We start from the raw sequence: 56,155 nt of genomic DNA on the forward strand, positions 1-56,155 counted from the left end.
ATACGTATTGAAGAGAATTTAATTAACAGTATCTAGGTGAAACTGGATTGATACACCAGAACATTCGGATATGTAGTGAAAAAAGGTTAGTGTAACGCTGAGTGGTCAGAAGGCTCTCCGCGTTCTTTCCAACTCGAATACTCAAAACGGCGGTGAATTATGAGCTTAGATAAGAGTGATAATCGAAAAAAGGCCCTCAAAATGTGGCTTGATAGCGGCAAATCCATGAAGCTGAAGGATATTGCCGAAAAAATAGGCGTGAGCTATGGTCTCGTCCGCAAATGGAAGTCCGTGGACAAGTGGGAAGACTTACCCGACAAGCGCGGACGCGGTGGACAGAAGGGCAATAAGAACGCAAAGGGCAACAAGGGCGGTCCCGGAGGCCCACCTGGAAACGACAAGGCGGTCACTCACGGTATGTTCCGTAAGTTTGAACCGCAAGATCCTGAATACCTTGCAATCCTGGACATGGCCCAGCAGATGGACCCTATCGACATGATCTGGTACAACATCACTAAGGGATTTCAAAAAATTATATATGCTCAGCGAATTTTCTTTATTCAAGATAAGGACGATATGACCAAGGAGCTTAAAAAATCAAAACTGGCAACTACAAAGGATATGGATATAGAAGAGACTGAATGGGAAATTCAATTCGCCTGGGACAAGTATGCAGCCGCAATCAAAGCGGAAGCTGTTATCATGCGTGAGCTGCGCGGTGCAATCAAACAGTTCCTTGCTATAGCCCCTGAAGACGATGAGCGCCGCCTGAAGCTTGAACAGATGAAAGCAGATGTAGAGAAGACCAAAATGCAGATCGAAGAACTTAAGAACGGAGAGAACGATAAGCCTACCGAGATTAATGTGAAGAGGTGGTCTCATGTCAACCGTTCTGGATCTTGATCCGTTTGAAGGTTGGTCGCCGCATGACAAACAAATTGAAGTCATGGAAAGTGAAGCTCGGAATAACGTACTGAATTGCGGACGGCGTGGCGGGAAGACGAATGTTGGAGCGCGGAAGTTCTTCGATAACATCCTGGCCGATATTGAACGTGGCAAGGGGTTGCCCTACAAGCCCCCCAAGAACCTAAGGAAGATGAAGAAGCCTAAGCCCAAGCTTGAATACTGGTGTGTGTCACCAACCTATGCCATGTCTGAAATCCAACAAGAGGAACTATCAGACGTATTGCCTGAAGATATGATTGAATCGTGGGACCTATCCAAGAACCGAGTCTGGTTAAAGGGATGGGTCCTTATTCAATTTAAGTCAGCGGACAACCCTAAATCGCTCGTTGGTAAAGGACTGGACGGCGTATGGCTGGATGAAGCAAGCAAGATGAAGGCCGAGACATGGACAGGTTACCTATCCTATGCACTGGCTGACAAAGGCGGCTGGAGCGTGTGGACGACAACCCCTGAAGGCATTAACTGGTTCGCAGAGGATATTGTCCTACGAGGCCAATTCATTGATGCAGGGCTTGAGGAAGAACAGTACCTCAACGACCCAGAGTGGCGAAACTTTTACTGGACTTCACTCGACAACCCGATCCCGGAACTGCAACGAAACATTCAGCGAATGATTGAGACATACCCAGAACGGTACGTAGACCGCGAGATCAGAGCGAAGTTTAACGTATTCCACGGGCAGGTATATGACGAATTTAAGCGGACCACGCACGTTGTAGATATGCGCTGCCTGGACGAAAGCATTCACCTTTATGAGGTCGCCTATCCAGACGGCAGCACAAAGGACATTACCTTCAGCCGTTTCATAGGCGGCATGGATCATGGATGGAATGATCCGGCCGTATTGCTGGCTATAGGTTGCATAGGCGAGGACTATTACATCGTGGAGGAATCGTATGCCCAGCATGTCAATGTACTTGTGGTCGGGAATGACGGGGCATTAGAAGACTGCCTTGTTAAGCGCTACAAGGAAATGAACGAAAGGTATCGCTTCGATGAGATATGGGCTGACCCATCCGAGCCGGAATACATCAGCACGTACAAGAATTACGATTTACCTGTGAGAGAGGCTAACAACACCATAGGCCCGGGTATACGAGAGGTAGCCACTCTATACAAGGTGAAGGAAGGCACAGGCCGACCAAACATCTATGTGAATCGGGAGTGTAAGAATGAGATCAAAGAAACTGAAAATTATAAGTGGAAGGAGAAAGCCGGACAGCATACCGAGGAACCAGAGGATAAGAATAACCATACCCAGGATTCTAAACGGTACGCGATATATAATGATCGTGAGGGTGATTCTGGATTTTCATTTGGTTAATAAGTGTCGTTATGTCTTTAAAGGGAAACATTACCTGTTTGTCGAATTCTGACAATGGGAGAGTGATTACTATGAGCAAAGTTCATATTTTTTGGGATAACAGCAACATACATTATGTTGGACTGAATCAGATTGTTAAAGTGATGGAACCAGAAGTAAACACCAAGTTGTTTAGGACGTATTTTAAAGGTCTATTACAATTGGCTTTAAACGGTCGAACATCAGGGAAATTGTATTTGGCTGGCAGTGTTCCGCCAAAAGGAGACGAATTATGGGAACATATTAAAGCTCAAGGTATAGAAGTTGAATTGTTAAAACGAACTTCGGACAACAAAGAAAATGCAAATGACGTTTCTATCCAGGCTTCGATGCTTAGGACTATGATGGATAACCTTGGTTCTGGTGATACATTTGTTATCCTGACTGGTGATGGGGCAAGAGGAGTCCTCGGAGAAGGATTTTTAGCTGATTTAGAAAGAGCATTCAAAGCTGGATTCAAGGTTGAGCTTATGGCTTGGGAAGCTAGTTGTAATAGATATTTAAAGGATTTTGCTTTGAAGAGTGGAACATTCTCCCCTCTAGAAGATCATTATTTTGAGATTACTTTTATTGAGGGAGGAAGAAGGCCGTTGCCGTTAACTTTAAAACCATAAATCCGTAGTGGAGCAGAAACGAACTAACGATATCATTAATCAATAGCAGTATGAACAAATACAGAAGGTCAGGAAACTTTTCCTGCCTTCTATTTTTATGTCTGGAGGAATGATAACTATGAATCGCATAAACGAGAAAGATCAGCTTCGGTTGGATTGTATCGCAGACCCGATTCAAAATTTAATCAATTGGCGAGACAGCTTTAATGCTATGCCCAAAAAGAAACTTCGTCCTCAACTCTTGAAGAAAATTAAAATGCATCCGGAATTCTTCGAGCAACTCAAAGAACATTTGTCACCTGAAGATTCACTGTCAGTGTCTGATCGACAGGTTGCGAAATATTTCGGTGTTCCGTTTGAAATTGTTCCTGAATTGAAGAAGAGTTTTGAGTGTATCTACATTAATTAATGAGGTGAAAGCAATGAATGAAACTGTTGAGTTTGTTCAATTCGCTATCAATCAATGGCGGGAGAAGAGGGAAGCGGCGTTCCGTAAATACAATCTTGTCTTAGAAGAAGTTTACGCGAAAGGCGATTTTGATAGTCTCCCGCCTGAATGTCTCATGGCCGTGTGTTACGTAGATGCTTATGCATGCGTCCTAGCCAAAATCCGTAGCGGCGCTGAACTAAACGGGTGATATCCTTAATTCATAGAAGTCTGCAAGGAAAGGAGGTAACACCTTGGGTGTAAGACAGATCATCATTGATTGGCTTGCGGCAGGCAGAACTAAGAATGAGCCAGAACGACAGACAGACCCCTATCCGCAATCGTGGGGATGGTGGGGCCGGAGCGGGAATAAACAACCTATTCCAAAGCGAACGCCGACAAATCTTAGAACTTTGAGCGAATCACCTATACCTCGTAGAGCGATCAATGTCGTGAAGGATGGCATAACAAAACTTAATTGGTCAGTGGCTGCCATCGATGAGAACGATGCTGAAAAGTATCAAGAACTTTGCAAGATCATTGAGAGATCTCTACTAAAGCCGAACCCATCAGATTCGTTCAGGTCTTGGCTTGAGCAGATTGTCGAGGATATGCTTGTATGTAGCGCTGGAAGTTCAGAAATGCTCAAGGCTGGTGATCCGTTGAGACCGTTCAGGATGTATCCAGTAGACTCCTTTTCGATAGACCTTCATCCAGATTGGGATGGAAAGTCTGATTCTTATCGCTTCGCCCAACGAGTTAACGGGAAATATGTACACCTCACGGCTTCGGAATTGATGTATATCCGAATGAATCCAAGAACTAACACTCCATTCGGACTTTCTCCACTTGAAACGGTATGGGAATCGGCGAATAACTTCATTGACGCTCATAAGTCAGCGGGGAATCAAACCAAAGGCACATTTCTTCGAAAGTTATTAAATCTTGGGAAGACGGCTGACTCGAAGGCCGTGACCGCCTTTCGATCATTCTGGGACTCTGAAGTTCAGGGACAAGGGAAATTCCCGATCATCGGTGGAGAGAACCCGAGCGTGTTGGATTTAGGAGCTACTGATGATAAGGCACTCTTCCTTGAGTGGCAGCGATTTCTCATCGAGATCATTGCAATATCCTTCGGTGTATCTCCGAAAAAGCTGGGACAGACAAAGGATGTAAACCGGACTACGGCAGAAAGTGAAGACGAGGACACGGAGGCCACAGTACAATCTATTGCCGAGAACATCGTTGAACACATTAACAATCACATCATTGATGGCATCTTTAAAATGGGCGGCGTGATCGAATTCAAGTTCCTTTATGCCACATCCCTGAAGGACTTGAAGACCCAGGCTGACATTGACGCAATATACTTGGACAGGAGAACATGGACGCCGGATGAAGTAAGAGACAAGCAAGGGAAGAAAGCCCTGCCTAACCAACACGGAGAGGTGCTACTACAACCAAGTAAAAACACGGTTGTTGATATAAATAAGACCCAGGAAGAATTAGCAGCTGCTAAAGCGCCGCCAGATCCAACTGAAGCCGAACCGAATAAGGAAGACCCAAACACCGAGGAAACGTAACGGTGTTTTTATTTTGCCCTGAAGGGAGGTGAGAACCAAAAATGCTTAAGACGTTGAAAATGAGCAATTCAAAAATGCGCGTTCAGGACTTTAAACTCTCTGACGCTGGGAGTCACCCCAATAAGGTGCCGTTCAAATGCGTGTTATTCATGGTCGATCAGCCGAGTGACGGTTCGCCTTCAGGGGCAGGTGGTAAACTGATCCGCATTTCTTCAAGTGTCTGCGATCAGTATCTTCAAACATTCGTGGGAATGGCGCTTAACATCGATTACGCCGCAGGGATGGCAGACCATGAACCGCGTTTCAAGGTGGCTGTGATCGATAAGGCTTACCGTTCCATGGATGGCTGCGTCTGGGTGGACGGCTACATTTACGGCAAGGATTTCCCAGATGTCGTTGCGACTATCCGTTACTACAACGGCCTAGCTGCTGAATACAACTGGGGCGAGTATCAATTCGGAGCTTCGCTGGAAATGGAAGCCACAGTACAAGACGCAACGGATATGGAAAATGTACTAGATGTGATTGAATTCTGCGGTACCGGCGCTGCAATCCTTTTCGCCGATGCTGCTGCCTATAAAACAACTAGCTTTGCGGCTAAGAACAACAAACCAAAGGAGGATGTCAAAATGACTCCAGAAGAAATCAAGGCAATGCAGGATGCGATGAAAGCTATTCAAGATGGTATGACCACCATCACGGCTAGTGTACAAAGCGTGGTTACAGAGGTTGGCTCAATCAAGTCAGATCTCACAAATATGAAAGCAGCCAAGGAAGAGGCTGAACAAAAGACTGCCGAAGAACAAGCGGCAGCAGATCTCAAAGCCGCACAGGACAAAACAACAGCGCTCGAAAAAGAACTTGCTGATTTGAAGGCTGGCAAGACAACTGCAACACCTCCAGAACCAGAACGTAAGACTGTTTCTGCTGCTAATCTGCTTTCCAAATACGGAAAGACAGAAGAAAGTGGCGCGACAGACTACAAGACGTTCTGCGCTTCCGTTGATGCCCTAAACCTTCCGTCTTCCGAGTCTATGAGACTTAAATTCCAAGCCAAAGCGCAGTTTGAAAAGGAGAGTGTGTAATTAATGAACAGCAGAGTAGGCCAAGCGCATTCCATTGACGTAGCAGCAGCAACACAGTTCCAAGGACCAGGCGCGATTATCGTTGATGATTTCCAACGCGAGATTACAGACGCTCTTCGTCGTACGTCAGTATTGGATGGTCGCATGCAGTATGTACCGGCAACCGGAGACATTTCCACGTATTACGAACAAAATACAATCAACGGCGGGGCATCGGTAGATCCTCGAAACCCTTCCGCGACTGCAACCAGTAATCCGCGCACACCTCACGGATTGAAGATCAAGGCCAGCACAAACCAAGTGAACTTTGGTCACTACGATGTCATCCTGGGGCAACAACAAGCCAATTTCCCAGAGTTGAAAGCCAAGGATTTAAACGACATGATTAACGGTGTAGCCTTGCATCATGGCCGTATGTTGTGGAGAGGGACTGATACCTCTCTCGCGGTACCGACGACACTTCAATACATGGGCATTCCTAAGCAGATCACAAACACATTTACTGTTGGTGCTGCTGGATCAATTGTTTCGGCTATCCGCGCTAAGGTTGCGGCGATGATCGCCAGTGAGCTCTATGAATTGTTGCCATCGGCAATCTATATTCATCCAATTGCTCACCACTATCTGGAAGAAGAAGAGCGCCTTTTGGGTAATAACAGCACACAAATCAGTAATCTTAAAAAGACAACTGTTGCCGGCCTGGAAGTATTGGCTGTAATGACTGCAGCGGGGCTATTGCCAATCATTCCTGAGCCATTCATGCCGTCCGCAGTAAATGCAACAACTTCAGCTAACACCGACTACGGAATTGCAATTGTCACTGAGTCGATGATTGAGTACCACTATGTAGGCGAAAAGGGCATCTACTTGTTCCAGATGGGAACTGTTACTGATCTTCAGGAAAAATACGTTGCTATCAAATACGGTGCGCCAGTTGCAAAGGGCCCGGGCTATGCTCATGCATATGGCACAATTGAACGCCCTACAATCACAGCAGTAGCTTAGTAAACAAACGCAGGGCGGCAGCAGTCGCCCTGCGAACATAAGGAGGCGAAGACATGAAAAAGAAAGAAGAAACCGCAGGTGAAGGCCAATCCGAAGGAGTCAAACCCGGCGAAGGTTCAATGCCAGAAATTAAGGATGATGATGAAGGTTCTGGAGCACCTGAGAAAAATGATTCTCAGAAAGAGGTGATAAACTTCAGGGGCGTTGTTCTCAAGGGGACTGATAGCCAGAAGATCGGTCCGCATACTCTTTTCATTGGATCTAAGATTGTTAACTTTGTGGACGGAAAAGCTGATGTACAGGATGATATCGCTGCGGAACTTGAAGATATGGGTTATATCGAATGAGTCAATACCTGACCATGGCCGACACTGACTACGTGCCCGCAGGAGTAGCGCTAAGCATCTCATCGATCATTAGAGCGTCTGCCATCATTGACGGGCGCTGTAAGCGTGAGATCGGCGTTACAACCTACACAGAACGTATACCGTTGACAGATCAACGGGGACACCTGTCCTACTACCCTGTCAAGGACGTCACAGAGGTCAAAGGTAGAGCAGCATACGGAATAACTGGAGATAACTTCTTCGGTGCTCCTGGCTTTGCGGATGCAGACCTAAGCGTCTTGGACGTGGATAAAGAAATCGGTGCGGTGTTTTGTGGAGGTTCGCCATTTGGAGCGCCATATGCTGAGCTAGAGGTTACCTACACCAGCGGCTGGGACCCCATCCCCGATAAAGTGAAGGTGGCTTGTGGGTTGCTAATTGCTCAGCTTTCCGGTAGCGCAAACTCAAATGTCAAAATGAGAAAAGACGTAGACTCCACAATCGAATACTTCGGGAACGATATGATCACTCCTGAGATAGCGGATCTGCTGTCTGAGTATCAGCATCGTTCCTTCAGGTAGGTGAGAAGGATGTTTCATGAATTCGCGCACCGGCACACGCCCTGTACAGTGGATGGAGTTCCGGAGGCGGTTATATTGTCTCGCGGAGCAAGCGGATCATCCCAGTTTGGGAGGGAATCTGACTATATCGGACGTTTTTCACCAGAATCGTCAGTGTTTCCAGGCGCTTTGATTGAGACAGAAGAAACGTTTCTTGTCTGTTCGTTGCGTACAACACCGGACCGTGATAAATACTGCGGGTTGGTAAAGACAAACATGATCGTCAAAGTGCAGCGGTACTCGCAGCAATATGATGAAAATGACAACCCTATCGGCGATGAGGAATATCAGACTATTGCTGAAGGCGTTGTCACTTTTGCTCAATACGTCACAGCGCGGCTACGCCAGGACGATCCAGGCTTACTGCCCTCCACAACATACACGTTGCAGTTACAAACAACGGTTGACATAAAAGACCCACAAGACGCCATTCATCCTGATCAAGTTATACTCCACGGTAAAGCTTATCAGGTGGATGCCGTCGATGTTGTTAAGTACCCCAATCTCCTGCATGTGCAGTTATCGGACAGTGTACGATGATTACTGGATATGACATTCCGAGAATCCAACGCGACCTGGAGAACAAACTGGCGGTTGAAATCACCGGACTCACAAAGCTGGTACTTATGACAGCCAAGGGCGGTATACGGTACTATCCAGCAGTGAGAGATAAACTACAAATGGAAATGTTTGTACTGGCTAACCACATGATCTCAGGAGACATCACCGCAGATTACTGGCAGGCCTGGCTTGAGCAGTTTGGTAAAGGATCGCTGATGGCTGATAGCAGTCAGAACCCGGGTTTGGTTACCTACATGAACTCCGATGCGTGGAATCGGCTAAGATCACGGAGCAGCAAGGTTGTTGTCGGGCGCGGCCAAGGGAACTACAAGAGCATTGATGGCACAATGCGTTTCTCAGGTGGTGGATATGCTGGAGTGGACCTGGAGGAATTGGCAGAGCGGGGAGATATTGATCCAAAGTTCAAGCCGACACCGCCGACTTATTTCCTGCGTATCGCTATCCACTCCAACCGCAACCGAATCCTTCAAGGCATCGCTGAAGTGATTGAGAACTTCCCGTATCATCGGTACTTTCTGGAGGACAAGCAATGAGCTTACAACTGATTGACGCTATACAGAACACACATAAGGCTGACGCTGCGTTTATGGCGTTATTGGGCCTTACACCTGCCGCAGTATCTACCGACATGGTCAAGCGCTTCACGAAGGGCGTAGAGCCTGAGATTGTGGTATCAAAAGATACAGTACCTCATATCTGCCAATACATCATGCCAGGGCAATATAGCCGAAATCACCTTGTTTTTAAGGGGAAGTTTTGTCTGGATTTCTATGGCAAGACAGGTTACGAGGCAAAGCTTCTGTTTGAGAGTTCCTTCAAACTTTTTCATGACAAGCGGGTAGTTCAGCCTAAATTTCATTCGTTTCTTTGCGATCTTGTGTATGACGGAGACTTCGCAACAGGAATCAGCGGAGTAAAGGGCTATAAAGGCATCTATGATATCGACTATATCCGTATGAATTAAGCAGTACAGCAGGACAAACGGCAATTTAAAGTATAAGTAAAGAGGTATGAGGAATGAGGTGAACTGATGACGGATAAACCCGAACTCAAGAAAGAGCCCAGTGAAGTCGAGAAGCTGGTGAAAGAAAAAGTTTCACTGGCTAAGAAGTTGGGATTGATGGAACGAGGCTCAAAGCCGGTTGAAGGTTACGAAAAAACAGATGAATACAAACGCATTGCTGAAATTGATTTGCGTTTATGGGAACTGATCAAATAACCTGATCAGTTCCTTTTTTATTACCCAGGGAGGGATAATCGAATGCAAGAACCATTAGTATTTGATGGAGTCGGCAAGATCTGGATGAGAGAGCTGGACGGAACACTCAGATATATCGATGAAAAAATTAACAGCGTCATGTTTGCACCTCAGTTCTCTTGGACTAAAGTCTTCGGAGGACAATCCGGCTATGCTTTTCACTTGACCGCACAAGACCTTCAGGACGTTCTCACAATCGAATTGCCGCGTTACTCTGCTGTCATTGCTGAGATTTCGCAAGGAGCTGAGACGAAGACTGGCCCTGTTGAGATCGATGAGAACGAAGAAGGTATTCTTAGTGCAACGGGTTATGCCATTACAGGAATCGAAGCGTTCGGAGGCACATTTGTCGCGGCAAGCGATGAAGTTTATCTTAAAGCGATTGATGGTGGACTGACCAAGCTTGAGAGAGTAGCGTCAGCACCAACCATTGAGCAGTATTCAATCTCGGCAAGTGGCGTTATCACATCGGCGGCTGGGAATTTAAACAAGAATGTGATTGTGACCTATAAATGGTCCAAGCAAGGAACATCAAGCAACTTCAAAGGCACGCGGCGACCGAAACCATTCAAATTCGTTCACAGGTTTGAACTGATCAATGATCGCACAGGGCAGCCAGTGCAAGTACAATTAACAGTTCACAAAGCTGTGGGCGGAGGTACGCTGAATGTCGGCGCTGCGCGGAAGACGCCAAGTACAAGCACGCTTAACTTAGAGGTCTTGGAAGCGGACGTTACTCCAGACAATCCCGAAGGCATTGCAGCAACGATTATTTTCGTGGACTAACCTATATACCAACATCAAGAGATCCCTCGCTGCTATAGTGGGGGATTTATCTATTTGAGGAGGAATGCACGTTGGAGACACAAATTAACGAGACATTAAATATCGGATCTGAAGTAACACTTGCGGCAGCAACGAAAGAACATCCTGCACTGATCAAGAACATTAAAATTGGAACCATTGGAATGATCAAACGTGTTCGAGTAATCATGAAGGATGCTCCGTATAAATTCTCCGAATCCATTGGCCGTGAGAAATGGACTTCAAGTGAATCTGATTCTGTGCTGGATTGGCCGGCAGTGGAGGCGGCGTACCGGCAGGCGTTCGATATCGTCCTCGATGGCGGATTGTCTGAAGAAGATTACGAACGGGTAGATGAGCAAGGAATTGAGGAGTTGGAAAAACTCATAACCCGATTTCTTTGAGGAGTCATTCCCACCAGATCCGGAGGACGCCGAAGAAGATAACGCAAACGAAGGGACGGATGAAGTCCGAGAGCAAACACTTCTTGATGCTTGGGCTTTGTGCGTAACCTTAGGCATACCGGACAGCGAATGGGAGAACATGACTTTTCCTAAAATATATGCACTTAAGCGAATTAGAAAGAGAAATCAAGAGTTTCAGATTGCCCTTCATGGTGGAGAGATCGAAAAGAAACCAAAGAAGGCTACTCATCTCTCTGATCTTGGAATCTATCTTTAATGAATTGCACAGAGGTCTCCGCATCATGCCGGGGGCCTCTTTTTCTGTATACAGACCTATTTCCAGCGGTAAGGAAAATTTTCCTGAACCAACACAAGGGGTGAATTACATTGGCAGATACAAATAGGGATGTTGTTGGGGCGCGTATTAGTCTCGACACCTCAAAAATGATCCCTGCATTTAAGGCGATTGACCAGGGGGCTAAAGCAAACGCTGAGACATTCAAAATATTAAACTCTGAAATCTCCGTCACCACAAAGAATTATAGTGCGTTGGCTGCGGCATCCAATAAACTCGCTTTAACATCGGATGAACGCAGAAAGAAGATCATGGATGAATCTGCTGCTCTAATCAAGCAACGGACGGCACAAGCAGAGTTAATTCAAGCCAAAAAGAGTCAGTTAGATCAAGGGAACAAGATGATCGAAGCTAAACTTGCAGCGCAAGAAGCAATCGTACGCAAGAGGTATGACGCTATAGAGCAGCAAGAACGAGAACACCAGAAGCGCATGGAGATCTTGCAAAATAAAGCAACTTCGAGCGCGTTAAAGACTACTTCAGGTATCCCTTCCTCAACCTCAACGGACACGACTCGTGAACGGGTTCTGATGCAGGAACAAGCTATTCGGCAGAAGTTAGCACAGATGGCTGAGAAGGAAAGTCAACAAGCGAAAAAGCATGCGGCTGATTATGAAGCTTTTTGGCTTAAGGCTCTGCGGAGTAAAGAGCAGAAAGCAGCCCAACTTGCAGCCAAGGAAAATGCCGAGGCAAGAAGGAACGCAGCAAATTATGAGAAATTCTGGCTTAACGCTTTGCAGTCAAGGGATCGGAAGGAAGCGCAGGTCCGAGAGAGGGCTCTACAAGAAGAACAGCGCATTCGCAGATCATTGACGCAAACCCAGTCTCAGATCAACGGAATTACGGGTACAGCGGCGCAATTCGCTATGACTGGTACTTTGTACTACGCCTTTACACGAGGGGCGACAGAAGCAATTAGCCTTCTTAAAGACTTTGAATATGAGTTGGTTAACGTACAACGTGTTATGGGGACATCGGCAGACGTTGACTATGTGAAGGATTCCATGATAAGCAGCGCAAAGGAGTATGGATATGCTCTTCGCGAAGTAGCAAGCGTGTATACTCTTATTGCTCAGAATGGTTTTGATGAAAAGCAGACGGAACAATTAGCCAGAACAGCACTTATGGCTAAAAATGTTGAGCAATCCTTTCAAAGCGCATCCCAGGCACAGGAGCTAATGACAGGGGCGATTCTCAACTATGGTATGGCCGCAGAAGATGCAGAACGTCTCCTTGATCGGCTCAATGAAGTCTCCAATAATTTCCCGACTACCTCTAAAAAGTTGCTAGAAGGTATTAACCGAGTAGGCGCGACAGCCAAGAATGCCGGTGTTGATATTGATGAGCTCATTGGTTACCTAACTGTTCTTAACCAAGCTGGATTTAGCGGCGCGGTTGCCGGTAATGCTATCAAATCTTTTATCAGTTATGCAAGCAGACCAATTGCAATCGACAAATTGGAGAAGTATGTAGGCGTAATGAAACAAGCTGATGGAGAAATGATGGACTTCCCGGAACTGCTCAGCAAAATAGCGGCACAATGGGACAATCTCTCGGATGTGGAACGCAATGAAGTTACGCAGGCAATCGCCCGCGGAGATCAAGCATCCCGTTTTATTGCATTGATGAACAATTACAGCAAAGTAGTAGATGTAGCCAAAGTATCTGAGGAGTCTTTCGGATCAGCGCAGCGAGAAAACACGCTGACAATGGGTACATTAACTAAACAATCCGAGCAACTCCGTGCTTCATGGGATGAACTGATTGTTTCTATTGGCGAGAGTGGTTTGTTGGGTGGACTAAAACTAATCGTACACCAAGCAACCATCCTTTTAGATGGCTTTAACAACCTCCCGGCACCGATCAAGAATACCGTGACTAGCGTTCTCTTGCTCGGTGGAGCGATTACAGTCCTAAATACTGGGGCGAGAATTTTGACTGGTCAGACCCTCGTATCGCTGGCGACAGGTGTAGCAGGAGCAGCCAAGGCTATGCTTGGCATGAAAGTTGCTACCGATGCTGCTAACGTATCACAGAAGGCATTCATAGCGACTCCCTTAGGAGCTGCTTTAACAGGGATCGCGCTTGCGATTGGGGTTGCTACAACTGCTTGGGCGTATTACAAAGGCAAACAGAGTGAAGTGAGTGCCGAAACCATGCAACAGAATCGGCAGACGGCAGAATTGGTTAGCAGATACGATGAGTTAAAAGCAATCGTTGATGACAATGCAAGATCGGACAAAGAGGTTTACGCTGCAAAGTCTGAACTAGTTAATGTGATGGATCGTCTCGGCGCAACCATGCCGGGTTTAGTCTCGCAATGGGATGAGCTTGGAAAAGCCAAGGAAGTGGATATTGATTTAATTGAAGAATGGAAGTCAAGATACTCCGACAGTATAAAGATCGTTGAGCAAGCAAACCTGGACGCTGCTACAAAACGAAAAGCGGAATTAGAGGAAGAGATAAAATATACCGATTTAGCAATAAGAAATGCATCTGAGAGTGACTTGAGTATCGTTGACAAAGCGCTAGGAAAAACAGTACAGACGCTGCGCGAAACTTGGGGAAGAGAAATGATCAATCTCGGAACTGAACTTTCCCGGGAAGAACAGAAAATACATGCCAGCCAAAAGGCTTTGGATGCACTCAATGGAGTTACGGCAGATGGAGCGGCAACCAACAGTAGGTTAGCCTCGGCAGCAGCAGACTCCGCGGACTCAATGGAGAGTTTTTCCGATTCAGCAAATGCAGCCGGTTCCGCCACGGCAGAAGTGTCGGATGAAGTCAAAGAACTCATTAAGGCGCAAGAAGAGTGGGAGTCGACGGTCAAAGGGAACAGCCAAACCGTATCAGAACTCAACGGAGTGCTAAATGATCTGGCAAAGGGGCAATCCCTCAATGCTTCCAATGCGACTGAATTAATCAACAAGTACCCTGAGTTAGCATCAGCAATATATAAGACTGCTGATGGATGGGCATTTGAAACAGGTGCTGTAAATGATCTTCGCAAAATGAAGATACAGAAAGCGATCGATGATCTTAATTCTGAAAAAGCTTCCGCATTTAATACAAAAGTCGCAACTGATGAAAGACTAGGAGCATACAAGATTGAAGCAGAAGCCATTAAAAGTTTAGCTCAGTTAAAAGCTCAATTGAACGGTCAGAAGGTAATAACCGGCAGCAACGTAACAACTACTGGGGATGATCTGAAATACTTCAAGACTCAGTTTAAAGATGCGGGTATTGCTCAAGCAGCAGCAGAAGCAGGAATACAAGCGATAATTGATGATTACGATACCGCAGCCAAATTGTATGACGATAAGATAGATGCTCTTGGAAGTATGTATCAAGATCCTAAATTTGGAGTCGCTCCCGAAAAGGAGAAGAAGGGTAAAAGCGATGCTGATAAGGCAGCGGACAAGTCGAGAAAAGAGGCTGAGAAGGCCGCCAAAGAAGCAGCAGATAAACGCAAAGAGGCCTACGCCGATGACCTGGATAATTTTAAGTACATCGCAGAACGTCATAACTGGAGCATCGATCAGCAAGCAGCGGGATATGAGCGCCTCAAAAAGCGTCATGCCACATATTTAGCTGAAGACAAGGACGCAATGAAGCAGTGGAGCCGGGATGTTGTAGCCTTGAGTGACAAACGGTATGACGAGGACAAGGCCAATCTCGAAAAGAAAACAGAGCGCATGCGTCAGGCTAATCTCCAAGAGATTGAGATGGTTAAGGCATCCCTCGACTTTTATACCAAGGAAGCTAAAAGAGCTTACTTAACAGCAGAGCAAAAGACCGAAGCGGACAAACAGGTCTTTGACTTATCGAAACAGTACAACGAGCTACGATATACCAACTCCACGAACTGGATCGATAAAGAAGCCTTGAAAATGGAGATGGCCGGGAAGAGCAAGAAGAATATCATTACCATGGAGCTACAGGCGTACGAGCGCATGTATTCCGATAAGAATCGAACTGCAGAACAAAGTTTTGCATTGGAGAAGAACATCTACGAACAAAAGAAAGCACTGCTTGAACAAGGATACGCTGACTTCCAGAAGGACTTGAGCCATCGTAAAGCCATGGGACAGGTCACTACGGCCCAGGAGCTACAAGAGTGGTTAAAGGTCCAAGCTATGTATCGTGATGGCACAGAGCAGCGACTAGAAGCGGATGAGCAGGTGTACGCCCTTCGCCAAAAGCTGATCGAGGATGAGACAAAATCTGTTGATACATTAGCCAAGAACTATAAATCTAAAATCGAGTCTACTAGAGATACTGCGATCAAGGCTATAGAAGCTGAACGAGACGCTTATCTCGCCGGTAAAGATGCTGAAATCCAAGCAATTGATGATCTTCTAAGCAAGCAGCAGGAACTTAATGCTGACCAGGACTACGAGAGCGCGCTGAAAGAAAAGCAAGCACGGCTGGCTCTGCTGGCTTCGGCGGTTGGTCCGGATGGGATTGCAGAACGCGTGCAGGTTCAGAAGGATATCGAGAAACTTCAGCTGGACCACGAGCGAGAGCTGGCAAAGCGCGGACTCGAAGAGCAGAAAAGAGCCCTGCAAGATGAGAAAGACACTAAGAAAGCGGCGTTTGACAAGGACATCGAAACTGCTAAATCGCATTATGAGGAACTGATTACAGCCTTCGATAGTTTTTCTTCAGAAACTACAAACCGAGCTGAAGTTATGAAAAACATCCAAGTGCTGAAGGAATCGGAAAAGAACGCGGAGATCCTCGCCCAACTGGACCAGTTTATCGCAGACTATCAAGCTAAGATGAGTGCAATTACTACCCTATCACCTACTGTGAGCGGCGTTGCGGCCCCCGGCACATCTTCTGATTTATCTCAGAAGCAGCGCGATCTAATGGAGTATAACGCCAATAAGGACGCCTGGGACGCAGCCAAAGCAGCCAGCAACAAAGCGGAAATGGAGCGGTTGGCGGCGCGCAATGAGGAACTGCGCAAAAAATATGGCATCGTTAAGGATACTGGTAAACTTCAAACCTTTTCGGAAGGCGGACCGGTGAAGGGGATACGCGGAGCTGCAACCATTATAGAGGCTCATGGCGGTGAGATTGTCCTGAACGATCGACAGCAGAGCAATCTATTCAAACTGCTGAACTTCAAAATGCCTTCAATAGATTTCTCTATGCCAAGCTTCTCAATGCCAGCAGTATCAGGGGGTTCAAATCCGCAGCGGATAAACAGTACAAGCGTGACGTTTACAGGGGATACTTATATTACAGACGAATCTGTAGCAAGGGTATATTGGACTGAGAAAGACAGCTTTGTGCGCAGGTCACAATCGAGATCGGGGGCGAAATAAGTGATTGCAGCAACAGCGGACGGCGTTGCATTTGAGAGTATTGGGCTTGGGCTGAAATCTCATAATATACCTGTTTTGCCCCCAACGAAGGACAATACTATTGAATTGGCTGACCGTGATGGAGCGGTCGATTTTGGCTCAACTTACGGCCCCAGGATATTCAATCTTGATTGTATAGTCATGGCTGATGATCCGACATTGGATTACCAAAGGAGAGTCGCTCTTGTAGCGGCTCTTTTTAATATCCGAAAAAGGGATATCGTATTTACGTTCGGCGATCTTATTGGCAAAAGATATGTTGGTCGATATGCCGGAACAATGGACATTACCAAACTCATCTTTGACGGTGAAGTATCAATCCCCATTAAGATGAATAGTCCATGGCCCGAATCAACCCAAGACACTACTGTCCGTGAATACGGTCAGGGATTAGAGTACGGTCAAGGGTATTTGTACAGTGATTATGCGGTTTGGATTGGTTCCAGCGGACAAAACATTGTTGTGCGAAACGAAGGCAGTATATCAGCATATCCGGTTTTGAGGATTAGCGGCGCTTTTTCGAGTTTTAGTCTTACAGACGGAGTTTCTACCCTTGTTCTGTCTGGTACGAGTAGCGCTTCGGACGTTTGGGAGATCAATTGCGATCCTGGAGAATGTACCGTCCGCCTCAACGGTCAAAATGCATATTTCAGAAGCAATGGCGTTTTCTTTGAGCTTCGGCCTGGGAATACAACTTTCACAGTGTCAGGCGGATCACTGGCTTTTAACTTGGCATTTGTATTCCGGTACAAGTATCTCTATTGAGAGGAGGAAGTACATTGGCATTTAATCGGAGAGTCATAAGCAAAGAACTTGATATGGCGAATTTGAACAAACACAACGATAACTATGCGGACATCGAAGCCACCTTGGATGCACATGATATCGCCGTTGCAACGTCAGCCAGCCATATAGCAGATGGAAATATCCATACTACCACGCAAGAGAAGACGAAGCTTGCAGGTATTGCAAACGCAGCCGGGACGGCCAACAGCGCCACGGACGCGGTAATCGGCAATCGGTCAATCAGCGACAATACAGCGCCGTCAGGGGATACCGGCACGTTGGCTACTTTATTGGGCTGGCTAGGGTACATGATTAAGTCCATTACCGGTAAATCCTCCTGGCGCACTGCTCCGGCCACTACACTAGAGGCAGCCAAGACCCATATGGACACTGGCAATATCCACACTACGGCTCAGGAGAAAGCGAAGCTGGCCGGTATTGAGGAAAAGGCGGAGGTTAACCAAAACGCCTTTTCCCAGGTGAATAACATACCTGCTGCTGCCAAGAGTGACACACTGACCATGACGGGTGGCACAGGGATCACTATTACCAGTAACCCGACCACTAAGACACTGACGGTCACAGCAACCGGTACGGCCACTCCAGGGGCGCACGCTTCATCACATCTTCCTGGCGGCAGCGACCCGATTCCAATTGCTACGGCTTCGGCTGCTGGCCTCATGGCTGCTGCGGATAAGGTGGAGCTGGCAAGCGTCAAAACGAAAGTGACGGCATTAGAGGATTTTTTGGGCTATATGCCGATTGATGGCGGGACCTTTGACGGTGCAACGTCTGGGCCAGGCATTGACGGCGGCACATATTAAAGGAGGTTTCATTGATGGCAGATGTTAAAAAGATACAGATTAAGCGGGGGCTATCATCTAAGGTCCCGCAACTCGTCCTTGACGCGGGGGAGCTTGCAATCGCTCTGGACACTGGCAAGCTCTACAGTGGGGACGGCGAAGGTAATGTCATCATGCTCAACCCGGCTGCGGCAGCAGCAGACACAGCGGCCAAGCTGGCAACAGCCCGGACCATTGCATTGACTAATGATGTTTCTGGTTCCACGACATTCGATGGCTCTGCCAATGCGACCATCAGCGTAGTGTTGGCTAATACCGGTGTCGGCGCGGGGACATATACCAAACTGACCATTGATGCTAAGGGCCGGGTACTCAGTGCTGCGCAGCAGACAGCAGCGGACATCCCTAACCTGACCTTGTCCAAGATTACAGACGCCGGGACAGCGGCCAGTAAAAACACCGGTACGGCAGCCGGTAACGTGCCTATCCTGGACAGTACCGGTAAGTTGGACACAAGCATCCTGCCTGCATTGGCAATCTCAGATACCTTTGTCGTGGCATCTCAGACAGCTATGCTGGCGGTGACGGCTGAGGTCGGTGATGTTGCTGTCCGTACCGACCTCAATAAGACATTTATCCTGCGGGTGGCCGGAGCGTCAACGCTTGCCAACTGGCAGGAGTTACTGTCCCCTACAAGCCCGGTGCAATCCGTTGCGGGCAAGACAGGGGTGGTGACCTTAACGGCCTCAGATGTTGGACTTGGCAATGTGACAAATGTCGCCCAGGCTCCTGCAACACATGTCGGTGCAAGTGGTAGCGGCGCTCATCCCGATGCGACAACCAGTACTTCAGGCTTTATGACTGCGGCTATGGTACTCAAACTTAACGGAGTTGCGACAAACGCAACTGTTAACCGCAGTCAGGCGACACAAGCACAAGCTGAGGCTGGTACTGACAGCACAACAGACATGTCCCCTCTGCGAGTAGCACAGGCGATTACAGCGCAGACAGCCGTCATTGACGGCGGCACATTTTAAGGAGGGATAGTCGTGGCAAATAAGATACAATTCCAACGCGGTACCAAGGCGCTGCTTGCAGCCCATGGCCCATTGGATGCTGGCGAGCCGGGATACACCACGGATACCAAAGAACTATTTATAGGTAACGGGACAGGAGCCAATACGCCTTTGGTTTCGGCCACATCTGCGGACATTACCTACTATGTCCGTACAGACGGCAATGACAGCAATACGGGGCTGGCTAATACGGCAGCAGGGGCGTTTAAGACGATAGGCAAGGCTATTAGTGTGGTTCCAAGAAACGTCAATCATTTTATAACGATAAATGTTGCGCCCGGTACGTATGCTGAGATTATTGATTTATCTGGCTTCTCAGGTTCCGGTCAAATTTTAGTAACGGGGGATAGTTCAGTATCTACGAGCAGAACAGTACATGCAATTAAAATGTATGGAAACTCGTGTTTTGTTACAATAAACGGGTTCAACTGTTCGACACCAAGTAATATTAATGCTGTTTCGGTAACATCGAGTGTGGGAGCATTGGTATCTAACATTAACAGCACCATTGTTTCTACGGGTGCTGGTTTAGATGTGAATTTAAGTAATATCAGAGCGACATCCTGTAACTTTTCAAACAAATTTATCGCAGTTAACGCCGTAAACGCGAGTGTTGCCTATATTGAAAACTTCACAGGATCAGGTAATACATGGGGAAATAGAAGTACGCTTGCTTCGGTTGTTACGGCTGCGGGTACACGTGCAACGGGAACAAACGGGGATTCAAGCGATACTGGAATTTTGAACTATAGTGGAGTTACTAACCCATGGGGAGATAATACGGTTTCACAGAGGGATGTCGCATCTGTCTATACATCACAATTTACATGTACAACATCGGGAACTTTTTACAAAATGCCATTAGGTGGAGCCGAATGGGATTCTAGAGGAAGTGTTAGTACAGCAAATAGCCGTTTTGTTTGCAAAAACTCTGGTATTTATGAGGTCACGGCTCAAGCTATTGGACTTAATACTCCATCTGGAACCGTTCTGACAATGATGCTTTACAGGAATGGATCACCTTTTAGGGTAATGGATCAAGTATATGTTGCTGCAACAGGAAATTACGGCACAAATGGAACTACAAAAGTCAATTGTTCTCCCGGAGACTACTTAGAAGTGTATGTAGCTTCTTCATCGGGAGGAGTAGTTATCATAGGAACAAATGGACAATTAAGTTATATAAACATTCAACAGATGGCCTAAAGGAGGAAGTAAATAGTGAATATAGTTCAAGCAATAAAGTATTTATACCCGCACGCTGACCCGATGAAAGATTTCATTGTACAGGACAATGGGCCTGAGCCTGTTTTACATCCAGGAGCAGAGTTAAAAGGTCGTGTCCGTTATGAAATTAAACAGCCAGAAGAAGGCGAAACGCCAATAGAAGGTGTTCATTTTCGTTATGGAGTCGATTACAACTTGCTTACATTGGGTGAGGATTACGACCTAGTGGAGCGCGGCCCACATATCGCCGTCTGGAAGCTGGACGCACCGCAGCCGACAGAGGCCGAGCTAGAAGCAGCCTGGGTAGTGTACCAGGAGGACGAGGCGAATAAGCCGCCGGAGCTGACGGATGTCGAGCAGCTTCAGCGTGAGAATGCGCTGCTGAAGGCACAGCTTGCTGCACAGTCTGAACGTTCAGACTTCATCGAGGACGTCATATCCGAATTGGCTACCCAACTGTACAAATGATCCGGCGGTTACTTTACTGGCTGCTGGCCTGGAGGGGAGGTGATATCATGGTAGTCATGTTTTTTGCACAACGTGTGATTCTGGGCAAGACAGCTTATAAGGATGTTCCGTCAACGCTCAAGTTGGGAGTGCTGGAAGTCCTGACAGACAGCGGGCTTGAATATTTGGCTGAATAGATAGAAGATAGCGCCCACAGAGGCGTTTTTATTTTGCCCTCGGAGCTGCTTCGGGGGCTATTTTTTTGTTAAGGAAAATTTTCCTGAGCTGAGGAGGTTGCAAGTTGGAGTTCTTAGAAACTTATGATAAAAATTTGGTGGCAGTCGGATTATTAGTGAAATCATATGATGTTACCAGGAAGCGCCGGATCAACTCGGACAATGAGATTTCGTTTATGGTCCCGATGAATTCAAAGGATTACCTTGAGAAGATTATAAAGAAGGGTCATATCAAGGATGAACGAGGCCAGTATTATGTTATCCAAGGAGCCTCAAGAGTACGGGAAGATCGAAAATTAACAGCATCCATCATGTGTACGCACGTAATGTTCAAACTAACCGACTTCAAATTTCCATACTCTTCATACATTGCCGAGGCTTATGGCGTTCACATTTCTCAACTTACAAACCTTATCTCTGCTGCAACCGGTGGGCGGTTTACATTTTCCATTGACGATACATTCGACCTTTGTGACGTAAAGGATTTCGGGCAAGGCAACTGCCTCCAGGCATTGAATAAGGTTGTGGAAATGTATGGCTGTGAAGTTGAAGCGGATAACTTTGTCATTCACCTTAAAAAGCAGATCGGCAAGGATGAAGGCATGCAGTACCGGATACAGAAGAACATTATCTCGGATCAATTTAAAGATGATGCCTCATCCCTTGTAACGCGCCTATTCGCCCAGATGAAGGACGGAAGAACATGGATAGGTCAACCTGCATCTATCCTTACAAACGAGGAGAGGGCATTACTGGAGACTGTGCCTGGGGCAATAGTAAACGGTATCCTACAGGTCAATTACCTTATCTCTTCCTATGCGGCAACCTGGGCAAGTAATTCAGTCCCGTTTTTTGACGGTGAAATCATTGAGCAAAATATTGAGTCCGTGAGTGATCTGTTAGAGGCGGCGAGAAAGACTCTCAGGGAAAAGGAAATCCCAAGCTTTGAAGTCACTGCCGATAGCGCGGACCTTTACAAGATTAGAAGTAATGCTGTGAAACCTGATCTCGGCGATACCGCATATTGCTATGATCCAGATATAGGGCTGAACAATCTAAAGGCCCGGATCATGGAATTAACAGAGTATCCATTTACTAGGGAAAAACATGCTCAAGCAGTATTGTCCAATGTTGAAATCAAAGACATGGATGATATTATCTCTGATTTGGATAAGAGTAAAAAGCTTGTAGATAATCTATATTCTAATGGCCGGATACGAACTGAGTTATTTGAAGCAGTAGCTAAGCAGGTCATAACGGATATCAATAATTCCAAAACAGAATTGATCTACCCACCAGAAGGTGGCATCCTCGCCCGTGAGAAAACCGACCATAACCGGCAGGTACGTTTAACTTCAGCGGGGTTAGGGATATCTACTGATGGATGGCAAACGGTCCGATCAGCAGTGACGGCAGCGGGAGTATTGGCTGAAACGGTTGTCGGGCAGTTTGGTAGCTTTGTGTCCATGTTGATTGGTAGCGGGAATGCTGTTACTCAAATCAATACCAACGGGATAGCAGCTGGACATTCCAATTTCTACGAAGCGCCTTTTAGAGTGGATATGGCTGGTAACGTGGTGGCTAATAAATTGACAGCTAACAGTGCAGTGATAAACAACTCTACGTTTGGTGGAGGAGCTATCATTGGCTCATCAATAAACGTGGGAAGCGGAAAGTTTACGGTTAGCACATCTGGAGACTTGTACACCCAAGGCGGTATTTTTTCAGGCGGAACCATCACGGGGGCGTTGATCCGTACCGCAGCAAGTGGTGCACGTTTTGAAGTAGATTCATCAGGATGGAGAACTTACGATGATGCAGGAGTTCGGCGCATTGGTATTTTTTCTAATTCCGGACAAGGGATGAGTGCCATCACTTTTGATAGAACTGGTGGAGGGAGAAGCGGGGCGATCAACGGCGGTGATGGATTGTTTGCCATATCTTCAGATGTAGACATGCAAATAACAGCACTAACGAAAAGCATCTATTTTCAGGGTCAATTAGATTTTACAACGGCATATAGCATAAGTGGCTTGCAGATGTCTCATATTAACGGACTGCCAATTGCCCTTTCTGGAAAATCCGATAAAGGAACATCAACGACTGCTGTTAACGCCGGGGCGCATAATCACGGTTTTCCTAACGGGACGCAGTTTAAAGACGTTAATGGCGTGACTTATACTTGGTCTTCTTATGTTGGATTTACGCATGATCACATACAACAATAAAACAACTTGAAACTTTTCCAGACTTTGGACGATAATATTATTAGGAAGAAATTCAAAGACTGGAGAGTGTTTCGATTGAAAAAAATCGTATCTGGGGTTTTAGTTGGATTATTATTATTGGCAGGAACGTCCGTTTTCGCTGAGTCTATAAGCAAATTAGTAGGTGAAAAAGTTCAAGGTTTATACACCATTGAGAAGAATGGTAAAGCGCTTGGAGAGGCTGTTATTATTGACGGCAAAGCGTATGCCCCCGTTCGTGTGATTTCTGATGCAGCTGGCATAAGCCTCACGGTAGAAGGGAAGAAGATAACAATGACAGATATAACAGTGAATGAAGCTGGGGATTATGTTCTTGGACCAGAAGCTTTAAAACTTGCTAATGAGCAAGCAAAATTACGAGGCACGGTTTCGAGCAACAAGATTATGCTGACCGCAGCGCAATCAGCCTTAAAAATGTATCAAGATTCGCTTACAGCAGATAATGCGAAAGAAACGCCGATTCCTGGATATGCTGATGGAATTAAAGTGAACATCACAAAAGCTCAAGAGGAAATTACGAGGATCGAACAGTTGATTACCAAGACCGAAACAGAGATCGAAAATTTACAAAAGCAGATCGATGAAATGAAGCCTTAATGAACCACTCCGAAAAATAGAGTGATGATAGGTGGTGTGGCCTATGAATAAAGAGGATATTAAAGCCCTGATGGTGCAAGAACAAATTGAACGAGCAGAATCTCAACTTAATAAATCAGAACAACGTAGGAAGAAGATTTATTGGCCTCCATACATCTTTGGAGGATTGTTTATCGCAGGGGTAATAGGTTTAGTAATTATGTTTAATTACGAGTCACCTGAAGTTAGGGCGATAAAAGCAGATACCAAAAGAATCGAAGAAAGAACAAAACAGAAGCAAGCCGAAACACAAAGAATGCAGAGTGGGATTAATTATTCGGAAGAAGTGCTGGATGAATATGATAAATCTCAGGAAGAACAATAAACTGTAGTAATATTTGAAAAACGCTCCAATAAAAAAACAGACCGCCATCCATCTAAGGGTAGCGGTCTATTTTTATGTTTTCAATCGTTAATTTTATTACTATTTCCAGAATGTGCATTCAAATCATTCGTTATAGATGCTTCATCTGTAATGGTTGCGATGCCATCAGGACGTAAACTGGCATAGTATTTTCGTCCTTTTTCTAAAGCATCAACTCGCAACTGAACATTATTGGAATCAGATGAGAGTTGACCTAAGGAATCATGATAACTCCTTTTATTTTCTTCTCTGGTGTTGGCCAATTCCTCATTTTGATTACTTTTAGTATTTAAATATGCCCATGAAATAAGTGTAATGACCACGGCGGAAACGATAAAGTAACCCAATTAGATATCCTCCTAGTTGGTAATGTGGGAATTATATCATATTCAGACAATAAACCGTAGTACTACAGTATATAAACAACTATATCCTATAACTAAGAAGGTCTCTCCTATGGAGGGGCCTTTATTTCGTTTGTAGGAGGCTCATTCCAATGTTTGAAGCAATTTGGAAGGCTTATCATATGCTCTGGATTCGCTATCACAATGAGTGTAGGCATCATCACTTCAGACAAAGAGACCAACACTTAGATAAAATAAGACGAAGGGAGTATGGAGAATAAAGGAATTAGCCTTTATTTATAGAAATACCCCGTAAAGGGGGGGAATGGACATGGAATTAGATTCTAAACAAAAATTGTTAATAGCAATTTACTCAGAGTATCAAAAAGACATACCTGACATGACATTAGTGACACATTTGAACCTTGAAATGCAATATGAAGTGTTCAAAATGGCGGTTGCTAAATTAGTCAACGAGTCACTAATCACGGAGGCAGATATTACTTACGGCGGTAGTGATACAGTTCCCATGAGAGTAAATCTGAAATTTTGTATGATGACTCCATATGGAATTGAATACGTTGAAAAGAAAATTGGTATTGATAATCAGTTATCCGGGGAGCAAAAAGTTAAGACCGTTATCGATAAAGCGGGTAAGTGGGGCTGGGATCAATTCAAAGACTTTGGCGCAAGGGTGCTGGCTGAAATACTCACCAAGTGATATCGGTAGTAAAACTGTAAAACTATCATGATATGCTCAATTCATAAGGAAGCCTCTCCAATTCACCGGAGGGGCTTTTACTATTGTCCGAAAGGAGGAACACCATTGGTAGCTGTAAAGAAAGTCGAACTGTCCATTGACCTCACTAGACCGGCAGAAGAATTGATTGAGACCATCATACAGGTCTTAAGTTATTACCCTGGAGCCCAACTCGGAATTTTGCAGAGAGTAGACCAGACGATTGGCGAGATGCTGGCCGCGATGCAGCCGAAGGAAGATCCAGGACCTGTTGAAACGGCTGAAGAACCAACGTAGAAAGACAAAAATTCTCAAAGCGCCAGTTTAGGCGTTTTTATTTTGCCTCCAGATTGTATTTTACGCTCTAGGGGCTACATGTTTATAGGGAGAAATCATAGAGAGGTCGGGGGAGTATGGATGATAAAGCTCACATCGTAAAAGCAGTATCCGCAGCTGCTGGGGCAACTGTAGGTTACTTATGGGGAGGGTGGACCGTTATGTTACAAGCACTGCTTGTGTTAGTCATTGTTGATTTTGTAACCGGATGGGCTGCCGCCTGGATCAACGGAGAGTTGCGAAGTATGAAGGGCTATATCGGCGTGGCTAAGAAAATATCCATTTTCATGTTTATCACGGTGGCACATGTCATTGATATGGTACTTGGAGATATGCACTACTTGCGTGACGCAGTGGTGTTTTTTTATCTGGCGAATGAGCTATTAAGCATTATTGAAAATGCCGGAAAGATGGGTGTTCCTATGCCGCCGATCCTACGGGATGCTGTGGCGGTGCTGGAAAGTAAGTCCGGAGGATCAAAGAAAGGGGAGAAGGAAGATGCTGACGCTTGATCAGGTAAAACTCAAGTCAATGCCACGGCTGTCTGGACTGCACCCGGTCCTGGTGGCGGGCACGGTGGCGCTGATTGAGCGCTGCTATGCCCGGGGTGTGCCCATCCTCATCACGCAGGGACTGCGGACCATTGCGGAGCAAGACGCTCTTTACGCGCAGGGCCGGACCAAGCCCGGGCAGATTGTCACTAATGCCCGTGGCGGTCATAGCTATCACAATTACGGGCTGGCGGTTGACTTTGCTCTGCTGCTGCCTAATGGCAGGGACGTATCCTGGGATATGAACCGTGACGGGGACAAGGACGGTGAAACCGATTGGGCAGAGGTAATTCAGGAAGCTAAAGCGCTGGGGTTCGAGTCGGGCGGCGACTGGACGAGCTTCAAAGACTACCCACATCTGCAAATGACCTTCGGGCTATCGCTTGCTGATCTGCGGGCAGGCCGGAAGCCAACAGGCGTACAGATGGATGCAGCATATGCCAGAATCGATAAATTACAAGGGGAGGCAGCGGAGGATATGAAGAAGATTGAGGAACTGGAATCACAGGTGAAGGAACTGGCGGAGGCGGTGGCCGGACTGATCAAGAGCAAGGATGTGCTGAAAGACCAGGCGCTTCAGCAGGCCGGGGATATCAAAGAGATGAGCGCCTTATTGCTGGAGCTGACCAACACCAACCCGCCAGCGTGGGCCAAGGATGCGCTGATGGCTTTTTCAAACACTCCGTCAGCAATTAACGGTAAGCCTGTCATTGATACACCAGATAAGGCCACATACACAGAGGCGCGGCTGATCACTATCCTGCACCGATTGGGCTTGGCGGGAATCCAGAAGGGGGCAAAATAATGAACAAAGTAGATTGGAAAGCAAAACTGTCCAGCCGGAAGTTCTGGGCGCTTGTCGCCGCGCTGGCTACATCAATTCTGGGGGCCATAGGGGCTTCGGATGATACAGCGGTCAAGATTACTGGAATTATTACTGCTGTGGGTGCATGTATTGTATATATGTTAGCTGAAGCATACACGGATGTTAAAAATGAGAAAAATGAATAAAATTTGAACTCTAAATTATAGATTGGTTTTCACCAATAATTTGAAAAGAAAGTATTTCCAAATTTTCAATCTGTGTTATTATTCTAGGAAGTAAGAACTAAAATAATAACACAGGTGGTTTATATGACAGAAAAAACTCCCGATTTAATCGAAGAAGAGTATTCGTATAAGAAATTACTCACAGAAACTATTTTAGAAAGTTATCCTAAATACATGCAGGATAACCTGTTGCGGAGTATGGAGAAGAGCGATGTCCTTTCTCTTAGAAAAAGGAGAAAAAATAATGGAAAAAACCTCCTTGATTTATCAGAGGTTGAGGAAACAACAGATAGAATATCACAAGCAATTGAAAGTGAAGAGGCTGCTGTAAAATTCATTGAAAAAAACGAGTATTTCAAGCCTTATAAGTACTCGGCAATTTTTTATGTTGATAAAGTCGATGATTCTTTGCTGGGAAAATTGATTGAAGATGGCGAAGTATATGATTTTTTTGATTCTAAATTTGATAATGATAATACTACAACTAATGTTGGCATGGTTAAACCGACAATGTACTCGGTAGGGAATACAATAATGTTTAAGTTTAGCAAGACTCTTACTGGTTATAATCCGGGATCAGATGAAAGAAAGCAAATAAAGTATCCTGTTATTGTTATTTACTCAAAAATAAGGGGTACACTAGAAGTGCGGCTTGATAGTACGAGGAGTATTTTCCGTACCGGAGATCTTTTTTATGAATCGCAAATTGCAGTAGTCGTGAGTTGGTTTACTAAAAATCTTCAGACCAACATTAGAATAATAAATTTCCCGCCAATCATAGAGCATATTAAAAGAACAAAGAGCTCTGAGGTTGTGGTAGATGCTCAATCAATGGCTTTTAAAAACGGTGGTAAAGCAGTTTTGGAAAATGGAATTAACCAAAATTATGTATTGCCACTGCTTGGTGAGTTAAAAGAGCTAATGATAATGCACGAAGAATTGTTTTCTAAAAGCCCTGAAATAAAGGTTATAATTGAAAGGTTTATCACTGAAGCTGAAACACTATCTAATCTTCCATGGGTGACTTTGCTATGGAAAAGTGACAAAACCAAGGTTAAATTTATATTTGGGGCGGATGATGATACTTTTACCATATTACAATATTATGGTCGCAAATCTGATATGGAGAAGATGGATTATGTCACCCAATACATTATTGAAAATAGAGATGAACTTGACAGAAAAGAAGAAGCTGAATCAGAGCAAGATGAAAGCGTTCCTTCCGATATTCCAGCAGTATAAAAAAGGCGACTACATTTACCCGGGGGCCTTAATTAGACACCTTGATATTTCTATGAAAGAGATTTATGAGGTGCTCGAAGTGATAAAAGAGTTGGGCGTCATTAGACCTCATTACGAGGTGTATTGTAAGGAATGTAGGAAATTCACAGGTATTAGCTATGATACGATTAATAATATGCCTGAATATGTGGAATGCGAACAATGCGAAAATCCTCTGGACCCTATTGAAGATTGCATTGTTATTTATAAGGTGATTGTAGATGAGTAGTGTTGGTTTGTCTGCAAAGGAATATTTTCTTAGTCAGTTAGAGGAAGAAGAAAAGATATATAGAGAAATCACCAGATTAGACGACAAGGATATGTTACAATATAAAACTCTATTGACAAGATTGGATGACCTGCATAAGGGAATTAAAAAAAGTAACACAACCAAAGAAACAGGCAAGGCTTTAGAAGACTTAGTATCTTTTCTTTTTGATAAGTCCAGTATATTTAGTGTTTACGAAAATATTAGAAACACCACTAACGAGATTGATCAATTACTTGAATTAAATTATAAAGGTGAAAAACTGAGACATTTTATTAAACTTCCTGGCGATATTTTTCTTTCTGAGTGTAAAAATTATAACAAGAAAATTGATGTGACATGGGTTGGTAAATTTTATACACTGCTCGAATCGAATAAGTCTCGCATAGGAATACTCTTTTCATACCACGGACTTACTGGAGCTAACTGGAACGATGCCACAGGATTAACCAGAAAGTTATTTTTACTTAAAGAAAAGCTCGAAGAGAGAAGTTACATAATAGACATCAACTATAAAGATTTTGAGAAAATCAAAGAAGGTGAGAGTTTATTAGAAATAATTGAAGCAAAAATGAAGGGACTCAGATTTCAAACCAATTTCGAGAAATTCTTAGAAAAAAAACATCCAGCGCTTTTAGAAAATAACAATAACGAATAAACAAATTCAGCGCCCCCACTAATAATTTGTGGGGGCGAAAATTTTAACTGATTAACGTTTGGTTAATTCTTCGTTCTCTTCACCTTCAACCCGCAGCCTAATTACTCGTGAAATATCCTCCACATCCACATATGGCACCCAGACCGGACCTTCGATGGTATTGATCTTTACTCGATCAGGATCTGCTGAGACCTCTGCAATGCCCTTTATCTTCTCTCCTTTATAAAGCCATACAACAATCATTTCCCGTTTTACGGCAGCAGTCTTAATGCTTTGTTTAAGCTGTTTATCCATTATTACACCCCGGAGCTTTTCTGATTATTATACAGCCACTTTAATAGATAAGGAAAATTTTCCTTACCCACATATACATAATGTTCCAAATGATTTATATTGGAAGGAGATTTCAATGTCGTTAAATTGATATTTAGGGGGATTAAAATTGCTTGGGATTTTTAATGCAGCAATACTTATCGTAATCATTGTTGCCGGTATTGTGTTTTTTATTTTGTCTAAGAAGAAACCACAGTACTCACATAATGAAGTTATTGATCCACTCAAAATTACAATTCAGGATGTAGACCGTATGGAAGACGGATCGGAGTTTGAGGAATACCTATATCGGTTATTTTTAGCCTTGGGATATAAAGACGCTTATAAGACTCCAAGAAGTAGAGATTTCGGAACTGATTTAGTTTTTACTGATCGAGACGGGTATCGAAATGTAGTTCAAGCAAAACGTTATTCATATCCTGTGGGATTAGGTGCTGTACAAGAGGTCTATAGCTCAATGAGGTATTACCGAGCCAAGAAGTCTATGGTGATCGCATCAAATCAATATACTGTTGCATGCGAAGAACTTGCTGGGTATAACGGTGTAAAACTACATAATAGAAATGATCTTATTGCAATTATGGATTTATTTAAGGCGGGACAGATCGAGAAGGTGAAGGATATCATAGAAGCAGATGCACATATGATTTTTGATTCCTGGGATAACTACATGAATGGGGATAAAGTAATCAAAAAGGACTATAAAGCTGAGAAGCGAATCTTAGCTGAGCAGCAGGTGAAGTGAAAATATGAATACTGCATACAAAGTCTTGGAGAGCGATACAGACTTCATGATTGCAGCTATGTCACAAACGAGAGTATCCGTCTGGCACCAATACAATGATTACCCAGAAGGGAAAATCCATGATTATGGTGGAATACTAGAAGGGTATCATCCGGGCATGGTTAAGATTGCTGGTAAATGGTTCAGACGAGATCGGTTTGAATTTAGAGCATACATAAAATAACCCGCCGGGCATGTGTGCCTGACGGGTTTGTTTTCGTTTAGTGAGCTGTGTACTCACTTACTTCAAAGGTTAGGATCTTATCATGGATTACGTATTCAGTTCGTTTGTTGAAGGGACCTTTGTTGTTGTTATGCTTATTGATACCATATTTTACTATTCCATTTGAGCTGTCGTACCAATCAATAAATGCACTTACTTCGGACATTGGAAGATCATATTCTTTTTCTGTCCCGGTAACTAAAGTTATTACAAGTATAGCTCTATCACCAGTTGGTTGTTCTGGAGTTGTAGGTGTGGAACCACCGAAAACCTCAATTTCAAAAACTGAGTTTGGTTCAGCGCTCGTATTTGTATAAACTAACTTTTTAACATTTGTAAATCTAGCGATGTCAGTTTTTACACCAGTAGCAATTGCGTTTTCGTTACTCCAAAGTAAACTCCCTGTTGAATCAAGTAATTCTAAACGGTATCCAACATTTTTTTTAGTGCTTACTTGGTATGCTGATAATTGGTATGATGATATTTCTACAGGTGTAGAAAACTCATACCATAGAGTATCTGTGTTTGAACCACTCGCACCTACGGAAGCACCATAGTCATCTCTTCCATCCGTAAAGTTATCCAATGACAGTGAAACACTTGACTTATCTGCTCCAAGATTCATTAATTTACCTCGTAACAAACCATCAGAATTAGCAAAAGCCTCCTGCATAGGCAAAACCGCAAACATTAACACTAACACTAACAACAATTTTAACTTTCTCAATTATTACACCCCTCATATGTATTATAGAATAAAATATTACAAAACCTAACAAGGGTTGTCTAAACATATATGTCTATATCTTCAATAAAGTGAGCGAACAGTAGTATTTTTTTTGATCCCATTAGAAAAAGAAACAACCCCGGCAGATTTTCCGGGGTTGTTTCTTATCCGATATCTTCAAGTAATTCCTTAGTGTTATTCCGTACGTTGCCTACAGTTGAAGGGACCTTATAAGCCCTCATCATTGAAGCATCATATGGCTTCAGAAGCTTTAATAAGGATTCGACATCGTCATTATCTCTCCCCAGCCAATCAGCCTCGTCTTCCAGCCGGAGGATCACAGGCATACGGTCATGTATATCAGCCATCAGACTATTTGGGGTTGTGGTAATGATAGTGCAGGTGCTCAGTTTCTTTCCTTCGGGATCTTCCCAGGTGTCGTATAGACCTGCAAAAGAGAAAATACCGCCATCATTCATGAGAATCCGATATGGCTGCTTGTTGGCCCCGTCTTTTTTCCACTCGTAAAATCCGTCTGATGGTATAATGCAACGCTTGGATTTAAGCAGCCGTTTAAAGGCGGGCTTCTCAGCGACTGTCTCTGCACGGGCGTTGATCATCTTACTGCCGATCTTATCATCTTTGGCCCAGAAAGGCACAAGCCCCCAGCGAAGCTCCCCAAGACGTTTACCTTCATCAATGGCGATCACAGCCGGGATGTTATGCATAGGTGCGACATTGTAATTCGGCTTCAACACAGCAATTTTGTTGTCATCTATAAGATAATGTGAAATCAACTCTTCGAGTGTGACTGTGATGGTAAATCGTCCACACATATTATCCACCTCCAAATAGGGATGTCACTATAATAATCAAATAATGAATTCTTCAAACACGGGAGTGCGCAGCATGCCAGACTTGGTCCAGTTTCTCATGCGCACCTTTGCCCGCAAACGTGGCTCCAGGTGTATAAACTCCTTATCCTCCCCGGTCACCAGTTGACCAGTTACGCCCCGGAATGCTTGCTTGTGGAGCGGCGAAGCCCCGAACTCAATTATCCCCGCCGGACGCAGCTTACCAGACGTACCGGACGGCACAGCAGCTAACCAGCCAAATTCCTGTTTACGATAACCTGTGATATACACTTCCGCATACGTCCAGTTAATTATCTTTTGCCAAGCATTTGACCTGCGGCCGGTCTCATATGTGCTGCTCTTGCGCTTGGCGACAACGCCCTCCATACCTCGGGCTTCTATTTGTTCAAACAGGGCCTCACCTGCACCTTCTATGTGCGGGACTACGCCATAGCTGGGCGAAGGGAGGGATAAGCCTGCCAATATCTCCTTACGGCGCAGGAGCGGCAGCCCGCGCAGGTCCTGGCTCTTATAGTGCAATATATCGAAAATGGCGTAATAGGCTGGCAGGGTGGCTATAAGCTGCTGTATTTTGTCTGCCCGCCGAGATTGGAAGCGGCTCATGACAGCCTCGAAATCTGATACGCCGGTTGCCGGATCTACGCAGGCGACCTCGCCGTCCAGGATAATATCGTCAGCGAACGGTAGCTGTAGCTCGGGGTACTGCGGGGTGCAGTCATTATCATGCCGGGTGTATAGCCGGACCTTGCCGGCCTGCTGGGAGAATATCAGCCGATGACCGTCTATCTTTGGTTCATATATATAATCACTGTGCGAAAATGGCCCGGAAGCCGTTTGCAGCAGCATAGGACTTATAAACATAGTTTCACCTCTACCTAATTATAAGGGGCAGTGTGGTGCATATGGTCAGGTAAGTGTTGGAAGCAAGGAACATTTGTTCTATATTTCCATTGCTTAAAAATCTCCTGCCCGGTTATAATACAAACAAACGTTCTTATTGAATCGGAGGCGATCAATCATGAAGATGAGCATCGGCCAAACTATAGAAATGATCTATCTGGACAAAGCGGGAAAGATTACACAGCGGAAGATTGAGGTGCGCGGGATTCGGGATGGCCGGGTCCGGGCCACCTGTTTGAGCACCGGCCAGCCCCGTGTTTTCCTGGCCGCCAATATTCTGTCGTGGCGTCCGGTACCGGAGCGGCAGCATGCTTGACGACACCCCACGCAAGCTGCTGCGGATCATCGTCCAGTTTAAGTATCATTTTAAGAGGATGCCCACGATCCGGGAGCTGGGGAGATTAAGCGGGCGGCGACCTGCGGAGATTATCAAGGGATTTAAAATACTGGCCTCTGAACGTTATATAGAGTGGGAGACAGGCAAGCCCATTGAGACAGCCATTGTCATTGAGATGTGGGAGCGCAACGTACAATTAGATTCGGGGCCGCAGGATGGCACACAGGGCGGCAGGCGTGGCGGTAATGCTGATTACTGGCTGTACCATTAAGGGGATGTATTATGAGTAAGCTAGATGGGAATGAGCGGTGGAAGACCAAAATGCTTATGACGGAGCATGTTCAGGCGTATGAGCAAGCGGAGCGGGTGGCGGGCGGCAGCAATAAGATGCTCACTGCTGAGGAGCGGACCATGATAAGGGATTTAATCTTGTTACCTCATATAGATACGATGGTCGCCAAAAGCCTGCGGGAGTTGGATCACTCCGGCAGCATCCTTAAGCGGGCTTATCAGATGGCCGGGGAGGCGATCCAGCAGCGCATTATGCAGGATACCTACCGGCTGCAGAAGGAGCTCAAGCGGCGGAACATAAGGTTTATCCCTGATGAGCAAGACGACTTTGTTATCCATCACAAGGTGTTCTGCCGGGGCTACCAGGATCGATTCGGGCTTACTCGGGATGTCATGAGGACAGAGATCAGCCTGCGGCTCACGAGATATACAGCGGAGCTGGCAGAATCTTTGCGAGAACAAATAAAGCCCCGGTAAAAAGTCCCGGGGCTTATTGCTATTCTTCAAATACTTCGTCCATTAAATTTTGAATTTCATTCTTTCTCTTTGTTGTATCAGCCTTATCAATCGTTACACTATCTTCTTCAAAAATCAGAGTGTCTCCTATCTTCGCTTCAGCTGGCAACTCTGATCTAAGAATATCCTCTGTTTCCCCGTTAAATTCAACGACAGCAAAATCCCCTTCAAAGCGATCTATAATTCCTTTCCTCACTTGCCCGCCCCCTTGGTTGATGTGAATGTGATCTTGGCACCATCACTTATAGCGGTAATTGTACCCTTTTGGTCAGTACGTAAAACAGAGGCGTTCGCACTTTTTAGTCTGGATAATACGCCGGAAGTGGGGTGCCCGTAATTGTTTTTGCCTACACTGATTACTGCGTAACTTGGCTTAACTGCATCAAGGAATGGTTTGCTGGTGGAGCTGCTGGAGCCATGGTGCCCGACCTTCAGCACATCGGCCTTTAGGCTTACCCCATTGGCAAGCATATCATTCTCGGATTTTAACTCTGCGTCACCCGTAAAGAGGAAGGACTTGCTTTTGTATGAGACCTTTAGGACTGCACTCCAGTTATTCAAATCATCCCCGTAGTAGTTTACCGGGGCGAGGAATGTAGCATCTACGCCCGCAAGCGGGATCTTAACTCCTTTGCTGACTGCCTTTATCGTCCGGCCCTCATTTTTGACAGCAAGCAGAAAATCCTTATAGGTCTGTGTGGTATGCGAAACCTTCGGAGCATACACGGATTTCACATCCACTGCCTTCAGGACATCGTCCAGCCCGCCGATATGATCCGCATCGGGATGAGTGGCAACCATGGCATCCAGCGATGTGACACCCAGAGCTTTAAGATATTTTACAACATTGGCACCCTGGCCGTTGTTGCCCCCGTCAATCAATACATATTGATTACTTGGGGTACGGATCAGCGTGGAGTCACCTTGCCCAACGTCAAAATAGTAGACCTGCAGTGTGCCCGCAGCTTGTTTCTTGGGTAATGCGAGAGCAGCGGGAGCCGGTGTGGCCGCCGGTTTGCTTGTAGGTTTGGCTGTAGGCTTGGTAGTTGGCCTTACAGCGGGTTTTTTAGTAGCTGCTGGTGCAGGCTTTGACCCTCCACCATTGTGATAATGGTACTCCCCATTTTCAAGCCCCCATTTAGCACAATTGGTGCGGCAATAATGCCCGCCGTTTGCGTCTGTTCTTCCTGGATGTGCCTCGGCCAAGACAGGAACAAAAATCAGAATTAGTGCTAGTAACCACGAAAAACAGCTTTTTTTCAACATAAATCCCCCCCATAATCATTCTGGAAATAGTCTATCAGATGGAGGTAAATTTTACTATATGATAATAAAAAATACCCCGTCAGTGATTATACTGGCGGGGTTTCTTCGTTTATTAGCAGGTCAGAAATACTACATTCTAAGTAAGTGGTTATTCGAGAAAGAAGTTCTCGCGGATATCTTTCCATTGTGTCGTTGTAAAGGTCTTGAACGGCCCCAAGGCGGTAATCAATATCTCTAGCCACCTGGCGAACAGAAACACCTTTAGCGTCAATTAGGTTCTTTGCATTTGACTTTAATCGCACAGGACAACCCTCCCACAACAAATATAAACTGATACGTAAAACATGTCAACAAAGTGTTGACGCGTTAAACAACTCATGATATATTAAACGTATCAGATGATATGTTTAACGAATCAATATTCTGCCGGCGGGCATACGCGGGAGGGATACGGGATATGGCGAAAAAGACAATTTACAAATTGGAGCAGTTACCGAGTAGTATCGAAGCGGATCGAATGGAATGGTCTGGGGACGATTGGAATATCTGGATTGAAAGAACTGACAATAACAAGATGCGGTTACGCGGGGAGTCACTGGAATGGGAGGAGGAGAACGATCGCGGAGACGGGGAGTGGAGAGGTACACCAATGAATCGAGACGAAATCCTCGATATTGCTGAGGCTGTAAAACTGATTATACCTAATCCAAAGGGTAACAAGTTACTCACTGAGATATTTAAGCGGAAAACACCTACCCAATAACAACACGGGGCTACGGCCCCTCTAAAGGAGGAAATGAAGTTATGGAACAATGGAGTAATAATGCCTGCCTGGGATACATCCGGGCCGCGCTGGAGCGTAAGGGCTGGAGTGATGAGCGGATTAAAGAGGTAACCGGTGCTGTCTATCATGAATTCGACTTTAAAACTGTCGAGGAGGCAAAGAGACTCTACGAGAGATCCTTTGATTAACCCGCCTGATGAGCGCTGCGGCGCCCTGGACCGGATGCGGAGCTGGTCGAAACCTACCGGAGTGTATTCGCCGGGATGGTCGCGGATACCGCCATACGAGGGCAGCGCGCGCCCCTCACCATGTATAGGAGTGATATGGATGCTATATGCACATGAACGAATGGCTGAATTATGGACTATCCAGCAGAAGCGGCCACTCAAGAATTCCGAGCAACTTGAAATGGAGATCTGCCAACAAGCTAATGTATTGTACTGCTGGGATTGGGCAAGACTTATGCACTTTTCTGTTATTGCTTCAGAGACTAATGATGCAGAATTACAACATGAAATATGCGCGCAGATCGAGGAGTTACAGCTTAATGGAAAGGTCTCAAAGAAGCACTGAAAAACTACCGCCTGCCGTAGTAAATAAGTTGTATACGAAGTGGGTGGGACTTTATATAATTAACCTATTGAATGAAATTTATGGCAGGCGGTGTTGTGTTTTGTCGTGGGAGCCAATTCTCTTTATTGTTTTTTCAACAATTGAAACGTTCGCTGTTTACTATGTGATGATGTCAATTTATAGGCTAAAACCCATTGAGTTTATCTGGGAAGCGTTATTCACAATCTTATTAATGGATTTACAAAGTTTTGTATTAAGAGAGGAGTTCTCGCTTCCGCCATTCGTACCGTTAATCAATATCTTTTTGTTTACATTATTGTTAAAGACGGTTGTGAGAGTGCCAATAGTTTGGTCAATAATCATTTCAATAACTGGGTACTTCATAATGGTTTTAATACAAGTTGGGATTGTGAATTTATCGTTTGGCTTGTTGACTGTTGAGGAAATACGCGTCAGTCCTGTGAGGGGATACCTTTTACAAGTTTTAAGCGGGGTTATTGGAATGGCGATTTTAAAGATATATAACTATTTTGGAGGCGGATTTGATTTTGAATTTGAAAAGTTAAAATTCAAAAGCGAAATAGTGATTGTGTATTTAATGATTATTGCAACTTTGTTATCATCTGCATTTTTATTAAGTAGAAATAATTCATTCCTTGATGTGATTTTTATATCAATAGCGGTATTATTCTTCTTATTCTATGCAACTAGAAAGGAAAAAGAGAGTGATTGAACATCTCGCACGCCTAATTGCAAGAAAAATAAAAAAAGAAGCTCCAGATCATCATGCTTCAATGGAAGTTATGGAGTTTTCCTTATCAATTTTAATTAATGCAGCAATGATTTTGTTATTTACACTTCTCATTTCTGTTATTACAGATAGGGTCTTTGAGGCTATTGTTGCATTGATCGCGTTCCCTATACTTAGACAAATGTCGGGTGGGTTTCACTTAAAGACAGGTATGGGGTGTGTGCTATTTACAACAGTACTGATGACGGCCATTTCTTATTCTAACTTTAGCGAATCTACGATAGTTGTACTGGGCATAATCAGTCTTTTACTAGCTATAATTTACGCCCCGTCCGGAATAGAAAATCAATCAAGGATACCTAAAAAATATTATCCATTATTAAAAGTGATCTCAATAATTATTATAAGTACTAATTTCTTCATACTTTCACCCATAATAGCATCGGCATTTTTTGTGCAAACATTGACTTTAATTAAATTGAGGAGGTGATTATATGAAAAGAGGGATATATAACATGGCGGCTACCGCGCTAAGTGTACTTGCAGTAGGTTTTGTTTCTCCGGCAAGCATCTGGTACGTCTATGGTGGCTCTGTACCTAAGGAACTATTGAAAAAATAGGAGGTTTACATGACCTACTTCACAGTAACAAAAGATCCAGAAGGGGATACAGGTCTCCATACAATAACGCTTGACGATATTATGATGTTTGAGTATTCCCGTAGATATAATAAAATTCTAATGACAACTACTGAGGGTGCTTTCTATACAGGTGGAACCTTGACTTATTGGACAAATGCTTTTATTAATTCTGGCAAAAACTTTATCCAGTCCGATAGAGGGACATCGATAAATTTGGACAAAGTTATTTCAGTAGATCCAATTCTGAGAGTCGTCTACTTTGATCATTATCAAAACGGTAAGCAGTTAAGGTGTATGATGTCAGAAAAGAGAAGCCCATCCGTAATAAGAGAGCTTAGGCTGCTTGAAACAAATGTTGATTTTATTATAGAGCGCTTATAGCGCTCTTTTTTGTGTTCTCAGAAAAGTAAATAGGAGAAAATGTAGAATTATGTCGGTTTGAGAGTAAAGCGAAAATATTTCGTCTGACGAATATGGATGTACATGAAATCTATGGAAGGTGTATTATTGAATTAAATAGAGCGGGGGAAATTTTCTTGACATATACTCTTGAAACTCCTTTATTGCACGCATACTGGCGGGGAGTAGTAATCTACTCCATCTTGTTACGTTCGAGGGTACTCATAAAGTTCAGCTTCAACACATCCCAATACAAGACAGATCCCCCTACTTAATAGAGGGCCTGGTTGCTTGACCCCTCTTTCAATAAGAGATATCAAAGTATGGGAAGCTGATATATCATGGTTTTCCTTTAACTCAAAGGACAGTTGCTCTTGAGTTAACCCTCTGGATAACCTGAGGTCACGTAACAAGCACTCCCCTAAGCTGAGTGCCATAAATCCTCCAATTATTAAAATTTGATGAAGAAGGTGAATTTAAAAGAATTATAACACGAACTGAAATGGATGGCACTAAAACAGGAGAGCAGAAAAGAACTGGAGGGTTGACGGGTGATATTGATAACAGTTACAGAAAGCGAAGAAGGAGACGGAATCCAGCAGCTAAATGTTGATGATATTCTATTCATGCAATTTGACAATCGACTATCAATTGCTGTTCATACTGAAGGAAAACAATATGTCGCCGTTGGACCTTTGAGATTTTGGGAGGCTGCGTTTGAAAAGGCTGGTCTGAATTTTATGAGGGTGGATCGAGGAGTCTTGGCTAACGTAGATAAGATAACATCAATAGATGAAGATTTTAAGTTAGCGTATTTTGATATGAATATTAACAGAGAGAAAAAGAGTTGTACCATGTCTAGCGCTGGGTATAAATTGTTCCAGGAAAAAAACTCCAGTGTTCCAGAGGTGAATAATAAAGGTTTGAAATTGTTTAGGGGCCTGTCATGGCCGACAAGCCCTTAAATGAATCGCTTTCTTAAAAAAATACATTTTTAATGTAACACATATTGAGTTAAAAGATAGTTGGTTTCAACGTGCAGAAAACTATTGACAATTGTATTTATTTGTATGCTGCTCTAAATAACGAAAGAACATCATACATAGAGAGAGGGAATAAGGTGGGTTTAAAAATAAAGCTAAGAGAACTAAGAGAACGCAAGGGGCTATCAGTTAATGCAGTTTCAAAAAACACGGGGATTAAGCCGGATCAACTCAATGCTTTTGAAAATGATCCATCCTTGGTAGGTCTAACTGCAGCAACCTCACTCATGTATTTTTATGATGTTAACTTAGATGATGTTATATGGAAATAATGAAAAAAGACTTGAGCTGGCAACTCAAGTCTTTTGCTTTATTTCCCCACAACTTTCCCCACAAGGAGTAATAATGTCATACGATTTAGGGGTTTTTTATTGATGTTATTGATACATACTAGATAGAGTAAAAACGTGGTAATAAAAGGCTGGAAGGGTTGTTGAATGTTACTGATACTTAAAGCTTTGAATGATGATGATGCCGATGAATACACATCTGCTCAACAAGGCGCCAAGCAATCTGGTGAACCGGGTAACCTCACTCACCAACTCTATGCAGCAGGTCATTACCTCGCTCGCAGTATCGACACTGGTTACCATTCTGACTGCGAGAACAACGGCACGCGGGACAGAGATGCAGGAAGCGGCAGCTGCCGCCGGGCAGAGTGCCGCCGGAGCCTCACAGGAGGCCTTGCTGCTGGCGAAGCAGACGGTGTTGTCCCAGGGCTTCGCCGACACGTTCCATATCATGATGTTTGTTGCGCTTGGCGGTGCCGTGCTCGGACTGCTGCTGCGCAGAGGCCGCAAATCAGAAGGTGAGCCTACCAAGGAACAAGCGGTGCCGGAAATCATGCACGGATAGTTAGGCTCAGCTAAGAGCGATGATTGGATATACCTGACAGAATAGAGCAGCGATTCTCCATTGATGGAGGGTCGCTGCTCTGCTTTTAGCCAGCGGAAACTCTTCAGGCAATCCTCATGCAGAAACAGAAATTGGGGCAAGCTATACTATAAAAATCCAATACAATATAAATCCGATGGATATAATCGGAAAAAAGTATTGACGCAGGTTATGCCGCGGTGTTACTATTCATTTTGCCGGTCATTACGGACCTGAAAAGAAGAGACGAGAGGGGATTCATCGAATGAAAAAAATCAGTCTAACTATTGTGCTGCTCCTGACCATGGTCATGGCTGCAGCTTGCGGAAACAATAATGCCAATTCCCCGGCAACAGGCGGCAACGCTGCTGGGGAACCGACTACGGCTCCTGCGGGGCAGAATAGTCTGGAAGCGGTCAAAGCCAGCGGCAAGCTGCGGATCGGAACAGAAGGAACCTACGCACCGTTCACGTATCATGATGCGGACGGCAAGCTGACGGGCTTCGACGTCGAAATTGCCGAGGAAGTCACCAAGCGCCTGGGCGTGAAGCCGGAGTTCATTGAGACGCAGTGGGATGGGATTTTTGCCGGCATGGATGCCAAGCGGTTCGATGTGATCTTCAACGAAGTATCCATTACCGATGAGCGCAAAGTGAAATATGATTTCTCCGACCCGTATATCGTATCCAAGGCTGTGTTGATCGTCCCGGAGGATAATGAGGATATCAAGACCTTTGCTGACCTGAAGGGCAAAAAAGCCGGACAGTCTCTAACCAGCAACCTAGGTAAGATTGCTACCGACAACGGTGCCGAGATTGTATCTACCGAAGGCTTCAACCAGGCCATTGATCTGTTGCTCTCCGGACGGATTGATGCCACTGTCAATGACGGCCTGTCTTTCCTCGATCTGAAGAAGCAGAAGCCGGATGTCAAGATCAAGCAGGTGGATGAGATTGCCGAAGGCTCACACAGCGCAGCCGTATTCCTGAAGGGGAATGACGAGCTTGTGCAGGCGGTGAACGAAGCGCTGGCTGCCATGAAGAGCGACGGAACGTACCTCAAGATTTCCGAGAAATACTTCGGCGCTGACGTATCGAAATGATGGATGACCGCCAAATACAAATATTTCTCGATTCACTGCTGCCCCTGTTCAAAGCCGGGGTGGCTTTTACCCTTCCGCTTGCACTGGTATCCTTTATCCTGGGCCTGCTGCTGGCTGTGATTACGGCACTTGCCCGTCTATCCTCCTGGCGGATTCCGCGGCTCATTGCCCGGTTCTATGTCTGGGTGATCCGTGGAACGCCGCTCTTGGTACAGCTGTTTATTATTTTCTATGGACTGCCCGCAGCAGGGATTGTGCTTGATCCGTTCATCGCGGCGGTCATCGGGTTCACGCTCAGTGTCGGGGCCTATTCCTCGGAGATTGTCCGGGCGGCCATTCTGTCTATACACAAGGGCCAGTGGGAAGCGGCGTTCTCTGTAGGGATGAGCCGTAAGCAGGCCTTGCGCCGGGTGATATTGCCTCAAGCTGCCCGTGTATCGGTTCCGCCGTTATCGAACTCATTTATCAGTCTGGTGAAGGATACCTCACTTGCGGCAAGTATAACTTATGTCGAGATTTTCAGAAAAGCGCAGCAAATTGTAGCGACAACGTATGAACCGCTGTTGCTGTACTGCGAAGCGGCGCTGTTCTATCTGCTGTTCTGCTCCGTATTGTCGGCGCTGCAGAATTACCTGGAGAAGCGGCTGGACCGGTATTCGGCCAGTTAAGGAGGCACACACATGATTGAAATACGCGATTTACATAAGTCCTTCGGCCCTCTGGAGGTTCTAAAGGGCGTTGATCTCACCGTCGAACACGGCCAGGTGATGGTGATTATCGGGCCTTCCGGCTCCGGCAAAACCACCCTGCTGCGCTGCTTCAACCTGCTGGAGATTCCCGACAAGGGCAGTCTGGCACTCAACACGATTAAGCTGGATTTCACTCCAGGCGCCAAAATTCCACAGCGTACTGTACTGTCACTGCGCCAGCAGACAGGGATGGTCTTCCAGTCTTACAATCTGTTCCCTCATATGACGGCTATCGGCAATGTCATGGAGGGACAGGTCACGGTTCAGAAGCGTTCCAAGGAGGAAGCGCGAAGCAAGGCGCTGGCCCTGCTGGACAAGGTAGGCCTGGCGGATAAGGCAGAAGTCTATCCGCATCAGCTATCCGGCGGCCAGCAGCAGCGGGTGGCTATTGCCCGGGCGATGGCGGTCGAGCCGGAGGTGCTGCTGTTCGATGAGCCGACCTCGGCGCTCGATCCGGAGCTGGTCGGCGAGGTGCTGAAGGTCATCAAGCAGCTGGCCCGCGAGGGGATGACGATGGTCATCGTCACCCATGAGATGAAATTCGCGGCCGATGTGGCCGACCGGATCATCCTGATGGACAACGGAGTCATCCTGGAGCAAGGAACCCCGCAGCAGGTGCTGGAGCAGACGAAGAATCCGCGGGCACTGCAATTCCTGAACCGGCTGAGCGGGGAAGAGTGATACGAATACGGTTAGTAACGAAGAAAGGCAGACGGGAGGGGAATCCGGGTCTGCCTTTTGTCTGTTCACGTGTGTCTGTTCAAGTGTGTCGGAAGTCACCGGAAGAGTGGTATATAGGCCAGAGGTGGGAATGAAAGGGATAAATCCCTCTGAATCGGCTGGAAGTGAGCTAGAGGTGGGAATGAAAGGGAAAAGTCCCTCTGAATCGGATGGGAGTGAGCTAGAGGTGGGAATGAAAGGGATAAATCCCTCTGATTCGGTTGGAAGTGGGCTAGACGCTGAAATGAAAGGGATAATTCCCTCTGATTCGGTTGGAAGTGGGCTAGACGCGGAAATGAAAGGGATAAATCCCTCTGATTCGGTTGGAAGTGGGCTAGACGCGGAAATGAAAGGGAAAAGTCCCTCTGAATCGGCTGGAAGTGAGTTAGAGGTGGAAATGAAAGGGAAAAGTCCCTCTGAATCGGCTGGAATTGGGCCAGAGGCTGAAAGGAAAGGGAAAAGTCCCTCTGAATCGGCTGGAATAAGTGCACCTGAATTCATCGGACACGGGCTAGTTGGGTAAATAAGGGGTATTAGTGCACCTGATTCCACCATACACGGGCCAAATGAGCGAATGAAGAGCATAAGTGCACCTGAATTCACCGGACGCTACCCAAATGAGCGAATGAAGAGCATTACTGCACCTGAATCCACCCGACGCCACCCAAATGATCGACTAAGGAGCATAAGTGCACCTGATACCACCAGAGGAAAAGGCGGATGAAGAGATTGCCTTAAAAAGCTGCAAGGACCCCATAAACTTTTACATCATTCATCATTCATCTACTCAATTGAGTTTGTCCTTTCCAGCATTAGTCCGGTGTATATGATGTGATCCTGCGATTGAATCTGGATCATCGTACTGCCTAATCTACGGCTCTCCCGGTAGGCGGTGATTTCCAGAATGCTCTCAGCGGCTGCTGATGGTGAAGAGTCGTCTGCCAATGGAGACCAATAGATGGTGTCACCTGACTTAACGGTTGCTTGCTGTCCCTTCGGGATCACCTTGGAATCGGCCGGATTCCACATTATCAGTTCTCCCTCCGAGGCTTGTAAGTCAATGGTGTCAGCACCATCAGCAACAATGTTTATGGGGAAGCCCGGTACACTGCTCATGAATACAGAGTATCGGCCGAGCGGGAATTCAACATCCGGTTGCACCACTAATGGAACTCCCTCTCCAGCATAGGCGGTAACTGTGAACCCTTTATACAGGATCGAAGGATTCGCCTGATCCCCGTTGCGGTCAAGAAGCGGTCCTCCAATGGCTAGTAAGAGTATTATCATGCAAGAACTTGCGATGACCGTGAACCTCCTGCGAAGACTCCAGAATGGGGTTGGAGAAGCACCGGAATTCAGGCTGACTCTGCGGATGATGGATTGTTTAAGAGCAATAAAAGCATCGTCTGCGTGCATTTCGTTCATCCCGTTTACATACTTATTTTTCATCATCGTCAAAATCCCCCATCAGCTTATGCTTCATACTTTATGAAAATCTGCTGATTCCTCAATGCTCCTAGTCCATCCTAGTCCAGATGCAGCAATAAAGGCCACCCGGCATGGGGCGGCCTTTATCTATATCATACGCGGGGGAGCGGTATGAACCGTATCTGACTTACTTAACTTCTGAACCGCCATCGCTGACGGAGTTCAGGTATTCCAGGGCGTTGTACAGCATGATCGCTGCTTCAGCGCGGGTAATCTGGCTTTTGGGATTGAACTTGCCGCCGGCATCAAGCGTATTGATCTTGTATTTCAGTGAACGCTGAACCGTACCTTGGTAAGATGGCTCCAGCGCATCGGCATCCGCAATATCCACCGGAACAATATTGATCATCGGCAGGTTGCCGGCCTTCTCCACACCCTGAATCAGCAGGGTAGTGAACAGCTCTTTGGTCATCGGCTTGGCGGGATCAATATCGGCAGGAATGTTTACGCCGTTATAGTGCGCATTGATGAAGGCTTCGGCGTACCAGGCATTATCTTTTACCTTGGAGAAAAGCGCACTTGCCTGTGGTGCCTTATTGAAATCAATCGCTGCCAGGCTAAGCTGGAGACCGCCGGAGATAAACTGTATCCCTTGCGCTGTAGTTACTGTGGATGCCGGCAGAAATTGGGTGTCGGAGATTCCTTTGATCAGGCCCTGTTCCTTCAGAGAGTTGATCTTATCCTTACCGGTCACCTGGTCGATATCCTTAAAGCTGCTGCCTGCTGCAAAAATTTGTCCGCCAAGAGAGAAGGAAAGGAGGGTTACTGCTGTAAAAGCTGCGATCGTGTTTTTTTTCATACTCATCTGAATTCCACCTCTATTATAGGGTTGGGCCGTTCGGCCTGTATCAACTCCTCTAACGTAATGGGATCAGAAAAGGTTGCAAGCGTATAAATCCCGATCTGCGGGACCCGTCAGCTACATCATTTCCTGAAACAGGAGGTTGCGGTAAGGGTACTTGCTGAACCTGGTTTTGAACAGCAGGGCTATTCCGCTTTCTTCAATGGTAACGGATTTCAGTGACGGGGTCTTCACCAGCCTGCGCACCATGCTCCTTACCGCGCGGGTGTCCTTACGCCGGATGGCCGCAGCCATAGATTCCGCGAACCTACGGTTAACCGCCAGCTCCCTGTACAGCGGAATAAGGGAACGTGCGATGTAGCGGTGGGCGTCAGTATTGAAGGTGAACCGCACGGTGCCCGGCGGAATCGTGGTTCCGTTGGTGTAGAAGGCAACCGGCAGCGGAAACGGAAAGGAGATGAAATAACCGATACCGTTCGTTCCGTAATTCTCCGCCCCCGCAAGAGCCGGAATGCTGGAGAGTAGTCTGCCCATCAGGTCCAGGTCTGCAGTGACAACAGCGGTTGACCATTGCCTGGCATAACTGCGGTTTCCGGCAATTTTGCGGTAGAAGGGCAGCATAGCCGTAGCTACTGTGCGCAGTACGCGGGCTGTCACAAGTCTCTGCGTCTGCTTAGGTTGTACTTTTGCCATCCCGATCATCCTCACTTTTAAGAGATTAGTTTATATAGAGTATGGGGAAAGGGCACACTTCGGAATGGGCGGAATCTGATTCAGCGGAAATATTATGTAGGGATGCAGCCAGAGAAAGCGGCTATTGCGGAGAAGTGATGTTATACTGGTGTCAGGACTTTTCATTGGCCTGCAAGTTTGTTATGCTTATATCGTAAGGATTACTAATTATTCTGTGGAAAATGTTCGACTTCCGGAAAGGTGGGAACCCGGGTGAACCGAGTGACAAATATCAGCCAGCAGTTTGCGGCTCATAATTATAAGCTTACGCCTCAGCGTGAAGCTATCGTGAGGATACTGCTGGATAATGAGAAGGATCATTTAAGCGTGGAAGAGGTATATATGCTGGTTAAGCGGAAGTTTCCGCATCTGGGGCTTGCGACCGTGTACCGGACCTTGGAGCTGCTGTGTGAACTTCATATTGTTCAAAAGATGAATTTCGGCGACGGTGTGGCGCGTTATGATCTGCGCGACGACGATCATATGCATATGCATCATCACCTGATCTGCAATGTATGCGGGAAGCTGGAGGAGATCAAGGATGACTGGCTGCTGGAGCTTGAGGCACGGGTGGCCCGTGAATATGGCTTCAGTGTGACCGATCACCGCCTTGATTTCAAAGGCACCTACAATAGCTGCCAAAAAAACGGCTGCAAGGGCGACAAGGAATGCCGTGCTGTCTCTTAAGCTGCACCCTTAATACACAAAAAGGCGCCGGGCTGAATAATCGCCAAGCGCCTTTTTGCTGTGCGGCCAGAGCAAATGTCGAACCTATGCGGCCGTTTCTCCATCCGCCCGCTGCCGCTATGCCCGGCTCGGCACGAAGGATTTGATCCAGGTTCCGAAGCTTCCCGGGTTGCGGGTCTGTACCAGCACCACGCCTTCGCCGCGGAACCGGCAGACTAATGCTTCACCGCTGGTCAAGCTGTTCAGCCAGCCGGAGGCTGCCTTCTCGACCTTGTATTCCATGTAGTCCGGCCAGGCCACGAGGTGACCGTTATCAATGATCATCTCCTCGCCCGGGCCGAGATTAATGGCATGAATCGCTCCGAAGGAGGAGAGGAAGACGGTTCCTCGGCCGCTGATCTCCACAATGAAGAAGCCTTCGCCGGAGAATAATCCGCGTGTCAGATTCTGCATCTTGGTGTTGACCTGAATGCCTTGGGTTCCTGCCAGGAAACCGTCCTTCTGGACCATCAGCTTGTACGATCCGTCCAGCTCAATGGCCTGAACATCACCGATCGCTCCGGGTGACAGCAGAACTTCGCTCTGCCCGCGGGTTGCGGTCAGCTCCTGGAAGAAGAATTTCTCCCCGCTCAGCATCCGGCCGAGACCGCGCATAATACCGCCGTCCACCGTTCCTCTCAGCTCCACATTCGGAGACATGGCGACCATCGCCCCCATCTCGGCCTTAACACTCTCCCCCGGCTCCAGCAGGACCTTCAGCATGGCGAAGGCGCCGTCATACAGCACATCGTATTTCATACATTGTTCCCCCCTCATTCTGCGGTTGGCTTCCATGGCCACAGGTATGTAGCTTGCTCTTCAAGAATACTGTACCAGACTGTTCTACTGCAAGCCGCGCAGCAGGCAGGCAATAGCTGCCGGGCGGCAACAGACGGATATAATCAACTATACCGGGTAGCCGGAAGGTAATTATGTTAATATGGTAATAACAGTGCAGCCGCACTGAATATATGAGAAGACAAGGAGTGTCGCCGCTTATGGCACGTACAAGAACACAGAAGGCTCTGCTGAAGGCACAGCGCTCCGGCACCTGGTGTGCGGAAAGAAACCGCAGGATGAATCAGGATTACGGCGCCATCTCCCAGCATGTCAGAATGACACCCGGCAAACGCCAGCAATTGAATAAGGTCAAACACAAGGAGCGGATCTTCCATGATGGCGCTCCTTTTGCATGTCCGGGGGCGGCTGCCTGAAGCTTAAGCCTGTGCCCTGCTATGAATACGGTACTGCTTGGGCGACATGCCGAACCGGCCCCGGAAGATACGGTGGAAGTAGGTATAGTTCGCAAATCCGCAGGTCTCGGAGACATGCTCCAGTGGCATGGGACTGAACGTGATTTTCTCCCGTGCCATATCCAGCCTTACATCATTTACATATTTGACAATCGTTGTGCCGAACGCTTCCTTGAACAGATGGACCGCACGGGAGACGGAGATATCTACGTGAGCAGCCACATCCTCAAGCCTGAAGGCGTAAGAGGCATGTTCTTCGACGTACTGCTTCATCCGGTAAGCCAGATAGGCCTTGGGTGAGATCACGGGCTGATCGGTCATCAGCCGGTCAATCTCCATGCACAGAATCTGCAGATAACACGATGAGATATCCGGTGAGGAATCCGACAAACGGCGCTGCTCCAGCACAAGCTGGCGGAACAATCCAAGGATATGATCGCTTAACGGAAGCCGGAGAACTGCCGGACGCTGCTTCCGCCCCCACCACTCCTCAATCCAGGGTCCGCTGCAAAATATATGATAGTCCCCGCTCTCAATCCGCGGTTTGCCGACGGGATAGACCTCTTTGTCAATACTCAGGTAATAAGGGTCAGTGGGTGCGAACAGCATGAGATCGCCGCTCTCAACGGTTGTGATGGCTCCATTCTCCCGGGTCCGGCTGCGTCCTTCGGTCTGCAGGCGCAGCAGATAATACTGCACACCTTCACTGCGGGACATATGAAACGGCTTGCGGTGGAAGGAGAATCCGGCAGATAGAATGTGACAAGCTGTGGTCTGTGTCATGAGTCCTCCAGAATAATTAAATGATAAGCAGATTGTTCATGTTTTAATCATATTATTCATTTTATTATATACGCTTTCATATTACCATGTAGCTAAGCAAAAAAACATACAATTGATGTGGAGGACGCCGTATTGCGGCGCTAATCGCTATATTTACAAACTCTGGGAGCATTGGATGAAACCAAGAGAAAGCTATACCCTCCAATGGTTACAGCCCGTTTGTTCAGGTGATGCACTCCGGGAAACCGGCCGAAGAGTGCGGCGGCGGCAAGAGCAGGATGACTTCGGATCAAACAAGGAGTGGAATAGGGATGTTGAAGGTTGGACTTCAGCTGTACACGCTAAGAGAAGAACTGGAACAGGATTTCGAGGGAACGATACGTAAGGTAGCCGAGCTGGGCTACAGCGGTGTGGAATTCTTCCACTATTTCGGCCGTACGGCCGGGCAAGTGAAGGCGCTGCTCGAGGAGACAGGACTGGTTGCTGTCGGAGCGCATCGCCCGTATGAAGCCATGCTGAATGATACGGAGCAGGAGATCAGCTTCAACCTTGAGATTGGCAACCGCAATCTGATCGTGCCTTATCTGACAGAAGAACAGCGCAATTGGCCTGAAGTAGCGGCTGGCCTGCGGGTGATTGGCGAGAAATGCCTGGCAGGCGGAGCGGTTCTGTCTTATCATAATCATGATTTTGAATTCACGGAGAAGGTTGACGGCCAGCCTGCATTCGATTATCTGTTCGAAGCGGTGCCTGCAGAGCAGCTTCAAGTGGAGATGGATACCTGCTGGGTGTATTACGGCGGATATGATCCGGCAGAATATATCCATAAGTACGCAGGACGGCTGCCGATCATCCACCTTAAGGATCTGAAGAAACGTGAAGACGGCTCACCGGAGACTGTAGTGCTGGGTGAAGGTGAAGTCGATCTGGCTGCAATTATTGAAGCGGCTGCAGCCGCCGGTGTGGAATGGGCAGTGGTAGAACAGGACTTTTGCAGCCGTTCCCCGCTGGACAGTGTGGCTGACAGCTTGAACTGGATCAAAACTTACAAGAACCAAGGAGGAAATATTCATGTCTAACAAACTCAAAATTGCTATTATCGGTTGCGGTGGTATCGCAAACGGCAAACATATGCCAAGTCTTGCCCGTCAGGCGGATGCTGAAATGGTGGCATTCTGTGATATCGTCGAAGAACGTGCTGTGGAGGCTGCGAAGACCTACGGTGCGGAAGGCGCTGCTGTATTTACCGATTTCCGTGAGCTGCTGGCTACGGGCGGATTCGATATCGTGCATGTATGCACTCCGAATGACAGCCATTCCGAGATTACAGTAGCTGCCCTGGAAGCCGGTAACCATGTGCTGTGTGAGAAGCCTATGGCCAAGACTACGGCACAGGCGAAGGAAATGCTTGAAGCGGCCAAGCGCACAGGCAAGAAATTGTCGATCGCTTATCAGAACCGTTACCGCGCGGACAGCGAATACCTGAAGGGGCTGTGTGAGGAAGGGGAGCTCGGCGATATCTATTACGGCAAGGCCATCGCGCTTCGCCGCCGTGCTGTTCCAACCTGGGGCGTATTCCTGGATGAAGAGAAGCAGGGCGGAGGACCGCTGATTGATATCGGTACACATGCACTGGATCTGACGCTCTGGCTGATGGATAACTACAAGCCGCGTATGGTTGTAGGCTCTACCTTCCACAAGCTGGGCCAGAAGAAGAATGCCGCGAATGCGTTCGGTCCGTGGGACCCGGAACAATTCAAGGTTGAAGATTCCGCATTCGGCTTCATAACGATGGAGAACGGTGCTACAATTGTACTCGAAGCCAGCTGGGCGCTGAATGTGTCCGAATTTGGCGAAGCTAAGACCCTTCTCGCCGGTACGGAAGGCGGAGCGGACATGAAGGACGGCCTGCGTCTGAACGGCGAACGTGCCGGAAGACTGTATGAGACCAAAGTCGATCTTGCCTCCGGCGGTGTAGCCTTCTACAGCGGTGCAGCAGAGAACGAAGCCGACCGTGAAGCCCGTCTGTGGCTTGAAGCGGTCAGAGAAGACAAGGACCCGGTTGTTCTGCCGGAGCAGGCCTTCGTAGTCACCCAGATCCTTGAAACAGTGTATGAATCGGCACGTACCGGACGCGCAGTTTATTTTGACGGAAGCGCAGACAACTAAGAGTATCTCCCGGTTCACGCGACTATCAGACCAAACAGGAGTGGAATCCATGAGTTCAATCAAACATACTGTAGCCATCGTTGGTTACGGCGGAATGGGAAGCTATCATGCGCAATTAATCAAAGAAAGTGACCGCATGATCGTAGGCGGTGCCTTCGATCTGCTCGAAGAGCGGCGCAGTCTGGCTGAAGATGCAGGTTATACCGCTTATTCCAGCTATGAGGAAGTGCTGGCAGATCCGGCGGTGGATGTTATTCTGATCGCTACACCGAATGATGTGCATAAGGAGATTGCCATTCGTGCCTTTCAGGCAGGCAAGCATGTCGTCTGTGAGAAGCCGGTAGCACTGTCTTCGGCTGAATTCACCGAGATGCAGGCAGCCGCGGATGCAGCCGGACGGGTGATGATGGTGCACCAGAACAGACGCTGGGATGAGGATTTCCGCGTAATCAAAACGATGTATGAGCAGGGGACGATTGGATCACTCTTCCAGATCGAATCCAGAGTACACGGGGCCAACGGGATTCCCGGTGACTGGCGTCATGTGAAGGAGCAGGGCGGCGGGATGCTGCTGGACTGGGGCGTTCATCTGCTGGACCAGCTGTTGTTCATGATTGACAGTAAGGTCACGAGTGTCAGCAGCAGTCTAAGCTTTATTCTGGGCAATAATGTGGATGACGGATTCGATGCGATTCTGCAATTTGAGAACGGGATCAGAGCGATTGTTGAAGTCGGCACGACCAATTTCATCACGATGCCAAGATGGTATGTGAAGGGTACCCAGGGAACCGCGATCATTGAAGACTGGTCACTGAGAGGGAGAATTGTAGCCCCCAACCACGAATCCGAGAAAATAGAACCGACCCCCATCCGCGCGGGTGTTGGCCTGACCAAGACGATGGCTCCGCCCTCCGAAGGGGCAACGCTCCTCGAAGACCTGCCGGCGGCAGCAGAGCTGCCTTCCAGCTTCTATGACAATCTCGCTGCGGTAATCGAAGGTACAGCAGAGCCGATTGTCAAGAATGCCGAGGTGCTTCGCGTGCTGAGATTGATTGAGGCGATCTTTGAAGCGGCAGAACGCAATGAGACGGTTAAGAATTTCGATATCTACGGAGCCTGACAAGCTTCAATACGATTATGGAGAGGTGGAATCTGCAAATGAAACTTGGAGTATTTATGGTATTGTTCGGGGGCCGCAAGCTTGAGGATGCGCTGGATTATGTAGTCTCCAAAGGATTGAAGGCGGTTGAGATCGGCACCGGAGGTTATCCCGGCAACAGCCATTGCAATCCCAAAGACCTGCTGGAGAACGAAGCGGCTCTTAAGGAATTCCAACAGCAAATAGAATCCCGCGGTCTGATCATCAGTGCGCTTAGCTGCCACGGCAACCCGCTGCATCCGCAGAAGGAGCTGGCAGACAAGGATCATGAGGATTTCGTGAACACGGTTAAGCTGGCGCAGAAGCTGGGGGTTAAGGTTGTGAATACCTTCTCCGGCTGCCCGGGAGACCATGAAGGTGCGAAATATCCGAACTGGCCGGTTGCGCCATGGCCGAATGATTACAAGGAGATTCTGGACTGGCAGTGGGAGAATAAGGTCATTCCTTATTGGACCGAGCAGGCGGCCTTCGCTACTGCACATGATGTGAAGATCGGTCTTGAGCTGCACGGAGGATTCTCGGTACACACTCCTGCAACACTGCTGAGATTAAGAGCAGCCGCAGGAGAAGCCATCGGCGCGAACCTTGACCCGAGCCATATGTGGTGGCAGGGCATTGATCCGGTACAGGCCATTCATATTCTGGGCCGTGAAGGCGCGATCCATCACTTCCACGCGAAGGATACGGTCATTGATCCGGTGAATGTCAACAAGCATGGTCTGACAGACATGCAGTCTTATACGAATATGCTGGACCGTGCTTGGCAGTTCCGCTCCGTGGGCTACGGCCATGATATCAAGGTCTGGGCTGACATGATGAGCGCTCTGCGTCTTGTAGGATACGACTTCGTGGTCAGTATTGAACACGAAGACGGCCTGATGTCGATTGAGGAAGGCTTCTCCAAAGCCGTAGACAATCTCCAGCAGGTACTGATCGAAGAACCTGTATCCGAGATGTGGTGGGTCTAACCGGTGGAGAGCTTCACTAAGGTCAAGCTGAATGACCGGCAGCTGAGTCTTTTGGCAGCCGCCGCCTTTGGAGAACATCTGGAGGTCACCGGCAGCAGGGAATTAACCGGGGGATATTTCAATACCGGATATGACCTGGAGCTAAGTGACGGCCGGTCGGTCATCCTCAAGGTGGCTCCCGGACCGGAGACGGAGACCTTGAGCTATGAGAAGGATATCATGCGTGCTGAGGTGGCGGCTCTGCGTCTGGTGCGGGCAGCGGGCGGTGTTCCTGTGCCTGAAGTGTACAGTTATGATGACAGCCTGCAGCTGATTCCGTGCCCGTATTTCTTCATGGAGAAGATTGAAGGGCAGCCGTATAACGAGGTCAAGGAGAGCCTCTCCGAGGAACAGCGGTATTCCATTGAATACGAGCTTGGACAGTATCAGCGGATCATCAATGAGATTCAGGGGCCGGCCTTCGGACTGTTCGGCGGGCAGGCTGACGGGAGCGGACGGTCCTGGAGGGACACCTTCAGGTCCATGCTTCTAGATGTGCTTCAGGATGCTGTACGACTGGGAGCGCGTCTGCCGGCTTCACAGACAGAAATAGAGCAGGTGCTGGAGCGTTATCTGCCTGCGCTGGATGAAGTGACGCAGCCGCGTCTGGTGCACTGGGATCTGTGGAACGGCAACGTTTTTGTACAGGACGGGGTAATTGTATCCATCATTGACTGGGAGCGGGCAATGTGGGGCGACGTATTGCTGGAGTATTATTTCCGGCATTTCGAGAACTCAGCCGCATTCTATGAAGGGTACGGTACGGTCTTCAACAGCCCGAATGAAGTGCTGAGGAAGCAGCTGTACGACCTGTATCTGGATCTTATCATGCTTATAGAATGTTATTCGCGCCAGTACAAGGATGAGAATCATGTGAACTGGGCGCATGACAATCTTGCGGAGTCCTGGAAGCAGTTCACGGCTCTGGTACTATAGGATACACAAGAGGCCGGATCTCTTCTGAGATTCCGGCCTCTTGATATTGTGTACCACAGAGCAGCGGGATGTCAGTCAGCCCTTAGTAACTGTTCCGGATGGCTACAACCGGATTAATATCAGCTTCATAGTCAACACCGCTGGTCTCGAAGCCGAACAACTGGAAGAACTCGCGTCTGTAGCCGGTCAGATCGGAATATTGATAGACATTCTCCGTGGTCAGCATGGGCCAGATGCGGTCCACTTCCTTCTGTACAGCGTGGCTCATCTCCCGGTCATCAATCCGGATACGCCCTTGTTCGTCTACCGGAGTCCCTTCCGGGTTGTACAGGAAATCGGTATACAGCCGGTAGGCCTGCTCGATGCAGCCTTCGTGCAGTCCCTGATCTTTCATGACTTTATAGAGGACTGAGATGTAGAGTGGAACAACGGGAATCGCCGAGCTGGATTGGGTCACCAGGCCCTTGCTGACGGCTACATAAGCGCGGCCTCCAGCGGGTGCTAACTGTTCGTTCAGCTGTAAGGCCGTGGCTTCCAGATGATCTTTAGCCCGGCCGATGGTGCCGTCGCGGTAAACGGCCTGTGTTAGCTCCGGACCTATATAGGAGAAGGCGAGAGTGACTGCATCTGCGGCCAGAACGCCGGAATCCCGCAGCGCTTCAATCCATAGCCGCCAGTCTTCTCCGCCCATCACATGAACAGTGTCATTCATTTCAGCTTCGGTGGCCGGTTCAATCTGTACCGTGCTTAGTTCTCCGGTATGGAAATTGACTGTGGTATTGGTATAGGTGCCGCCGAGCGGCTTCAATACAGACTGATGAACTGCACCGGTCTGCGGGTCTGTTCTGCGCGCAGAGGCTACGCTATAGATGACAAGATCAACCTGTCCGAGCTCGCGGCGGATCAACTCTACGGTCCGTTCCTTCGTTTCGGCGGTAAAAGCATCCCCGCATACGCTATAGGAGCGCAGGCCGGACGTATAAGCCATCTCCTCGAACGCTGCGGAATTATACCAGCCTGCGGAGGCCGTCCGCGTCTCACTGGCTGTGCTGGGTCTGTAGACACCAACGGTGGCAGCTCCTGCACCGAAGGCTGCTGCAACCCTGGCTGCAAGCCCATACCCGGTGGAAGCTCCGATCACAAGCACCTTGCGGGGACCGGTGAATTGTCCTTGGCCCTGTACATAGTTCACTTGCTGCTGTACCTGATGCGCACAGCCTGCGGGGTGGGCAGTCGTACAGATGAACCCGCGTGTTCTTGGTTTTATAATCATATTAGTGTTCCCTCGCTTTCCTGGGTGGCCATAGGATATAATTTACTTTATCGAGTGTTATCACGCAACTTTCCCGGTAAAGAGGCGAATGTTATGATGTTGAGCTG

At 46.9% G+C, this 56,155-nt stretch carries 73 protein-coding genes; 59 read left to right on the top strand and 14 right to left on the bottom strand.

Annotated features, from left to right (window positions below; translation table 11 throughout):
* Positions 1–159: 159 nt before the first annotated feature.
* The 26 genes from terS to KDC22_RS14520 all read left to right on the top strand — a co-directional run bounded on the left by terS (position 160) and on the right by KDC22_RS14520 (position 24,567).
* Positions 160–903, top strand: coding sequence for a phage terminase small subunit (gene terS, locus KDC22_RS14400; RefSeq protein WP_211723533.1), 744 nt, complete (start codon positions 160–162; stop codon positions 901–903).
* Positions 881–2,290: a terminase large subunit domain-containing protein gene (locus tag KDC22_RS14405; RefSeq protein WP_211723534.1), complete on the top strand. Its 1,410-nt coding sequence runs from the start codon at positions 881–883 to the stop codon at positions 2,288–2,290. The genes terS and KDC22_RS14405 overlap by 23 nt, the downstream gene beginning before the upstream one ends.
* 71 nt (positions 2,291–2,361) lie before the next feature.
* Positions 2,362–2,943 (top strand): NYN domain-containing protein, encoded by a 582-nt coding sequence (locus KDC22_RS14410; RefSeq protein ID WP_211723535.1) that lies wholly within the window; start codon positions 2,362–2,364, stop codon positions 2,941–2,943.
* Positions 2,944–3,061: 118 nt separating this feature from the next.
* Positions 3,062–3,352, top strand: a complete 291-nt coding sequence (locus KDC22_RS14415; protein ID WP_211723536.1) for a hypothetical protein — start codon at positions 3,062–3,064, stop codon at positions 3,350–3,352.
* A gap of 13 nt (positions 3,353–3,365) precedes the next feature.
* On the top strand, positions 3,366–3,581 hold the full coding sequence (locus KDC22_RS14420) for a hypothetical protein (protein ID WP_211723537.1): 216 nt from the start codon (positions 3,366–3,368) through the stop codon (positions 3,579–3,581).
* Between the two features lie 43 nt (positions 3,582–3,624).
* The gene (locus KDC22_RS14425; protein WP_211723538.1) at positions 3,625–4,953 is read left to right on the top strand and encodes a phage portal protein; all 1,329 of its coding nucleotides are present in this window, start codon (positions 3,625–3,627) and stop codon (positions 4,951–4,953) included.
* 41 nt (positions 4,954–4,994) lie between these two features.
* Positions 4,995–6,038: a 3-oxoacyl-ACP reductase gene (locus tag KDC22_RS14430; RefSeq protein ID WP_211723539.1), complete on the top strand. Its 1,044-nt coding sequence runs from the start codon at positions 4,995–4,997 to the stop codon at positions 6,036–6,038.
* Positions 6,039–6,041: 3 nt separating this feature from the next.
* Entirely contained in the window at positions 6,042–7,043 is a 1,002-nt protein-coding gene (locus tag KDC22_RS14435) for a hypothetical protein (RefSeq protein WP_211723540.1), read from the top strand.
* A gap of 53 nt (positions 7,044–7,096) precedes the next feature.
* Positions 7,097–7,390, top strand: a complete 294-nt coding sequence (locus KDC22_RS14440) for a hypothetical protein (RefSeq protein WP_211723541.1) — start codon at positions 7,097–7,099, stop codon at positions 7,388–7,390.
* Positions 7,387–7,950, top strand: coding sequence for a hypothetical protein (locus KDC22_RS14445; RefSeq protein ID WP_211723542.1), 564 nt, complete (start codon positions 7,387–7,389; stop codon positions 7,948–7,950). Before KDC22_RS14440 ends, KDC22_RS14445 begins: the two co-directional genes overlap by 4 nt.
* A gap of 48 nt (positions 7,951–7,998) precedes the next feature.
* Positions 7,999–8,529 carry a hypothetical protein gene (locus KDC22_RS14450; protein ID WP_246553572.1) on the top strand — a complete coding sequence of 177 codons (531 nt, stop codon included), beginning with the start codon at positions 7,999–8,001 and terminating at the stop codon, positions 8,527–8,529.
* On the top strand, positions 8,526–9,104 hold the full coding sequence (locus KDC22_RS14455) for a hypothetical protein (protein WP_211723544.1): 579 nt from the start codon (positions 8,526–8,528) through the stop codon (positions 9,102–9,104). Before KDC22_RS14450 ends, KDC22_RS14455 begins: the two co-directional genes overlap by 4 nt.
* Positions 9,101–9,535 (top strand): hypothetical protein, encoded by a 435-nt coding sequence (locus tag KDC22_RS14460; RefSeq protein ID WP_211723545.1) that lies wholly within the window; start codon positions 9,101–9,103, stop codon positions 9,533–9,535. The genes KDC22_RS14455 and KDC22_RS14460 overlap by 4 nt, the downstream gene beginning before the upstream one ends.
* Before the next feature lie 66 nt (positions 9,536–9,601).
* Positions 9,602–9,790 carry a hypothetical protein gene (locus KDC22_RS14465; protein ID WP_211723546.1) on the top strand — a complete coding sequence of 63 codons (189 nt, stop codon included), beginning with the start codon at positions 9,602–9,604 and terminating at the stop codon, positions 9,788–9,790.
* A gap of 42 nt (positions 9,791–9,832) precedes the next feature.
* A complete protein-coding gene (locus KDC22_RS14470; RefSeq protein WP_211723547.1) occupies positions 9,833–10,615 on the top strand; it encodes a hypothetical protein in 783 nt (260 codons plus the stop codon).
* Positions 10,616–10,686: 71 nt separating this feature from the next.
* The gene (locus KDC22_RS14475) at positions 10,687–11,037 is read left to right on the top strand and encodes a hypothetical protein (RefSeq protein ID WP_211723548.1); all 351 of its coding nucleotides are present in this window, start codon (positions 10,687–10,689) and stop codon (positions 11,035–11,037) included.
* Between the two features lie 387 nt (positions 11,038–11,424).
* The gene (locus KDC22_RS14480; RefSeq protein WP_211723549.1) at positions 11,425–16,725 is read left to right on the top strand and encodes a phage tail tape measure protein; all 5,301 of its coding nucleotides are present in this window, start codon (positions 11,425–11,427) and stop codon (positions 16,723–16,725) included.
* On the top strand, positions 16,726–17,529 hold the full coding sequence (locus KDC22_RS14485) for a phage tail domain-containing protein (RefSeq protein WP_211723550.1): 804 nt from the start codon (positions 16,726–16,728) through the stop codon (positions 17,527–17,529).
* A gap of 14 nt (positions 17,530–17,543) precedes the next feature.
* Positions 17,544–18,374, top strand: coding sequence for a hypothetical protein (locus KDC22_RS14490; protein WP_211723551.1), 831 nt, complete (start codon positions 17,544–17,546; stop codon positions 18,372–18,374).
* A gap of 14 nt (positions 18,375–18,388) precedes the next feature.
* Positions 18,389–19,390 carry a hyaluronate lyase N-terminal domain-containing protein gene (locus KDC22_RS14495; RefSeq protein WP_211723552.1) on the top strand — a complete coding sequence of 334 codons (1,002 nt, stop codon included), beginning with the start codon at positions 18,389–18,391 and terminating at the stop codon, positions 19,388–19,390.
* 12 nt (positions 19,391–19,402) lie between these two features.
* Complete coding sequence (locus KDC22_RS14500; protein ID WP_211723553.1) at positions 19,403–20,635, top strand: hyaluronate lyase N-terminal domain-containing protein; 1,233 nt, start codon at positions 19,403–19,405, stop codon at positions 20,633–20,635.
* A 15-nt stretch (positions 20,636–20,650) separates the two neighbouring features.
* The gene (locus KDC22_RS34100; RefSeq protein ID WP_211723554.1) at positions 20,651–21,124 is read left to right on the top strand and encodes an XkdW family protein; all 474 of its coding nucleotides are present in this window, start codon (positions 20,651–20,653) and stop codon (positions 21,122–21,124) included.
* A 47-nt stretch (positions 21,125–21,171) separates the two neighbouring features.
* Positions 21,172–21,300: a hypothetical protein gene (locus KDC22_RS33770; RefSeq protein ID WP_281425039.1), complete on the top strand. Its 129-nt coding sequence runs from the start codon at positions 21,172–21,174 to the stop codon at positions 21,298–21,300.
* Between the two features lie 104 nt (positions 21,301–21,404).
* Positions 21,405–23,567 (top strand): phage tail protein, encoded by a 2,163-nt coding sequence (locus tag KDC22_RS14510; RefSeq protein ID WP_211723555.1) that lies wholly within the window; start codon positions 21,405–21,407, stop codon positions 23,565–23,567.
* A 75-nt stretch (positions 23,568–23,642) separates the two neighbouring features.
* Positions 23,643–24,203, top strand: a complete 561-nt coding sequence (locus KDC22_RS14515) for a hypothetical protein (protein ID WP_211723556.1) — start codon at positions 23,643–23,645, stop codon at positions 24,201–24,203.
* A gap of 43 nt (positions 24,204–24,246) precedes the next feature.
* Complete coding sequence (locus KDC22_RS14520; RefSeq protein WP_211723557.1) at positions 24,247–24,567, top strand: hypothetical protein; 321 nt, start codon at positions 24,247–24,249, stop codon at positions 24,565–24,567.
* Positions 24,568–24,647: 80 nt separating this feature from the next.
* Here KDC22_RS14520 and KDC22_RS14525 read toward each other — a convergent pair whose 3' ends face one another.
* Positions 24,648–24,953, bottom strand: a complete 306-nt coding sequence (locus tag KDC22_RS14525) for a hypothetical protein (protein WP_211723558.1) — start codon at positions 24,951–24,953, stop codon at positions 24,648–24,650.
* Positions 24,954–25,281: 328 nt separating this feature from the next.
* Between KDC22_RS14525 and KDC22_RS14530 the strand changes: the two genes are divergently transcribed.
* The 7 genes from KDC22_RS14530 (at position 25,282) to KDC22_RS14560 (ending at position 29,833) form a co-directional block, all read left to right on the top strand.
* The gene (locus KDC22_RS14530; protein ID WP_211723559.1) at positions 25,282–25,671 is read left to right on the top strand and encodes a hypothetical protein; all 390 of its coding nucleotides are present in this window, start codon (positions 25,282–25,284) and stop codon (positions 25,669–25,671) included.
* Between the two features lie 105 nt (positions 25,672–25,776).
* The gene (locus tag KDC22_RS14535) at positions 25,777–25,986 is read left to right on the top strand and encodes a hypothetical protein (protein WP_211723560.1); all 210 of its coding nucleotides are present in this window, start codon (positions 25,777–25,779) and stop codon (positions 25,984–25,986) included.
* Positions 25,987–26,102: 116 nt separating this feature from the next.
* Entirely contained in the window at positions 26,103–26,537 is a 435-nt protein-coding gene (locus KDC22_RS14540; protein WP_211723561.1) for a phage holin family protein, read from the top strand.
* Between the two features lie 19 nt (positions 26,538–26,556).
* Positions 26,557–27,381, top strand: coding sequence for a M15 family metallopeptidase (locus KDC22_RS14545; RefSeq protein WP_246553575.1), 825 nt, complete (start codon positions 26,557–26,559; stop codon positions 27,379–27,381).
* Positions 27,381–27,587 (top strand): hypothetical protein, encoded by a 207-nt coding sequence (locus KDC22_RS14550; protein WP_211723563.1) that lies wholly within the window; start codon positions 27,381–27,383, stop codon positions 27,585–27,587. The genes KDC22_RS14545 and KDC22_RS14550 overlap by 1 nt, the downstream gene beginning before the upstream one ends.
* Positions 27,588–27,710: 123 nt before the next feature.
* Positions 27,711–28,868, top strand: a complete 1,158-nt coding sequence (locus KDC22_RS14555; RefSeq protein WP_211723564.1) for a hypothetical protein — start codon at positions 27,711–27,713, stop codon at positions 28,866–28,868.
* A 260-nt stretch (positions 28,869–29,128) separates the two neighbouring features.
* Positions 29,129–29,833: an acetylglutamate semialdehyde dehydrogenase gene (locus KDC22_RS14560; RefSeq protein WP_211723565.1), complete on the top strand. Its 705-nt coding sequence runs from the start codon at positions 29,129–29,131 to the stop codon at positions 29,831–29,833.
* A 51-nt stretch (positions 29,834–29,884) separates the two neighbouring features.
* Here KDC22_RS14560 and KDC22_RS14565 read toward each other — a convergent pair whose 3' ends face one another.
* Positions 29,885–30,127 carry a hypothetical protein gene (locus tag KDC22_RS14565; protein ID WP_211723566.1) on the bottom strand — a complete coding sequence of 81 codons (243 nt, stop codon included), beginning with the start codon at positions 30,125–30,127 and terminating at the stop codon, positions 29,885–29,887.
* A 157-nt stretch (positions 30,128–30,284) separates the two neighbouring features.
* Here KDC22_RS14565 and KDC22_RS14570 point away from each other — a divergent pair, with 157 nt between their 5' ends.
* A complete protein-coding gene (locus KDC22_RS14570; protein WP_425517061.1) occupies positions 30,285–30,911 on the top strand; it encodes a restriction endonuclease in 627 nt (208 codons plus the stop codon).
* A 4-nt stretch (positions 30,912–30,915) separates the two neighbouring features.
* Positions 30,916–31,134, top strand: a complete 219-nt coding sequence (locus KDC22_RS14575; protein WP_211723567.1) for a hypothetical protein — start codon at positions 30,916–30,918, stop codon at positions 31,132–31,134.
* 37 nt (positions 31,135–31,171) lie between these two features.
* Here KDC22_RS14575 and KDC22_RS14580 read toward each other — a convergent pair whose 3' ends face one another.
* The 3 genes from KDC22_RS14580 to KDC22_RS14590 all read right to left on the bottom strand — a co-directional run bounded on the left by KDC22_RS14580 (position 31,172) and on the right by KDC22_RS14590 (position 33,636).
* On the bottom strand, positions 31,172–31,900 hold the full coding sequence (locus KDC22_RS14580; RefSeq protein WP_211723568.1) for a hypothetical protein: 729 nt from the start codon (positions 31,898–31,900) through the stop codon (positions 31,172–31,174).
* A gap of 164 nt (positions 31,901–32,064) precedes the next feature.
* A complete protein-coding gene (locus KDC22_RS14585) occupies positions 32,065–32,736 on the bottom strand; it encodes an SOS response-associated peptidase (RefSeq protein WP_211723569.1) in 672 nt (223 codons plus the stop codon).
* A 36-nt stretch (positions 32,737–32,772) separates the two neighbouring features.
* Positions 32,773–33,636: an ATP-dependent DNA ligase gene (locus tag KDC22_RS14590; protein ID WP_211723570.1), complete on the bottom strand. Its 864-nt coding sequence runs from the start codon at positions 33,634–33,636 to the stop codon at positions 32,773–32,775.
* Between the two features lie 157 nt (positions 33,637–33,793).
* Between KDC22_RS14590 and KDC22_RS14595 the strand changes: the two genes are divergently transcribed.
* From KDC22_RS14595 to KDC22_RS14605, 3 genes are read left to right on the top strand one after another with little or no spacing between them, the layout of a single operon-like run.
* Positions 33,794–33,991, top strand: a complete 198-nt coding sequence (locus tag KDC22_RS14595; RefSeq protein WP_211723571.1) for a hypothetical protein — start codon at positions 33,794–33,796, stop codon at positions 33,989–33,991.
* On the top strand, positions 33,984–34,283 hold the full coding sequence (locus tag KDC22_RS14600; protein ID WP_211723572.1) for a LexA family transcriptional regulator: 300 nt from the start codon (positions 33,984–33,986) through the stop codon (positions 34,281–34,283). The genes KDC22_RS14595 and KDC22_RS14600 overlap by 8 nt, the downstream gene beginning before the upstream one ends.
* Positions 34,284–34,294: 11 nt before the next feature.
* A complete protein-coding gene (locus tag KDC22_RS14605; RefSeq protein ID WP_211723573.1) occupies positions 34,295–34,780 on the top strand; it encodes a YhjD family protein in 486 nt (161 codons plus the stop codon).
* 19 nt (positions 34,781–34,799) lie between these two features.
* On the opposite strand, the gene KDC22_RS14610 is transcribed toward KDC22_RS14605, so the two are convergent.
* The 3 genes from KDC22_RS14610 to KDC22_RS14620 form a co-directional block, all read right to left on the bottom strand.
* Positions 34,800–35,015: a DUF3006 domain-containing protein gene (locus tag KDC22_RS14610; RefSeq protein WP_211723574.1), complete on the bottom strand. Its 216-nt coding sequence runs from the start codon at positions 35,013–35,015 to the stop codon at positions 34,800–34,802.
* On the bottom strand, positions 35,012–36,085 hold the full coding sequence (locus KDC22_RS14615; RefSeq protein ID WP_211723575.1) for an MBL fold metallo-hydrolase: 1,074 nt from the start codon (positions 36,083–36,085) through the stop codon (positions 35,012–35,014). The genes KDC22_RS14610 and KDC22_RS14615 overlap by 4 nt, the downstream gene beginning before the upstream one ends.
* A gap of 86 nt (positions 36,086–36,171) precedes the next feature.
* A complete protein-coding gene (locus tag KDC22_RS14620) occupies positions 36,172–36,387 on the bottom strand; it encodes a helix-turn-helix domain-containing protein (protein WP_211723576.1) in 216 nt (71 codons plus the stop codon).
* 155 nt (positions 36,388–36,542) lie between these two features.
* Between KDC22_RS14620 and KDC22_RS14625 the strand changes: the two genes are divergently transcribed.
* From KDC22_RS14625 to KDC22_RS14685, 14 genes are all read left to right on the top strand, one after another.
* Positions 36,543–36,848 carry a hypothetical protein gene (locus KDC22_RS14625; RefSeq protein ID WP_211723577.1) on the top strand — a complete coding sequence of 102 codons (306 nt, stop codon included), beginning with the start codon at positions 36,543–36,545 and terminating at the stop codon, positions 36,846–36,848.
* Between the two features lie 41 nt (positions 36,849–36,889).
* Complete coding sequence (locus tag KDC22_RS14630) at positions 36,890–37,057, top strand: hypothetical protein (protein ID WP_211723578.1); 168 nt, start codon at positions 36,890–36,892, stop codon at positions 37,055–37,057.
* A 160-nt stretch (positions 37,058–37,217) separates the two neighbouring features.
* Positions 37,218–37,442 carry a DUF7667 family protein gene (locus KDC22_RS34050; RefSeq protein ID WP_425517036.1) on the top strand — a complete coding sequence of 75 codons (225 nt, stop codon included), beginning with the start codon at positions 37,218–37,220 and terminating at the stop codon, positions 37,440–37,442.
* Positions 37,417–38,175 carry a hypothetical protein gene (locus tag KDC22_RS14635; protein WP_211723579.1) on the top strand — a complete coding sequence of 253 codons (759 nt, stop codon included), beginning with the start codon at positions 37,417–37,419 and terminating at the stop codon, positions 38,173–38,175. The genes KDC22_RS34050 and KDC22_RS14635 overlap by 26 nt, the downstream gene beginning before the upstream one ends.
* Positions 38,168–38,683, top strand: coding sequence for an accessory gene regulator ArgB-like protein (locus KDC22_RS14640; RefSeq protein WP_211723580.1), 516 nt, complete (start codon positions 38,168–38,170; stop codon positions 38,681–38,683). The genes KDC22_RS14635 and KDC22_RS14640 overlap by 8 nt, the downstream gene beginning before the upstream one ends.
* 4 nt (positions 38,684–38,687) lie before the next feature.
* Positions 38,688–38,813, top strand: a complete 126-nt coding sequence (locus tag KDC22_RS14645; RefSeq protein ID WP_211723581.1) for an AgrD family cyclic lactone autoinducer peptide — start codon at positions 38,688–38,690, stop codon at positions 38,811–38,813.
* Positions 38,814–38,822: 9 nt separating this feature from the next.
* Positions 38,823–39,215: a LytTR family transcriptional regulator DNA-binding domain-containing protein gene (locus KDC22_RS14650; RefSeq protein ID WP_211723582.1), complete on the top strand. Its 393-nt coding sequence runs from the start codon at positions 38,823–38,825 to the stop codon at positions 39,213–39,215.
* A 569-nt stretch (positions 39,216–39,784) separates the two neighbouring features.
* Positions 39,785–40,198, top strand: coding sequence for a LytTR family DNA-binding domain-containing protein (locus tag KDC22_RS14655; RefSeq protein WP_211723583.1), 414 nt, complete (start codon positions 39,785–39,787; stop codon positions 40,196–40,198).
* 71 nt (positions 40,199–40,269) lie between these two features.
* The gene (locus tag KDC22_RS14660) at positions 40,270–40,548 is read left to right on the top strand and encodes a helix-turn-helix domain-containing protein (RefSeq protein ID WP_211723584.1); all 279 of its coding nucleotides are present in this window, start codon (positions 40,270–40,272) and stop codon (positions 40,546–40,548) included.
* A gap of 190 nt (positions 40,549–40,738) precedes the next feature.
* On the top strand, positions 40,739–41,131 hold the full coding sequence (locus tag KDC22_RS14665; RefSeq protein WP_211723585.1) for an MFS transporter: 393 nt from the start codon (positions 40,739–40,741) through the stop codon (positions 41,129–41,131).
* Between the two features lie 283 nt (positions 41,132–41,414).
* Positions 41,415–42,251, top strand: coding sequence for an amino acid ABC transporter substrate-binding protein (locus tag KDC22_RS14670; RefSeq protein ID WP_211723586.1), 837 nt, complete (start codon positions 41,415–41,417; stop codon positions 42,249–42,251).
* Entirely contained in the window at positions 42,251–42,919 is a 669-nt protein-coding gene (locus tag KDC22_RS14675) for an amino acid ABC transporter permease (RefSeq protein WP_211724044.1), read from the top strand. Before KDC22_RS14670 ends, KDC22_RS14675 begins: the two co-directional genes overlap by 1 nt.
* Before the next feature lie 12 nt (positions 42,920–42,931).
* A complete protein-coding gene (locus KDC22_RS14680; RefSeq protein WP_173126579.1) occupies positions 42,932–43,681 on the top strand; it encodes an amino acid ABC transporter ATP-binding protein in 750 nt (249 codons plus the stop codon).
* Positions 43,682–43,766: 85 nt separating this feature from the next.
* Entirely contained in the window at positions 43,767–44,243 is a 477-nt protein-coding gene (locus tag KDC22_RS14685; RefSeq protein ID WP_211723587.1) for a hypothetical protein, read from the top strand.
* Between the two features lie 260 nt (positions 44,244–44,503).
* Here the strand turns inward: KDC22_RS14685 and KDC22_RS14690 are convergent, their stop codons facing one another.
* The 3 genes from KDC22_RS14690 to KDC22_RS14700 all read right to left on the bottom strand — a co-directional run bounded on the left by KDC22_RS14690 (position 44,504) and on the right by KDC22_RS14700 (position 46,703).
* Positions 44,504–45,172: a hypothetical protein gene (locus KDC22_RS14690; RefSeq protein WP_211723588.1), complete on the bottom strand. Its 669-nt coding sequence runs from the start codon at positions 45,170–45,172 to the stop codon at positions 44,504–44,506.
* Between the two features lie 163 nt (positions 45,173–45,335).
* A complete protein-coding gene (locus tag KDC22_RS14695; protein ID WP_211723589.1) occupies positions 45,336–46,013 on the bottom strand; it encodes an S-layer homology domain-containing protein in 678 nt (225 codons plus the stop codon).
* Between the two features lie 114 nt (positions 46,014–46,127).
* On the bottom strand, positions 46,128–46,703 hold the full coding sequence (locus KDC22_RS14700) for a hypothetical protein (protein ID WP_211723590.1): 576 nt from the start codon (positions 46,701–46,703) through the stop codon (positions 46,128–46,130).
* Positions 46,704–46,955: 252 nt separating this feature from the next.
* Between KDC22_RS14700 and fur the strand changes: the two genes are divergently transcribed.
* On the top strand, positions 46,956–47,429 hold the full coding sequence (gene fur / locus KDC22_RS14705) for a ferric iron uptake transcriptional regulator (RefSeq protein ID WP_173126594.1): 474 nt from the start codon (positions 46,956–46,958) through the stop codon (positions 47,427–47,429).
* Positions 47,430–47,546: 117 nt separating this feature from the next.
* Here the strand turns inward: fur and KDC22_RS14710 are convergent, their stop codons facing one another.
* A complete protein-coding gene (locus KDC22_RS14710; protein WP_173126597.1) occupies positions 47,547–48,227 on the bottom strand; it encodes a TIGR00266 family protein in 681 nt (226 codons plus the stop codon).
* Positions 48,228–48,466: 239 nt separating this feature from the next.
* Between KDC22_RS14710 and KDC22_RS14715 the strand changes: the two genes are divergently transcribed.
* Positions 48,467–48,682 carry a hypothetical protein gene (locus KDC22_RS14715; RefSeq protein ID WP_173126600.1) on the top strand — a complete coding sequence of 72 codons (216 nt, stop codon included), beginning with the start codon at positions 48,467–48,469 and terminating at the stop codon, positions 48,680–48,682.
* 3 nt (positions 48,683–48,685) lie between these two features.
* On the opposite strand, the gene KDC22_RS14720 is transcribed toward KDC22_RS14715, so the two are convergent.
* Positions 48,686–49,504: a helix-turn-helix domain-containing protein gene (locus tag KDC22_RS14720; protein ID WP_173126605.1), complete on the bottom strand. Its 819-nt coding sequence runs from the start codon at positions 49,502–49,504 to the stop codon at positions 48,686–48,688.
* A 311-nt stretch (positions 49,505–49,815) separates the two neighbouring features.
* Here KDC22_RS14720 and KDC22_RS14725 point away from each other — a divergent pair, with 311 nt between their 5' ends.
* From KDC22_RS14725 to KDC22_RS14745, 5 genes are read left to right on the top strand one after another with little or no spacing between them, the layout of a single operon-like run.
* On the top strand, positions 49,816–50,583 hold the full coding sequence (locus KDC22_RS14725) for a sugar phosphate isomerase/epimerase family protein (RefSeq protein ID WP_211723591.1): 768 nt from the start codon (positions 49,816–49,818) through the stop codon (positions 50,581–50,583).
* Positions 50,576–51,673 carry a Gfo/Idh/MocA family protein gene (locus tag KDC22_RS14730; RefSeq protein ID WP_211723592.1) on the top strand — a complete coding sequence of 366 codons (1,098 nt, stop codon included), beginning with the start codon at positions 50,576–50,578 and terminating at the stop codon, positions 51,671–51,673. Before KDC22_RS14725 ends, KDC22_RS14730 begins: the two co-directional genes overlap by 8 nt.
* 49 nt (positions 51,674–51,722) lie before the next feature.
* The gene (locus KDC22_RS14735) at positions 51,723–52,793 is read left to right on the top strand and encodes a Gfo/Idh/MocA family protein (protein ID WP_211723593.1); all 1,071 of its coding nucleotides are present in this window, start codon (positions 51,723–51,725) and stop codon (positions 52,791–52,793) included.
* 38 nt (positions 52,794–52,831) lie between these two features.
* Positions 52,832–53,800, top strand: a complete 969-nt coding sequence (locus KDC22_RS14740) for a sugar phosphate isomerase/epimerase family protein (protein WP_211723594.1) — start codon at positions 52,832–52,834, stop codon at positions 53,798–53,800.
* A gap of 3 nt (positions 53,801–53,803) precedes the next feature.
* Positions 53,804–54,775 carry a phosphotransferase family protein gene (locus tag KDC22_RS14745; protein ID WP_211723595.1) on the top strand — a complete coding sequence of 324 codons (972 nt, stop codon included), beginning with the start codon at positions 53,804–53,806 and terminating at the stop codon, positions 54,773–54,775.
* Positions 54,776–54,857: 82 nt separating this feature from the next.
* Here KDC22_RS14745 and fabV read toward each other — a convergent pair whose 3' ends face one another.
* A complete protein-coding gene (fabV, locus tag KDC22_RS14750; protein WP_211723596.1) occupies positions 54,858–56,048 on the bottom strand; it encodes an enoyl-ACP reductase FabV in 1,191 nt (396 codons plus the stop codon).
* Positions 56,049–56,155 lie beyond the last annotated feature (107 nt).

Origin of the sequence: Paenibacillus tritici (genome assembly GCF_018207515.1) — a bacterium.
Lineage (GTDB): Bacteria > Bacillota > Bacilli > Paenibacillales > Paenibacillaceae > Paenibacillus_AQ > Paenibacillus_AQ tritici.

Coding starts and splice junctions, on each gene's coding strand:
- terS (WP_211723533.1), top strand. CDS start 160: ATGAGCTTAGATAAGAGTGATAATCGAAAAAAGGCCCTCAAAATGTGG.
- KDC22_RS14405 (WP_211723534.1), top strand. CDS start 881: ATGTCAACCGTTCTGGATCTTGATCCGTTTGAAGGTTGGTCGCCGCAT.
- KDC22_RS14410 (WP_211723535.1), top strand. CDS start 2,362: ATGAGCAAAGTTCATATTTTTTGGGATAACAGCAACATACATTATGTT.
- KDC22_RS14415 (WP_211723536.1), top strand. CDS start 3,062: ATGAATCGCATAAACGAGAAAGATCAGCTTCGGTTGGATTGTATCGCA.
- KDC22_RS14420 (WP_211723537.1), top strand. CDS start 3,366: ATGAATGAAACTGTTGAGTTTGTTCAATTCGCTATCAATCAATGGCGG.
- KDC22_RS14430 (WP_211723539.1), top strand. CDS start 4,995: ATGCTTAAGACGTTGAAAATGAGCAATTCAAAAATGCGCGTTCAGGAC.
- KDC22_RS14435 (WP_211723540.1), top strand. CDS start 6,042: ATGAACAGCAGAGTAGGCCAAGCGCATTCCATTGACGTAGCAGCAGCA.
- KDC22_RS14440 (WP_211723541.1), top strand. CDS start 7,097: ATGAAAAAGAAAGAAGAAACCGCAGGTGAAGGCCAATCCGAAGGAGTC.
- KDC22_RS14445 (WP_211723542.1), top strand. CDS start 7,387: ATGAGTCAATACCTGACCATGGCCGACACTGACTACGTGCCCGCAGGA.
- KDC22_RS14455 (WP_211723544.1), top strand. CDS start 8,526: ATGATTACTGGATATGACATTCCGAGAATCCAACGCGACCTGGAGAAC.
- KDC22_RS14460 (WP_211723545.1), top strand. CDS start 9,101: ATGAGCTTACAACTGATTGACGCTATACAGAACACACATAAGGCTGAC.
- KDC22_RS14465 (WP_211723546.1), top strand. CDS start 9,602: ATGACGGATAAACCCGAACTCAAGAAAGAGCCCAGTGAAGTCGAGAAG.
- KDC22_RS14470 (WP_211723547.1), top strand. CDS start 9,833: ATGCAAGAACCATTAGTATTTGATGGAGTCGGCAAGATCTGGATGAGA.
- KDC22_RS14495 (WP_211723552.1), top strand. CDS start 18,389: ATGGCAGATGTTAAAAAGATACAGATTAAGCGGGGGCTATCATCTAAG.
- KDC22_RS33770 (WP_281425039.1), top strand. CDS start 21,172: ATGGTAGTCATGTTTTTTGCACAACGTGTGATTCTGGGCAAGACAGCT.
- KDC22_RS14520 (WP_211723557.1), top strand. CDS start 24,247: ATGAATAAAGAGGATATTAAAGCCCTGATGGTGCAAGAACAAATTGAA.
- KDC22_RS14530 (WP_211723559.1), top strand. CDS start 25,282: ATGGAATTAGATTCTAAACAAAAATTGTTAATAGCAATTTACTCAGAG.
- KDC22_RS14540 (WP_211723561.1), top strand. CDS start 26,103: ATGGATGATAAAGCTCACATCGTAAAAGCAGTATCCGCAGCTGCTGGG.
- KDC22_RS14545 (WP_246553575.1), top strand. CDS start 26,557: ATGCCACGGCTGTCTGGACTGCACCCGGTCCTGGTGGCGGGCACGGTG.
- KDC22_RS14550 (WP_211723563.1), top strand. CDS start 27,381: ATGAACAAAGTAGATTGGAAAGCAAAACTGTCCAGCCGGAAGTTCTGG.
- KDC22_RS14555 (WP_211723564.1), top strand. CDS start 27,711: ATGACAGAAAAAACTCCCGATTTAATCGAAGAAGAGTATTCGTATAAG.
- KDC22_RS14560 (WP_211723565.1), top strand. CDS start 29,129: ATGAGTAGTGTTGGTTTGTCTGCAAAGGAATATTTTCTTAGTCAGTTA.
- KDC22_RS14565 (WP_211723566.1), bottom strand. CDS start 30,127: ATGGATAAACAGCTTAAACAAAGCATTAAGACTGCTGCCGTAAAACGG.
- KDC22_RS14575 (WP_211723567.1), top strand. CDS start 30,916: ATGAATACTGCATACAAAGTCTTGGAGAGCGATACAGACTTCATGATT.
- KDC22_RS14585 (WP_211723569.1), bottom strand. CDS start 32,736: ATGTGTGGACGATTTACCATCACAGTCACACTCGAAGAGTTGATTTCA.
- KDC22_RS14590 (WP_211723570.1), bottom strand. CDS start 33,636: ATGTTTATAAGTCCTATGCTGCTGCAAACGGCTTCCGGGCCATTTTCG.
- KDC22_RS14595 (WP_211723571.1), top strand. CDS start 33,794: ATGAAGATGAGCATCGGCCAAACTATAGAAATGATCTATCTGGACAAA.
- KDC22_RS14600 (WP_211723572.1), top strand. CDS start 33,984: ATGCTTGACGACACCCCACGCAAGCTGCTGCGGATCATCGTCCAGTTT.
- KDC22_RS14605 (WP_211723573.1), top strand. CDS start 34,295: ATGAGTAAGCTAGATGGGAATGAGCGGTGGAAGACCAAAATGCTTATG.
- KDC22_RS14615 (WP_211723575.1), bottom strand. CDS start 36,085: ATGTTGAAAAAAAGCTGTTTTTCGTGGTTACTAGCACTAATTCTGATT.
- KDC22_RS14625 (WP_211723577.1), top strand. CDS start 36,543: ATGGCGAAAAAGACAATTTACAAATTGGAGCAGTTACCGAGTAGTATC.
- KDC22_RS14630 (WP_211723578.1), top strand. CDS start 36,890: ATGGAACAATGGAGTAATAATGCCTGCCTGGGATACATCCGGGCCGCG.
- KDC22_RS34050 (WP_425517036.1), top strand. CDS start 37,218: ATGGCTGAATTATGGACTATCCAGCAGAAGCGGCCACTCAAGAATTCC.
- KDC22_RS14635 (WP_211723579.1), top strand. CDS start 37,417: ATGGAAAGGTCTCAAAGAAGCACTGAAAAACTACCGCCTGCCGTAGTA.
- KDC22_RS14645 (WP_211723581.1), top strand. CDS start 38,688: ATGAAAAGAGGGATATATAACATGGCGGCTACCGCGCTAAGTGTACTT.
- KDC22_RS14650 (WP_211723582.1), top strand. CDS start 38,823: ATGACCTACTTCACAGTAACAAAAGATCCAGAAGGGGATACAGGTCTC.
- KDC22_RS14665 (WP_211723585.1), top strand. CDS start 40,739: ATGATGATGATGCCGATGAATACACATCTGCTCAACAAGGCGCCAAGC.
- KDC22_RS14670 (WP_211723586.1), top strand. CDS start 41,415: ATGAAAAAAATCAGTCTAACTATTGTGCTGCTCCTGACCATGGTCATG.
- KDC22_RS14675 (WP_211724044.1), top strand. CDS start 42,251: ATGGATGACCGCCAAATACAAATATTTCTCGATTCACTGCTGCCCCTG.
- KDC22_RS14680 (WP_173126579.1), top strand. CDS start 42,932: ATGATTGAAATACGCGATTTACATAAGTCCTTCGGCCCTCTGGAGGTT.
- KDC22_RS14690 (WP_211723588.1), bottom strand. CDS start 45,172: ATGATGAAAAATAAGTATGTAAACGGGATGAACGAAATGCACGCAGAC.
- KDC22_RS14695 (WP_211723589.1), bottom strand. CDS start 46,013: ATGAGTATGAAAAAAAACACGATCGCAGCTTTTACAGCAGTAACCCTC.
- KDC22_RS14700 (WP_211723590.1), bottom strand. CDS start 46,703: ATGGCAAAAGTACAACCTAAGCAGACGCAGAGACTTGTGACAGCCCGC.
- KDC22_RS14710 (WP_173126597.1), bottom strand. CDS start 48,227: ATGAAATACGATGTGCTGTATGACGGCGCCTTCGCCATGCTGAAGGTC.
- KDC22_RS14715 (WP_173126600.1), top strand. CDS start 48,467: ATGGCACGTACAAGAACACAGAAGGCTCTGCTGAAGGCACAGCGCTCC.
- KDC22_RS14720 (WP_173126605.1), bottom strand. CDS start 49,504: ATGACACAGACCACAGCTTGTCACATTCTATCTGCCGGATTCTCCTTC.
- KDC22_RS14725 (WP_211723591.1), top strand. CDS start 49,816: ATGTTGAAGGTTGGACTTCAGCTGTACACGCTAAGAGAAGAACTGGAA.
- KDC22_RS14730 (WP_211723592.1), top strand. CDS start 50,576: ATGTCTAACAAACTCAAAATTGCTATTATCGGTTGCGGTGGTATCGCA.
- KDC22_RS14735 (WP_211723593.1), top strand. CDS start 51,723: ATGAGTTCAATCAAACATACTGTAGCCATCGTTGGTTACGGCGGAATG.
- KDC22_RS14740 (WP_211723594.1), top strand. CDS start 52,832: ATGAAACTTGGAGTATTTATGGTATTGTTCGGGGGCCGCAAGCTTGAG.
- fabV (WP_211723596.1), bottom strand. CDS start 56,048: ATGATTATAAAACCAAGAACACGCGGGTTCATCTGTACGACTGCCCAC.